This is a genomic window from Pseudomonas sp. 37 R 15 (assembly GCF_900004865.1).
GTDB lineage: Bacteria > Pseudomonadota > Gammaproteobacteria > Pseudomonadales > Pseudomonadaceae > Aquipseudomonas > Aquipseudomonas fluorescens_AM.
On record NZ_CVTV01000049.1, the window covers coordinates 56,859 to 110,394 of the forward strand.

The window sequence follows — 53,536 nt, forward strand, 5'->3', positions numbered from 1 at the left end:
TGAGCGCGGTCAGGGCGGCGAGGGTAATCAGACTGCGCGTCTTGAGCGGCAAGCCCTCGCGATTCCACACACTGCCCCAGGCGTGTTCATTGACGTAGTCCTGCAGCGGCTGGCTGAACTCGGTGGCATTACCCAGGGCGCGGTCGACGAATACATCGCCCATGACCTGGCGACGCACTTCAACCCCTGGCTTTTTCTGAGCGCTCATTGCGATTCCCTCTTGTGTTGACGGTGCCAGGCGCGCAGCGACGTGAACAACAGCACCACCACTAACGCCGGCAGGACGTAAAACAGCATCAATTGTTCAAGCTTGGTCGCCAGGGGCATGCCGGTAGTAAATGCCATTACATGCAGGCCATACGCGAGGTACAGCCCCAGCAACACCAGCCCTTCGGCGCGGGTGACGCGGTAGCCGGTATAGAACACCGGCAGGCACAGGGTGATGGCGCCGAGCATGACCGGCAGGTCGAAGTCCAGGGCGTTGGGCGACACCGACAGCGGCGACGGCGCCACCAGGGCGGTAAAACCCAGCACGCCCAGCAGGTTGAACAGGTTGCTGCCGATCACATTGCCCACGGCAATCTCCCGCTCGCCACGCAAGGCGGCGATCAGCGACGTGGCCAGGCCGGGCAGCGAGGTGCCGACGCCGATCAATGTCAGGCCGATAATGCGCTCCGACAAGCCCAGGTCGCTCGCCACCTCCACGGCCGCCCCCAGCAGCAAGTGCCCGGCCAGCACCAGCACGAGCAACCCGCCAAGCATCAACAGCACGCTGCTCAGCCAGGGCGCCCTGGTCACGGTGGCCAGCGATCGCGGACGCCGTGAGTGGCGCGTCTGGTAGTGCAGTACGCCGAGGTAGGCCACCAGCGCAACCAGCAGCACCAGGCCGTCAAGCGGCGTCAGTGCCTCATTGGCGGCGAGGATGAGCACCAGCAGGCCGGCGACGATCATCACCGGGATATCCAGGCGCACCAGTTGTCGCGACACCCGTAACGGAATGATCAACGCCGACAAGCCCAGGGTGACGAGGATATTGAAGATGCTGCTGCCGATCACGCTGCCTACGGCGATATCGGTGTTGCCGGCCAGGGTGGCTTGCAGGCTGACGGCCATCTGTGGCGCGCTGCTGCCGAAGGCGACGATGCTCAGGCCGATGATCAAGGGGCGCACCTTGAGGCTGGCAGCCAGGCGCACCGCAGCCCGCACCAGGATTTCAGCGCCGACGATCAGCAGCAGCAAGCCGCTGACCAGTTCGAGCAGGCTCCAGGGCGAGAGGGCGTTCAATCCGAAAATACTCAAGGCGGCCTCGATCAGTTGTTCAGGGCTTGCACGCGCACCCGTGCGGTGCCGCTGCCCAGCATACGCAGTTGCTCGGCGGCCTTGCGTGAAAGGTCGATCAGGCGGCCGCGGCTATGCGGGCCGCGATCATTGATACGTACCACCACAGAGCGGTTGTTGGCGAGATTGGTCACCTTGACCTGGGTGCCGAAGGGCAGGCGCCGATGGGCGGCGGTCATGGCGTTCTGGTTGAAGGCTTCGCCGCTGGCAGTTCGTTGGCCATGGTGCTTGGCGCCGTAGTAGGAGGCGGTGCCGGTTTCGTCATAGCCTTTGGGGTCGATGAGGCCGCTGGCGCAACCGCTCAGCAGGGAAGACAGGGCCAGCAGGCCGAGTAGACGCTTCATTTCAAATGTCCCCAATCACAAATGTGGGAGGGGGCTTGCCCCCGATAGCGGTGCAGCAGTCAATGCATGTGCCGACTGACACACCCTCATCGGGGGTAAGCCCCCTCCCACATTGGTCCGAGCCGAGCATCAAAGCCTACTCGGACCGTTTTCTACCATCAGCCTTCGAGCTTGCTTTTGAGCAGTTCGTTGACTTGTTGCGGGTTGGCCTTGCCTTTGGATGCTTTCATCGCCTGGCCGACGAAGAAGCCGAACATCTTGCCGCGCTTGGCGTCGTCCGCCGCACGATATTGTTCGACCTGTTCGGCATTCGCCGCGAGCATTTCATCGAGCACGGCCGAAATTGCGCCGCTGTCGGTCACTTGCTTGAGGCCACGCTTGTCGATGATTTCATCGGCGCTGCCTTCACCGGCGGCCATCGCTTCGAACACGGTCTTGGCGATCTTGCCGGAGATGGTGTTGTCCTTGATGCGCAGCAGCATGCCGCCCAGTTGCTCGGCGCTGACCGGAGCTTCGTCGATTTCCAGGCCTTGCTTGTTCAACAGGCTGCCCAGTTCGACCATGACCCAGTTGGCCGCCAGCTTGGCGTCGCCGGCAATGCCCACGACTTTCTCGAAGTAGTTGGCTTGCTCGCGGCTGGAGGCCAGCACGCTGGCGTCGTAGACCGACAGGCCGAACTGCGCCTGGAAGCGCTCGCGTTTTTGCTGCGGCAGCTCCGGCAGGGTGGCGCGGATATCGTTGAGGAACGAATCTTCCAGCACCACCGGCAACAGGTCCGGGTCGGGGAAGTAACGGTAGTCGTTGGCTTCCTCTTTGCTGCGCATGGCGCGGGTTTCGTCTTTGTTCGGATCGTACAGGCGCGTTTGCTGGATGACCTTGCCGCCGTCCTCGATCAGCTCGATCTGGCGACGCACTTCGCTGTTGATCGCCTTCTCGATGAAGCGGAACGAGTTGACGTTCTTGATCTCGCAACGGGTGCCGTATTCGGTCTGGCCCTTGGGACGGATCGACACGTTGCAGTCGCAGCGCAGCGAGCCTTCGGCCATGTTGCCGTCGCAGATGCCCAGGTAGCGCACCAGCGCGTGGATCGTCTTGACGTAGGCCACGGCTTCCTTGGCGCTGCGCATGTCCGGTTCGGAGACGATTTCCAGCAACGGCGTGCCGGCACGGTTCAGGTCGATACCGGTGGCGCCGGGAAATTCTTCATGCAGACTCTTGCCGGCGTCTTCTTCAAGGTGCGCACGGGTGACGCCGACACGCTTGATGGTGCCGTCTTCCAGGGGAATGTCCAGGTGGCCCTTGCCGACGATCGGCAGCTCCATCTGGCTGATCTGGTAGCCCTTGGGCAGGTCCGGGTAAAAGTAGTTCTTGCGCGCGAACACGTTGTGCTGGCCGATCTCGGCGTCAATCGCCAGGCCGAACATCACCGCCATGCGCACCGCTTCCTGGTTCAGCACCGGCAGCACGCCGGGCATGCCCAGGTCTACGAGGCTGGCCTGGGTGTTGGGCCCTGCGCCGAACGTGGTGGCGCTGCCGGAGAAAATCTTCGATTGGGTGGCGAGCTGGGTATGAATCTCCAGCCCGATCACAACTTCCCATTGCATAGTGTTCTCCTCAGAAGCCGGTAGGGGTGCGAGTGTGCCAGTCGGTGTGCAACTGGTACTGGTGCGCCACATTGAGCAGGCGGCCTTCCTGGAAATACGGGGCGAGCAATTGCACGCCGACCGGCAGGCCATCGACGAAACCGGCGGGCATGGACAAGCCCGGCAAGCCCGCGAGGTTGGCGGTGATGGTGTAGAGGTCTTCCAGGTACTCGGCGATCGGGTCGCCGGTCTTGGCGCCGATCTTCCACGCCGGGTTCGGCGTGGTCGGGCCGAGGATCACGTCGACTTCTTCAAAGGCAGCCATGAAGTCGTTCTTGATCAGGCGACGGATCTTCTGCGCCTTGAGGTAGTACGCGTCGTAGTAGCCGGCGGACAGCGCATAGGCACCGACCATGATCCGGCGTTGCACTTCGGCGCCGAAGCCTTCGCCACGGGAGCGTTTGTACAGATCGGTGAGGTCTTTCGGGTTTTCGCAGCGATAGCCAAAGCGCACACCGTCGAAACGCGACAGGTTCGAAGACGCCTCTGCCGGCGCGATCACGTAGTAGGCGGGAATCGCGTGCTGGTTGTTCGGCAGGCTGATTTCCTTGATCACCGCGCCAAGCTTCTCCAGCTCTTTGATGCTGTTGTGCACCAGATCGGCGATTCGCGGGTCGAGGCCGGCGCTGAAATACTCTTTTGGCACGCCGATGCGCAGACCCTTGATCGAGTCATTCAGGCTGGCGCTGTAGTCCGGCACCGGCTCATCGATGCTGGTGGAGTCCTGTTTATCGAAGCCTGCCATGCCTTGTAACAAAATTGCGCAGTCTTCAGCGGTACGTGCCAGAGGGCCACCCTGATCGAGACTCGAAGCGTAGGCGATCATGCCCCAGCGGGAAACGCGACCGTAGGTCGGCTTCAGGCCGGTGAGGTTGGTGAAGGCTGCCGGCTGGCGGATCGAACCACCGGTGTCGGTTGCCGTCGCGGCGGGCAGGAAGCGTGCGGCCACGGCCGCAGCCGAACCACCGGAGGAACCGCCGGGTACGTGAGCCAGGTTCCACGGGTTTTTCACTGCGCCGTAGTAGCTCGACTCGTTGGCCGAACCCATGGCGAACTCGTCCATGTTGGTCTTGCCCAGGGTCACGGCCCCGGCGGCGGCCAGCTTGGCGACCACGGTAGCGTCGTAGGGCGCCTTGAAGTTGTCGAGCATCTTCGAGCCGCAACTGGTGCGAATGCCCTGGGTGCAGAACAGGTCCTTGTGGGCGATCGGGGCGCCCAGCAGTGCGCCGTCTTCACCGTTGGCGCGCCGCTCGTCGGCGGCCCTGGCCTGGCTCAGGGCCAGCTCCTGGGTGAGGCTGATGAAGCTGTTGACCTTGGGGTCCAGCTCGGCAATGCGCGCCAGCAGGGTCTTGGTCAGCTCTTCGGAAGAAAACGTTTTGTCGGCGAGACCGCGGGCGATCTCGGCCAGAGTCATGTGATGCATGAAAGGCTCTTTCCCTTTAGTCGATGACTTTCGGAACCAGGTACAGGCCGTTTTCGACCGCTGGCGCGATGGACTGGTAGGCCTCGCGGTTATTGCGCTCGGTCACGACGTCTGCGCGCAGGCGCTGACTGGCTTCCAGCGGGTGAGCCAGGGGCTCGATGCCGTCGGTATTGACGGCCTGCATTTGGTCAACCAGCCCGAGAATGCTGTTCAGGGCTGCGGTGGTCTGTGGAAGATCGGCGTCATTGAGGCCAAGCGAGGCCAGATGCGCGATTTTTTCCACGTCGGAGCGTTCAAGCGCCATGGGATTCTCCAGTGGAAAACAGAACGGAGGGCGTCCGTGTGTTAGATTGTCGGAACACTACCGCATTTCTACGGTCATAAGGCCGCGATTGTGGGGGTTGGTGCACAGAAAGTCGGCCAATTTAGCACATTGGCGCCTTGCCCAAAATCCCTGTCGTTGTTAGAGTTTGCCGCACTTTTTTACCCACGCGTTGCCTAGGGTCCCTTTCCCATGTTCAAGAAACTGCGTGGCATGTTTTCCAGCGATCTTTCCATTGACCTGGGCACTGCCAACACCCTTATTTACGTGCGCGAGCGCGGTATCGTTCTGAATGAGCCATCGGTTGTGGCCATTCGGACCCATGGTAATCAGAAAAGTGTCGTTGCCGTTGGCACCGAGGCCAAGCGCATGCTCGGCCGTACACCCGGCAATATTGCTGCCATTCGTCCGATGAAAGACGGCGTGATCGCCGACTTCAGTGTCTGCGAGAAGATGCTGCAGTACTTCATCAACAAGGTTCACGAAAACAGTTTTCTGCAGCCCAGCCCTCGTGTGCTGATCTGCGTCCCGTGCAAGTCCACCCAGGTGGAGCGTCGTGCCATCCGTGAATCGGCCCTTGGTGCCGGTGCCCGCGAAGTGTTCCTGATCGAAGAACCGATGGCCGCCGCAATCGGCGCCGGCCTGCCGGTTGAAGAGGCCCGTGGTTCGATGGTGGTGGATATCGGTGGCGGTACCACCGAGATCGCCCTGATTTCCCTGAACGGTGTGGTGTATGCCGAATCCGTACGCGTTGGCGGCGATCGCTTCGACGAAGCGATCATCACGTATGTGCGTCGTAACTACGGCAGCCTGATCGGCGAATCCACCGCCGAGCGCATCAAGCAGGAAATCGGTACCGCCTACCCGGGCGGCGAAGTTCGCGAAGTCGATGTTCGCGGTCGCAACCTGGCCGAAGGTGTGCCACGTGCCTTCACGCTGAACTCCAATGAAGTGCTGGAAGCGCTGCAAGAGTCCCTGGCCACCATCGTCCAGGCGGTGAAGAGCGCCCTGGAGCAGTCGCCACCGGAACTGGCTTCCGATATTGCCGAGCGTGGCCTGGTATTGACCGGCGGTGGCGCCTTGCTGCGCGACCTCGACAAGTTGCTGGCCCAGGAAACCGGCCTGCCGGTGATCGTCGCCGAAGACCCGCTGACCTGCGTTGCCCGTGGCGGCGGTCGTGCACTGGAAATGATGGATAAACACACCATGGACCTGCTCTCCAGCGAATAAGATCGCCTGGACGGTTCATGCTGGGTCGGCAGGCAGCACTTTGCAGTGCTGCCTGTTGGCGTTTATCTTCTTCAATCTGCATCCAGGCCGGTTTGATGCCGTATGAATAAAGAGAACATTTGCCTGGGAGGAGCGGCCTATTAAACCGCTCTTTGCCAAAGGCCCCTCATTGGGCGTGCGCTTGTTGGTGCTGACCGTGCTTTCGGTCGCGCTGATGGTGGTCGATGCGCGCTTTTCGTTGCTCAAGCCTGTGCGTAGCCAGATGTCGCTGGTGTTGATGCAGACTTACTGGATCACCGACCTGCCGCAACGTCTCTACCAGGGCGTGGCCAGCCAATTCGGCAGCCGCACCGAGCTGGTCGCCGAGAACGAAAAACTCAAGACCGAAAACCTGCTGTTGCAGGGCCGCATGCAAAAGCTGGCAGCCCTCACCGAGCAGAACGTTCGGCTGCGCGAGTTGCTCAATTCTTCTGCGCTGGTCAACGAAAAGGTCGAAGTGGCCGAGTTGATCGGCATGGACCCCAATCCCTTTACCCATCGCATCATCATCAACAAGGGCGAGCGCGACGGCGTGGTGCTCGGCCAGCCGGTGCTCGATGCCCGTGGCCTGATGGGCCAGGTGGTCGAGCTGATGCCCTACACTTCGCGGGTCCTGCTGTTGACGGACACCACCCACAGCATCCCCGTGCAGGTCAATCGCAACGGCTTGCGCGCGATTGCCAGCGGCACCGGTAATCCGGAACGCCTGGAGTTGCGGCACGTGGCCGATACCGCTGACATCAAGGAGGGCGACCTGCTGGTCAGCTCCGGCCTGGGTCAGCGCTTCCCGGCCGGCTACCCGGTGGCGACGGTCAAGGAGGTCATCCATGACTCCGGCCAGCCGTTTGCCATTGTGCGTGCCGTCCCGACTGCCGCGTTGAACCGCAGCCGCTACCTGCTATTGGTGTTCAGCGACAACCGCACGCCGGAAGAGCGCGCCAATGACGCGGCGCAGGCTCAGGAGGCGGAAGACAAGCAGAACGGCACCGCCCCCGTGATTCCCGCCACCGTGCCGAAACCGGCGTTCGTGGGGCCACCCGCGCCTGCGGCCGTACCCGCAACCGCAGCGCCTGTCGCCACACCGGCCAAGCCCGCAGCACACAGCGCCCGCCCGGCGAAACCGTCGGCGACCACCGCGCCTGCCGCGAGGCCCGCGACAACCGCCCCGGCCACGACGCGGCAGAGGGAGGAGTAATGGCCAGCACTCATTCGCGCAATGGCTGGATTGTCTGGCTGACCTTTGCCATCGGCTTGCTGCTCAGCGTTTCACCGCTGCCGCAATTCATGGAAATCCTGCGCCCGCTGTGGCTGGCGCTGCTGTTGGCGTTCTGGTCGTTGAACCTGCCGCACAAAGTAGGCATGGTCACGGCGATGTGCCTGGGTTTGGCAGAGGACGTGCTCTATGGCACCTTGCTGGGCCAGAATGCACTGATCCTGACCCTGATTACCTTCCTGGTGCTGTCGTTGCAGCAGCGCTTGCGCATGTTCCCGATGTGGCAGCAGTGCCTGGTGATCCTGGTGATCTTCGGCCTGGCGCAGCTTGTTCAACTCTGGCTCAGTGCCTTGACCGGCAATCGCCAGCCCACCCTGGCACTGGTGTTGCCGGCTCTGGTCAGCGCATTGCTGTGGCCCTGGATCAGTTTCGGCCTGCGTGGGTTACGTCGTCGCTATAAAATCAATTGATGGATTGCGAGGCTCTGCCTGGTTATCGAACCCTACAGGGAGAGTCTGCAATGAATGTGCTTTATCTGGCCTCGGGCTCCCCGCGGCGACGTGAATTGTTGACCCAGATCGGTGTGCCTTTCACCGTGGTCAGCGCCGCCATCGATGAAACGCCTCTCACACACGAAACCCCTGTGGCTTATGTCGAGCGCCTGGCGCGAAGCAAGGCCGCGGCGGGTTTGGCTGCGCTCGAGCAAACCCCAGGCATCTGCGTATTGGGTGCCGATACGGCGGTTATCGTCGATGGCAAGATTCTTGGCAAACCGGTGGACCAGGCCGATGCGCTGGCGATGTTGATGGCCCTGGCAGGGCGTGAGCATGAAGTCCTCACGGCCATTGCCCTGACCGACGGCCAACGCTGTGAAACCCGGTGTGTCAGCAGCCGTGTAATTTTTCGCGACATTTGTGCCCAAGAGGCGACGGCCTACTGGCACAGCGGCGAACCCCAGGACAAGGCCGGCGGCTATGCTATCCAGGGGCTTGGCTCGGTGTTCGTCACCGGACTCAATGGCAGCTATTCCGCCGTGGTCGGCCTGCCGGTGTGCGAAACCGCGCAACTGCTGGGCCAATTCGGCATACCCTGTTGGCAAAACCTTACCGCGCGCTGAGCGCCTTTACTTTCGCGCCAAGCCATAAGCGATCGGTCACTATTGTGAAAACGCCTGAACGAGACCCAGCCATGAGTGAAGAGATTCTGATCAATATCACGCCGATGGAATCGCGCGTGGCGGTGGTAGAGAACGGTGTTCTGCAAGAAGTGCATGTGGAGCGTACCCAGAAGCGCGGGATCGTCGGCAATATCTATAAAGGCAAGGTGGTGCGCGTATTGCCAGGCATGCAGGCGGCCTTCGTCGACATCGGCCTGGACCGCGCCGCGTTTATCCATGCTTCGGAAATCTCCCTGCGCGAAGGCCCGGCGGTGGAAAGCATCAGCGCCCTGGTGCACGAAGGGCAGAGCCTGGTGGTGCAGGTCACCAAGGACCCCATCGGGTCCAAGGGCGCCCGGCTGACCACCCAATTGTCGATTCCTTCGCGGTACCTGGTGTATATGCCGCGTACCGCCCACGTCGGTATTTCCCTCAAGATCGAAGATGAAGCCGAGCGCGAGCGCCTGAAGAAGGTGGTCAGCGACTGCGTGGCCGCCGAAGGCATCAAGGAAGCCGGTGGTTTTATCCTGCGTACCGCCGCCGAGGGGGCGGGCGCCGATGAAATCCTGATGGATATCCGCTACCTGCGGCGCCTGTGGGACCAGATCGCGGCGCAGATCCAGACCATTGGCGCGCCAAGCGTCATCTATGAAGACCTCGGCCTGGCGTTGCGTACCTTGCGCGATCTGGTCAGCCCGAAGATCGAGAAAATTCGCATCGACTCGCGGGAAACCTTCCAGCGCACCACGCAATTTGTCGCCGAGCTGATGCCGGAAATTGCCGACCGCCTCGAGCACTACCCGGGCGAGCGGCCGATCTTTGACCTGTATGGCGTCGAAGATGAAATCCAGAAAGCCCTGGAGCGCAAGGTCCCGCTCAAATCCGGCGGCTATCTGGTGGTGGACCCGGCGGAAGCCATGACCACCATCGACGTCAACACCGGCGCGTTCGTGGGTCACCGCAACCTCGAAGAAACCATCTTCAAGACCAACCTCGAAGCGGCCACCGCGATTGCGCGCCAACTGCGCCTGCGCAACCTGGGCGGCATCATCATCATCGACTTCATCGACATGGAAGATGGCGAGCACCAGCGCCAGGTCCTGCGCACGCTCGAAAAGCAGCTGGAGCGCGACCACGCCAAGACCAACATCATTGGCATCACCGAGCTGGGGCTGGTGCAGATGACCCGCAAGCGCACCCGCGAAAGCCTTGAGCAAGTGCTGTGCGAACCCTGCAGCAGTTGCCAGGGCCGCGGTAAATTGAAGACCCCGGAAACGGTTTGCTACGAGATTTTCCGCGAAATCCTGCGCGAGGCGCGCGCCTACCAGGCCGAAGGTTATAGAGTGCTCGCCAACCAGAAAGTGGTGGATCGCCTGCTGGATGAAGAGTCGGGTAACGTCGCTGAACTGGAGGGCTTTATCGGGCGCACCATTCGTTTTCAGGTTGAAACCATGTACTCCCAGGAACAATACGACGTGGTGCTGCTCTGATCCCCTTTCGTTTTCTCTTTTCGAGACCGACAGGCGCTGATCTGTGGTCCGACTACTGCTTTGAGGGTCGCCTGACATGGAGCGTCTGATACGCTTTTTTGCCGCTTTGACCCGTTGGGGACTGGGCCTGTGTGCGTTGCTGCTGGTCGTGGCGGCGGTATACGTGAGCCTGGGGCGTGAATTGACCCCGCTGGTGGCCGAATACCGCGCTGAAGTCGAAGCCAAGGCCCAGGTGGCGGTACAGATGCCTGTTCATATTGGCAGCCTCGAAGGCCGCTGGAGCGGTTTTGCGCCAATATTGCTGGCCCATGACGTGATGGTCGGCGAGGGCAGCAGTGCGTTGCGCCTGGACCAGGTCGAGGTGGTGCCCGATCTTTGGGCCAGCCTGATGGCCCGCGAAGTGCGCATCGCCCATCTGCAAGTCAGCGGCTTGCAGTTGAGCGTCAAGGAAGACAAGGACGGTCGCTGGGCGCTGCAAGGCTTGCCGATACAGGACGACCAGCCACTGGACCCGGAGCAACTGCTCACCCGCATGCAAATGGTCAAGCGCGTATCGGTGCTGGACAGCCAGGTGACGCTGCAACCGTTCGACCGGGCGCCGGTGACCGTGACTTATGTCGGCCTGAACCTGCACACCGGTACGACCCGGCAACGTGTGGACGCACGCCTGACATTACCCGACGGCCAACCGCTCGCCTTTACCCTGCGCAGCCGTATGCGCGCCAGCCAATGGAAAGACGCCCAGGTCGAGGCCTACCTGAGCCTGCCTCAAAGCGACTGGGCCAAGTGGATTCCGTCCCGGCTGACCCAACAATGGAAGCTCACCCAGTTCAAGGCTGGCGGTGAGTTCTGGCTCAACTGGGCCAACGGCACCGTACAAAGCGCCGTGGTGCGCCTCGATTCACCGCAAGTCAAGGGCAGCTACGCCGAGCGTAAGCCGGTACACATCGAGAACCTGGCCCTGACCGCTTATGTGCAACGCAGCGACGGCGGCCTCAAGGTGCTGTTTGATTCGCTGGCGATGAATATCGGCGAAACCCGCTGGGAATCACGCCTGCAACTGCAGCAGAGCCTGGCGACCGAGAAAGATCAGGAAGTATGGAAACTTCAAGCCGACCGGCTCGACCTGACCCCCATCACGCCATTGCTCAATGCCCTGGCACCGCTGCCGGAAGGTTTCGCCCAGGCCGTCGAGCACCTCAAAGCCACCGGCCTGTTGCGCAATGTGCTCGTGGACTTCCGCCCACAGGACAGCACCGATCAGAAAGTCAGTTTTGCCGCCAACCTTGAGCGGGTCGGTTTTGACGCTTACTTTGGCGCGCCAGCCGCGCGCAATGTGTCCGGCAGCATCAGCGGCGACCTGGGCCATGGCGAGTTGCGCATGGACAGCAAGGACTTTTCCCTGCATCTGTCGCCGATCTTCGCCAAGCCATGGCAGTACATCCAGGCCAATGCGCGCCTGACCTGGACGCTGGACAAACAGGGCTTCACCCTCATCGCACCGTATATCAAGGTGCTGGGGGAGGAAGGCAAGGTCGCTGCGGACTTCCTGATTCGCCTGCATTTCGACCATAGCCAGGAGGACTACATGGACCTGCGGGTCGGCATGGTCGATGGCGATGGTCGTTTCACCCCCAAGTATCTGCCCGCGGTGTTGAGCCCGGCGCTGGATGAGTGGTTGCGCACGGCGATTCTCAAAGGCGCGGTAGACGAAGGTTTCTTCCAGTACCAGGGCTCGCTGAGCCACAACGCGCTGCCGGCTTCACGCAATATCAGCCTGTTCTTCAAGGTGCACGATGCCGAGCTGGCGTTCCAGCCGGGCTGGCCCCATGTGAGCAAGGTCAAGGGTGAGGTGTTTGTCGAGGAGAGCGGCGTGCGCATCCTGGCCAGCAAGGGGCAGTTGCTCGATACCCAGGTCAAGGACGTCTACGTCAATATCCCACACGCGCCGGCCGGCCAGGACAGCCACCTGCTGCTCACCGGCGGATTCTCCGGTGGTTTGGGCGATGGTCTGAAAATCCTTCAGGAAGCCCCTATCGGCACCGCCACCACCTTCGCGGGCTGGAAGGGCGAGGGCAACCTGCAAGGCAGCCTGGACCTGGATGTGCCCCTGGCCAAGGGCACCGAACCCAAAATCGTGGTCGACTTCAAGACCGACAAGGCGCGCCTGCAACTGGCGGAGCCCACCCTGGACCTGACCCAGCTCAAGGGCGACTTCCGTTTCGACAGCGCCAAAGGCTTGAGTGGCCAGAATATTTCGGCGCAGGCGTTTGACCGTCCGATCACCGCGCAGATTTTTGCCGAAGGCAAGCCCGGCGCTGTCAGCACCCGCGTCACCGCCAAGGGGCAGGTCACGGTCAAACGGCTCACGGACTGGTTGAACATCAGCCAGCCGCTGCCTGTGACCGGCGATATCCCGTACCAGTTGCAAGTCATCCTGGACGGCGCGGACAGTCAGTTGATGGTCGACTCCAATCTCAAGGGCGTTGCGGTGGATTTGCCGGCGCCGTTCGGCATGCCGGCGAGCCAGGGCCGTGACAGTACGTTCCGCATGACCTTGCAGGGTGCTGAGCGGCGGTACTGGTTTGATTACGCAGAGCTGGCGAATTTCACCTTCGCGGCGCCGCCGGATAACTTCAATGATGGCCGCGGCGAATTGTTTCTCGGCAATGGCGATGCGGTATTGCCCGGCGCCAAGGGGCTGCGTGTTCGCGGGGTGCTCTCCGAGCTGGATATCGACCCGTGGAAAAAACTCGCGAACCGTTACGCGGGTAACGATCCGGGCGGCAGTGCCAAGCAACTGCTCAGTGGCGCCGACTTCAAGGTGGGCAAGCTGACCGGTTTCGGTACCCGGTTCGACCAGGTCAAACTGCAGCTGGATCGCAAGCCCGTGGCCTGGGGCCTGCAGTTCGACAGCCAGCAAGCCAAGGGCACGGTGAATCTGCCGGATGCCAAGGGCGCGCCCATTGCCGTCAACCTGCAGTACGTGAAGCTGCCTGCCGTGGACCCTACTGTGCAGGCTGACGAGAACGCGCCGGACCCGTTGGCCGATGTCGACCCCAAGGATATTCCCGCGCTGGATATCGCCATCGACCAACTGTTCCAGGGCCCGGACCTGGTGGGCGCGTGGTCGCTGAAAATCCGGCCGACCGCCAAGGGCCTGGCCTTCAACAACCTGAACCTGGGCCTCAAAGGCATGCAACTCAACGGGGCCGGTGGGTGGGAAGGCGCGCCGGGGGCCAGCAGCAGTTGGTACAAAGGGCGACTGGACGGCAAGAACATTGCCGACGTGCTCAAAGGTTGGGGGTTTGCGCCCACGGTGACCAGCGAGGACTTTCATCTGGACGTGGATGGTCGCTGGCCGGGTTCGCCGGCCTGGGTCGGGCCCAAGCGGTTCTCCGGTAGCCTGGACGCGGCGTTCCGCAAAGGCCAGTTCGTGGAAGTGGAGGGTGGCGCCCAGGCGCTGCGGGTGTTCGGCCTGCTTAACTTCAATTCCATTGGCCGCCGTTTGCGCCTGGACTTCTCCGACTTGCTCGGCAAGGGCTTGAGCTATGACCGGGTCAAGGGCTTGCTGGCGGCCAGTGATGGTGTGTTCGTGACCCGTGAGCCCATCACCATGACCGGGCCGTCTACCAACCTGGAGCTCAATGGCACCCTGGACCTGGTGGCGGATCGCGTCGATGCCAAGTTGCTGGTGACCCTGCCGGTCACCAACAACCTGCCCATCGCCGCATTGATCGTCGGCGCGCCGGCCATTGGCGGTGCGTTGTTCCTGATCGACAAGTTGATCGGCGACCGGGTATCGCGCTTCGCCAGCGTGCAGTACACCGTGCAAGGCCCATGGAAAGACCCGAAAATCACCTTCGACAAGCCATTTGAAAAGCCAAACTGAGAGGCTGTGGAGTAGCATGGCCGCATGCCCTTTACGGAGTGTCGGCCCATGTCCTTTGCGGTAACTCAAATGGTCAGCCAGAGTGACGTGCTGGCCAACCTAGCCCAGGCACGCCGCCTGCTGGAACGCGCGGCGGCGGATGGCGCCAGGCTTGCGGTGCTGCCGGAGAACTTCGCCGCCATGGGCCGCCGTGACATGGCCGATATCGGTCGCGCCGAGGCACTGGGTGAAGGCCCGATCCTGCCCTGGTTGAAACAGACCGCTCGCGACCTCACCTTATGGATAGTGGCGGGCACAATACCGTTGCCACCCAGGGATCAACCGGACGCCAAGCCCAACGCCTGCTCGCTGCTGATCGACGACCGAGGTGAAATCGTCGCTCGTTACGACAAGCTGCACTTGTTCGATGTGGATGTAGCGGACGCCCGAGGTCGCTATCGCGAATCCGACGACTATGCTTTCGGAAGCAATGTGGTCGTGGCAGATACGCCCGTGGGGCGCTTGGGGCTGACGGTGTGTTACGACCTGCGCTTCCCCGAGTTGTACAGCGAGCTGCGTGCGGCGGGGGCTGAGTTGATCAGTGCGCCCTCGGCGTTTACAGCGGTGACCGGGGCTGCGCATTGGGATGTGCTGATTCGCGCTCGGGCCATCGAAACCCAGTGTTACCTGCTGGCGGCCGCCCAGGGCGGTGTGCACCCGGGGCCACGGGAAACCCATGGGCACGCGGCGATTATCGACCCCTGGGGGCGCGTGCTGGCCCGGCAGGATCAAGGCGAAGCGGTGCTGGTGGCCGAACGCGACAGCAGTGAACAGGCGTCGATACGGGCGCGCATGCCGGTGGTCAACCATCGGCGCTTTTTCTCGCAGGGCGCGCAGCGACCTGCTTCAGAACGATGAATTTAAGGCCAAACCTATGAGCGAGTTGTTGTCCTCAGTCAGTGAACATCTCCTGGCACCCGGTGGCGTGACCATCGAAAATCTGCAAACCGTGCTGGGCGATCTGGCCGGGCCCGGGATCGACGCGGCCGACCTGTATTTCCAGGGGCAGATTTCCGAGTCCTGGGCGCTGGAAGACGGCATCGTCAAGGAAGGCAGTTTCAACCTTGACCAAGGCGTAGGCGTGCGCGCGCAATCGGGCGAGAAAACCGGTTTTGCCTACAGCAACGCCATTACCCTGGAGGCCCTGGGCCTGGCGGCGCGTGCGGCGCGCTCGATTTCCCGCGCGGGCCAGAACGGCACGGTGCAGGCGTTCAGTACCCAGGACGTGGCTCAGCTGTACGCGCCGGATAATCCGTTGGAAGTGATCAGCCGCGCGGAGAAGGTCGAGCTGCTCAAGCGTGTTGACGCGGCTACTCGTGCCCTGGACCCGCGTATCCAGCAGGTCACCGTGAGCATGGCCGGTGTGTGGGAACGCATCCTTGTCGCCTCCACCGACGGCGGGCTGGCGGCCGATGTGCGGCCACTGGTGCGTTTCAACGTGAGTGTGATCGTCGAGCAGAACGGTCGCCGCGAACGCGGTGGCCATGGCGGCGGCGGGCGTACCGACTACCGTTATTTCCTCGCCGAAGACCGCGCCATGGGCTATGCCCGTGAAGCGTTGCGCCAGGCACTGGTCAACCTGGAAGCGATTCCGGCGCCGGCCGGTACCTTGCCGGTGGTGCTGGGCTCGGGTTGGTCCGGTGTGTTGTTGCATGAAGCGGTGGGCCATGGGCTGGAAGGCGACTTCAACCGCAAGGGCAGTTCCGCCTACAGCGGGCGCATGGGCGAGATGGTCGCATCCAAGCTGTGCACCATTGTCGATGACGGCACCTTGGCCGGTCGGCGTGGTTCGTTGAGTGTGGATGACGAAGGGACGCCAACGGAGTGCACCACCCTGATCGAAAACGGCGTGCTCAAGGGCTATATGCAGGACAAGCTCAACGCCCGCCTGATGGGTGTGGCGCGCACCGGCAACGGTCGCCGCGAATCCTATGCGCACCTGCCGATGCCACGCATGACCAACACCTACATGCTCGGTGGTGAAAGCGATCCGGCGGAAATCATTGCTTCGGTCAAGCGCGGCATCTACTGCGCCAACCTCGGTGGCGGGCAAGTGGATATCACCAGCGGCAAGTTCGTGTTCTCTACCAGCGAGGCGTACTTGATCGAAGACGGCAAGATTACCGCTCCGGTCAAGGGCGCGACATTGATCGGTAATGGGCCGGAGGCCATGAGCAAGGTGTCGATGGTCGGTAACGACCTGTCGCTGGACAGCGGCGTGGGCACGTGCGGGAAGGATGGGCAGTCGGTGCCGGTGGGCGTAGGCCAGCCAACCTTGAAAATCGATGCGATCACCGTGGGTGGCACGGGGTCGTAAACGCGAGAGCTTCGGGTGGCGAAGGTCGCCACCCGGGGAAGAGGATCAGCGCAGACCGCGTTGAGTCTCGTCCAGCTCACGGATGTATTTGAAGATTTTACGGCTGGTGGCCGGCGCCTTGTTATGCGCCTGTTCGTGTTGGGCCTGACGGATCAGGGAGCGCAATTGCTGGCGGTCCGCTTCCGGATAGTCCAATACGAATTTTTCCAGCACGGCGTCATCGCCCGAGATCAGGCGATCACGCCAGCGCTCCAGGTTATGGAAGCGTTCGTTGTACTGGCGAGTGGAGGCATCGGTTTGATCGAGCAAGGCCAGAATGGCGTCAGTGTCCTGATCGCGCATCAGCTTGCCGATGAACATGATGTGCCGTTTGCGCGCGATATTCGCGGTGTGCTTAGGCGCATCGGCCAAGGCCCGGCGCATTTCGTCGGTCAGTGGCAGTTTGGCAATCAAGTCTTTTTTGAGCGTTGTAAGGCGCTCGCCAAGGTCAACCAGAGCATGCAGCTCGCGTTTGACCTGGGTTTTGCTTTTCTCCCCATCGAGGGAGTCGTCGTAAGAATCAACCATGGTGGCAGTCCGCAAAGAAACGCCGCCATGATAACCAGTCGGGGGCCGCTTGTCCGGCCCGGTCGCTCGATGGCCTTAACCGAGAGCAGAATTTGAGTGGAGAAAACCATGAGTGCAGCCCAAAGCGTCGGTCCGCAAGCGTTACCGGCACTGCAGGAACAAGTCGAGCAGATCCTTGCCGAGGCCAAGCGCCAGGGGGCCAGCGCCTGTGAAGTAGCGGTGTCGCTGGAACAGGGGCTGTCGACGTCGGTGCGTCAGCGGGAAGTGGAGACCGTCGAATTCAACCGCGACCAGGGGTTCGGCATTACCTTGTACGTGGGCCAGCGCAAAGGTTCGGCCAGTACGTCGGCCAGTGGCCCGGAGGCGATTCGCGAGACCGTCGCCGCTGCTTTGGCCATCGCCAAACACACTTCTGAGGATGAAAGCTCAGGCTTGGCCGATAAGGCGCTGATGGCCAAGGATCTGCAGGATTTCGATCTGTTTCACGCCTGGGACATCACGCCTGAGCAAGCCATCGAACAGGCGCTGACCTGCGAAGCGGCAGCGTTCGACGCCGACGCTCGCATCAAGAACGCCGATGGCACTACGCTGAGTACCCATCAGGGTTGCCGTGTCTACGGCAACAGCCATGGTTTTATCGGGGGCTATGCGTCCACCCGTCACAGCCTGAGCTGCGTGATGATCGCTGAAGCCAACGGCCAGATGCAGCGTGATTACTGGTACGACGTGAATCGTCAGGGTGAGTTGCTGGCAGACCCGGTAAGCATCGGCCAGCGCGCCGCGCAGCGTGCAGCCAGTCGTCTGGGCGCGCGCCCGGTACCTACTTGCGAAGTGCCGGTGCTGTTTTCCGCCGAACTGGCCGGTGGTTTGTTCAGCAGTTTCCTCGGGGCGATTTCCGGTGGCAACCTCTATCGCAAATCGTCCTTCCTGGAAGGCGCGATCGGTCAGCAGCTGTTCCCTGAATGGCTGACCATCGATGAGCGTCCGCACCTCATGCGCGCCATGGGCAGCGCCTCGTTCGACGGCGATGGCCTGGCCACTTACGCCAAGCCGTTCGTCGAGAAAGGCGAGTTGGTGTCTTATGTATTGGGCACCTACGCGGGGCGCAAGCTTGGCCTGCCCAGCACCGCCAACTCCGGCGGCGTTCATAACCTGTTCGTGACCCACGGCGATGAAGACCAGGCGGCGCTGTTGCGACGCATGGGGCGCGGCCTGCTGGTCACCGAATTGATGGGCCACGGCCTGAACATGGTGACGGGGGACTATTCCCGCGGCGCGGCGGGATTCTGGGTGGAAAACGGCGAGATTCAGTTCGCCGTCCAGGAAGTGACCATCGCCGGCAACATGCGCGATATGTTCAAGCAGATCGTTGCCGTGGGTAACGATCTTGAACTGCGCAGTAATATCCGCACCGGCTCCGTGTTGATTGAACGGATGACTGTCGCCGGCAGCTGACCTGCGACGTTCCACCAAAAGGCGCGCCATAGTGATGATGGCGCGCCTTTTTTTGTGGCGGTGTGAGACAGGATCGATCTGCTGTTCTTGTTTTGATTCTCAATATCATTTAATAATGAATATCATTACTGGATGAGTGTGGATCATGAGTTCTGTCTTGCATGAGGACCCGTACCTGGAAAGTTGGCGGTGGATGAGTCGTCAGATCCGCTGCGGGCTCGACCCCAATGAACCTCGCCTGATCGAACATTACCTCAATGAGGGGCGTTACCTGGCGTGTTGCACCGCGACTCACCCGTGGACAATCGCCGAAACCTCATTTCGCCTGCTCATCGACACCGCCAACGATATCGCGCTGCCGTGGCATTGGCGTGCCCTGTGTCTGGACCAGGCCTGGCGCCCGCTGCGCGATCTGGAAAAACTCTCCCACTGCGCCTGCCGGCTCAAACGCTGGCAGGCCTTTGCCTGGCAATTGGCGACCTGCCAATTGCTGCCATCCCTCTCTTTCTCCGACCTGGTGCAAGGATCAAATGATGAGTAACACCCGTATCGAACGCGACAGCATGGGCGAACTGCAAGTCCCCGCCGAGGCCTTGTACGGTGCACAAACCCAGCGCGCGGTGAACAACTTTCCGATCAGCCATCAGCGCATGCCGGCGCCATTCGTTCGCGCGCTGATTCTGGCCAAAGCCGCCGCAGCCAGGGCCAACGTCGACCTCAAGCAAATCAGTGAAGGGCAGGGCAAGGCCATTGTCGATGCCGCCCAGGGCTTGTTGGAAGGCGACTACATGCAGCACTTCCCGGTGGATATTTTCCAGACCGGCTCCGGTACCAGTTCCAACATGAACGCCAACGAGGTGATTGCAACCCTGGCCAGTCGGTTGCTGGGCGAGGTGGTAAACCCCAACGACCACGTCAACTGCGGGCAAAGCAGCAACGACATCATTCCTACCACTATTCATGTCAGCGCCGCGCTGGTGCTGCACGAGCAGACACTGCCAGCCTTGTTGCACCTGGTGCAGGTGATCGAGCAAAAAGCCGAAGCGGTCCACCCGTTCATCAAGACCGGGCGTACCCACTTGATGGATGCCATGCCGGTGCGCATGAGCCAGGTGCTCAATGGCTGGGCGCAGCAACTCAAGGCCAATATCGGCCACTTGCAGGATCTGTTGCCGGCACTGCAGGCGTTGGCCCAGGGTGGCACGGCGGTGGGCACCGGCATCAACGCCCATCCTGAGTTTGCCGCACGCTTCAGCGGGCACCTGAGCCACCTGACCAAGGTGAAGTTCACGCCGGGCAAGAACCTGTTTGCGTTGATTGGCTCCCAGGATACCGCCGTCGCCGTCTCCGGCCAGCTGAAAGCCACTGCGGTGTCGCTGATGAAAATCGCCAATGACCTGCGCTGGATGAACTCCGGTCCGTTGGCCGGCCTGGGTGAAATCGAGCTGGAAGGGCTGCAACCGGGTTCTTCGATCATGCCGGGCAAGGTCAACCCGGTAATTCCCGAGGCCACGGCCATGGTGGCCGCGCAAGTCATCGGCAACGATACGGTGATTACCGTGGCCGGCCAATCGGGCAACTTCGAACTGAACGTCATGCTGCCGATCATCGCCCAGAATCTGCTCAGCAGCCTGGAGCTGCTGGCCAACGCCAGCCGTTTGCTGGCGGACAAGGCCATCGCCAGCTTCAAGGTCAACGAAGCGAAGCTCAAGCAGGCGTTGTCGCGCAACCCGATTCTGGTCACCGCCCTCAATCCGATCATTGGTTACCAAAAGGCCGCCGAAATCGCCAAACAGGCTTATCAGCAGGGCCGTCCGGTCATCGATGTCGCCCTCGAACACACCGACTTGCCTCGCAGCCAACTGGAAGTCCTGCTGGACCCGGAAAAGCTCACGGCTGGCGGCGTGTGATCATCGACCCCGCTTTGGAGGTTCACCATGGAGCACTGGAAACGCACGATCGAACGGGCCAATCGCTGCTTTATGGCAGGCGAGCTGGTTGACGCCCGCGAGGCCTACCTGCAAGCCCTGGCCCTGGCCCAAGTGTTGTTTGAGCGCTGGGCGGATGCCGACGAAGCCGTGGCGGCTTGCGTCATCTCCCATCACAACCTGGCCGACCTGCACCTGCGTCTCAACCAGCCTGAGGAAAGCGCGGAATACCTCTGCGCCATTCACCAGCGGCTGCTGCAGACCATGCAGGACCCACGGCTCAGTCCGCCGTTGCGTGAGGCAGCGTTGCGCCAGAGCAGCAAAACCTATGTCGAACTGTTGAATTTCATCAGCGATCACGGCGAATACCCGCGCACCCATCGCTTGCTGGGCAGTGCTGCGACGCAACCGACCCCTTCTCAATATGGAGCACATTGATATGACCTACACCCTGCCGCCGTTGCCTTACGCCTTTGACGCGCTCGAGCCCCATATCGATGCGCAAACCATGGAGATTCACTACACCAAGCACCACCAGACTTATATCAATAATCTCAATGCTGCGGTCGAGGGCACTGAGTTCGCGGGCTGGCCGGTGGAGAAGCTGGTTTCCAGCGTTGAAAACTTGCCGGAGAAATTACGCGCTGCCGTGGTCAACCAAGGAGGCGGCCATGCCAACCACTCGCTGTTCTGGGCGGTCATGTCGCCTACAGGTGGTGGAAAACCCGAAGGTGTTCTGGGCCGGGCCATCGACGAGCAGTTGGGGGGCTTCGACAGCTTCAAGCAAGCGTTTACCAAGGCGGCGTTGACCCGCTTCGGCAGCGGCTGGGCCTGGTTGAGTGTGACCCCGCAAAAGACCTTGGTGGTGGAAAGCAGCGGTAACCAGGACAGCCCGTTGATGAGCGGCAATACGCCGATTCTCGGCCTGGACGTCTGGGAGCATGCCTACTACCTGCTGTATCAAAACCGACGACCGGAGTACATCAATGCATTCTATAGCGTCATCAACTGGCCCGAGGTTGCCATACGCTACCAGGCTGCATTGGCCTGACACTCACTCCAACACACGACCTAAGGCCGACCATGGGCACTGAAACACTGGCGATTAGCAGCGTGCGATTATTTCGCTATGCGCTTGGCTCCCTGCTTCTGTTAGCCGGTACGGCATTACTGGTGGCTCATGGCCTGGCCTGGCTCGACCTGGAACCGCGCATCTTGCGAGCGCTGCAGGGCGGGGCGATCTGTGCCCTCGGTACTGCGCTGGGCGCGGTGCCCGTGCTGGTGATTCGCCGTATGCCGGCGGCGTTGAGCGATACCCTGCTGGGTTTTGGCGCGGGGGTCATGTTGGCGGCGACCGCCTTTTCGCTGGTGGTGCCGGGTATCGCTGCCGCAGAAAAGCTGGGGCTCACACCCTGGGGCGCGGGTGGTTTGATCAGCTTCGGCATCATGCTCGGTGCATTCGGGTTGTATCTCGTGGACCGCCAGGTTTCAGGCGCCAGCCCGGAAGTGCTGGTGGGCACGCCGGATAAGCCGGTTATCCCGCCGCGTATCTGGCTTTTTGTGTTCGCGATCATTGCCCACAACATCCCGGAAGGCATGGCCGTGGGTGTTTCTGCCGGCGGCGGCATGGCGGATGCCGACAGTCTCGCCATGGGCATTGCCCTGCAGGACGTACCGGAAGGCCTGGTGATTGCGCTGGTATTGGCTGGGGCGGGGATGTCGAGGATCAAGGCGTTTCTGATTGGCGCTGCCTCGGGTTTGGTCGAGCCGGTCTTTGCAGTGTTATGCGCGTGGTTGGTGAGCCTTGCCGAAGTGCTGTTGCCCTTGGGGTTGGCACTGGCTGCGGGTGCGATGCTGCTGGTGGTGACCCATGAGGTGATCCCTGAGTCGCGCCGCAACGGTCACGACAAACTCGCCAGCCTGGGATTGTGCATCGGGTTTTGCTTGATGATGGTGATGGATACGGCACTGGGATAGCAGGAGCGAGCCCGTTCGCTCCTGCAAGAGGAAGGCGTTATTCACCCTCGTCGAAGTAGTTGTTGATCAACGCGACTAACGCGTCCATCGCTTCCTGCTCTTGTTCACCCTCGGTTTTCAGATGGATTTTAGTGCCCTTGCCTGCGGCGAGCATCATCATCGCCATGATGCTCTTGCCGTCGACCATCGAGTCAGGGGTACGCCCGGCGCGGATCTGGCAGGGGAACTGCCCGGCGACACCGACAAACTTGGCTGATGCGCGGGCATGCAAGCCCAGCTTGTTGATGATTTCAATTTCCCGAGCCGGCATCGCTATGGTGTTCCTTTCAGCTAAGGTCGCGGTGGCGAACCTGGACGTTCTTGAGGGTTTGTTGCAGCACCTGGCCCAGTCGCTCCGTCAGGTAGACAGAGCGGTGGTGGCCGCCGGTGCAGCCGATGGCAATGGTGACATAGGCGCGGTTGCTTGCAGCAAAGCGCGGCAGCCATTTGAGCAGGTAGGTGGAGATATCCTGGAACATCTCTTCCACATCCGGTTGTGCCGCCAGGTAGTCGATCACGGGCTGGTCAAGCCCGGACTGATCGCGCAACTCCGGTTTCCAATACGGGTTGGGCAGGCAGCGCACGTCGAACACCAGGTCGGCATCCACCGGCATGCCGCGCTTGAAGCCAAACGACTCGACCAGAAACGCCGTGCCAGGCTCCGGCTGGTTCAGCAATCGCAGCTTGATCGCATCGCGCAGTTGGTACAGGTTCAGGTTGGTGGTGTTGATCTTGAGGTCGGCCAGATCGATGATCGGCCCCAGCAGTTTGGTCTCGTCCTCGATGGCTTCGGCCAGGGAACGGTTGGCGCTGCTGAGCGGGTGGCGGCGACGGGTTTCGGAGAACCGCTTGAGCAGGGTTTCTTCGTCGGCGTCCAGGTACAGCACGTCGCAATGAATATGTTTGGCGCGCACCTCCTCGAGCAGTTCGGGAAACCGTGAGAGGTGGCTGGGTAGATTGCGGGCGTCGATCGACACGGCGACCAACGGTTGCGCCAGTTCGGTGTGGATCAGGGCGCGTTCCGCCAATTCCGGCAGCAAGCCGGCGGGCAGGTTGTCGATGCAATAGAAGCCGCTGTCTTCAAGAACGTTAAGAGCAGTGCTCTTACCCGAGCCGGAACGGCCGCTGACGATGATCAAACGCATGATTACTGCCCGTTTTGCTCATCCAGAACGACCTGATACAGCGCTTCGTTACTGCTGGCGCTGCGCAATTTATCGCGCACTTCCTTGCGGTCGAGCATGCTAGCAATCTGCCGGAGCAGTTCCAGGTGTGCATCGGTGGCTGCTTGTGGGACCAGCAGAACGAACAGCAGGTCGACCGGGGCGCCGTCGATGGCATCGAAATCGATAGGGTGATCCAGGTGCAGCAAAGCACTGACCGGTGTTTCGCAGCCTTTGAGGCGGCAGTGGGGGATGGCGATGCCGTTGCCAAAACCGGTCGAGCCGAGTTTTTCACGGGCGATCAACGCCTCGAAGACATCTTGCATTTCCAGTTCAGGCACTTGGCTGCTGATCAGGTTGGCAATTTGTTCGAGGGCTTTCTTCTTGCTGCCGCCCGGCACGTTCACGAGGGAACGGCCGGGGGTCAGGATAGTTTGAAGTTGGATCATGGGGGAGGGTTAACGACCTGTACCTTGCATCAGGTGCAGATTCTTTTCCTTATGCTTTTTGAGTTGGCGGTCAAGCTTGTCGGTGAGCAAGTCGATCGATGCATACATGTCTTCATGCTCGGCATTAGCAACCACTTCGCCACCGGGTATCTGCAGGGTCGCTTCGATTTTCTGCTGAAGCTTATCGACCTTCATGATGACCTGCACGTTGGTGATCTTGTCGAAATGTCCTTCAAGCTTCTTCAGCTTCTGTTCGACGTATTCGCGCATTGGAGGGGTGACTTCTACATGGTGTCCACTGATGTTGACTTGCATACAGCTTCTCCTTCGTTGCCAGTGCATAAAGCGGCGGGTAGGAATACCCGCCACTGGAACGCTGTGCCCCGCCCGTCACATCAAACGCTTACGCTCGCTGGAAGGCGCGATCCCAAGGGACTCGCGATACTTGGCGACGGTTCGACGGGCGACCTGAATGCCTTGTGCCTCCAGTAAACCAGCGATCTTGCTGTCACTCAACGGCTTTTTCTGATTTTCCGCGGCAACCAGTTTTTTGATGATCGCGCGGATCGCCGTGGACGAGCATTCGCCGCCTTCGGAGGTGCTTACGTGGCTGGAGAAAAAGTATTTCAGCTCATAAATACCCCGTGGGGTATGCATGAATTTTTGCGTGGTCACCCGCGAAATCGTCGATTCGTGCATGCCGACCGCCTCGGCGATGTCATGCAGTACCAGCGGTTTCATGGCTTCGTCACCATATTCCAGAAAGCCGCGCTGGTGCTCGACGATCTGGGTGGCGACTTTCATCAGGGTTTCGTTGCGGCTTTGCAGGCTCTTGATGAACCAGCGCGCTTCCTGCAACTGGTTGCGCATGAAGGTGTTGTCGGCGCTGGTATCGGCGCGGCGCACGAAACCGGCGTATTGCGGGTTTACCCGCAGGCGTGGCACCGACTCCTGGTTCAATTCCACCAGCCAGCGCTCGTTGTCCTTGCGCACGATCACATCAGGCACGACATACTCGGCTTCGCTGGACTCGATCTGCGAGCCCGGGCGAGGGTTGAGGCTCTGGACCAGTTCGATGACCTGGCGCAGTTCGTCTTCCTTGAGCTTCATGCGACGCATCAGCTGGCTGTAATCGCGGCTGCCCAGCAGGTCGATGTAATCGCTGACCAGGCGCTTGGCTTCAGCGAGCCAGGGTGTCTTGGCCGGCAGTTGGCGCAGTTGCAGCAACAGGCACTCGCTGAGCGTACGGGCGCCAATCCCGGCGGGCTCGAATTGCTGGATGCGGTGCAGGACGGCTTCGATCTCGTCCAGCTCGATATCCAGCTCCGGGTCGAACGCCTCAAGAATTTCTTCCAGCGTCTCGTCCAGGTAACCCTGGTTATTGATGCAATCGATCAGGGTGACGGCGATCAGTCGATCGGTGTCGGACATCGGCGCCAGGTTCAGTTGCCACAGCAGGTGACTCTGCAGGCTCTCGCCGACGGACGTACGGGTGGTGAAGTCCCATTCGTCATCATCATTGCTGGGCAGGCTGCTGGCGCTGGTCTGGTAGACGTCTTCCCAGGCGGTATCCACGGGAAGCTCGTTGGGAATGCGTTCGTTCCATTCGCCGTCCTCGAGGTTGTCCACCGTCGGGGCGGTTTCCTGATAGGACGGTTCCTGTACGTCGGGATTGGGCTTTTGCTCGATGTTGTCGGCCAAAGGGTCTGTGTTGTCGAAGTCGTCGCCTTCTTCCTGGCGTTCGAGCATCGGATTGGACTCCAGGGCCTCCTGGATTTCCTGTTGCAGGTCCAGGGTCGACAATTGGAGCAGGCGGATGGCCTGTTGCAGCTGCGGTGTCATCGTCAGCTGCTGGCCCATTCTCAGGACTAGCGATGGTTTCATGGCAGGGGCTTAACACCTTATTCGCCGGCGCAATGCGCCATCCACGACAGGGCGCGCGAGCGCCAAACATAAGCAAATTATATGCCTGAAATCAGGGCCTTTGCCTAGAGCGCGGTAACAATAAAAAAACCGAGGTTTTCATTGACTCGCTCGCACTCTCACCAATGGCCCGATATCACCGTGTCTACAGGCGGAACTCGTGACCCAGATAAACTTCTTTCACCAGTTCGTTGGCCAGGATCGTCGCGGAATCACCTTCGGCGATCAGTTGCCCATCGTTGACGATGTAAGCGGTTTCGCAGATATCCAGGGTTTCACGCACGTTGTGGTCGGTGATCAACACACCAATGCCCTTGGCCTTCAGGTGATGGATGATCTGCTTGATATCGCCCACCGAGATCGGATCGACACCGGCAAACGGTTCGTCCAACAGGATGAATTTCGGCGCGGTGGCCAGGGCGCGGGCGATCTCCACACGACGACGCTCACCACCGGACAGGCTCATGCCGAGGTTGTCGCGAATGTGGTTGATGTGGAATTCCTGCAGCAGGCTTTCCAGCTCCTTGCGGCGGCCGTCGCGGTCGAGTTCCTTGCGGGTCTCGAGGATCGCCATGATGTTGTCGGCTACCGACAGTTTGCGGAAGATCGACGCCTCCTGCGGAAGATAGCCGATACCTGCGCGCGCACGGCCGTGCATGGGCTGGTGGCTGACGTCCAGGTCGTCGATCAATACGCGTCCCTGGTCCGCCTGGACCAGCCCGACGATCATATAGAAGCAGGTGGTCTTGCCGGCGCCGTTGGGGCCGAGCAAGCCGACGATCTGGCCGCTGTCGATAGACAGGCTCACATCGCGTACCACCTGGCGGCTTTTATAGGCCTTGGCCAGATGCTGGGCTTTCAGGGTTGCCATTACTCGGCCTTCTTCTTCGGCTGGATGACCATGTCGATACGTGGGCGCGGCGCGGTGACCTTGTTGCCGTTGGCGCGACCGGCCTGGGCGACCTGGGTCTTGGTGTTGTAGACGATTTTCTCGCCTTCGGTAGAGTTACCGTCGGCGCTGAGTACCTTGGCCTGGTCAATCAATACGATGCGATTTTGCTGGGCATGGTATTGAATGGTCTTGCCATAGCCTTTCATCGGGCCTGGGTCTTCTGCCTTTTGCTTCTGTTCGAAGTAAGCCAGGTTGCCCACCGAGGTCACGACATCGATATCGCCGGCCTGGGTGCGGGTCAGGGTCACCGTGTTGCCGGTGATCTTCATCGAGCCCTGGGTGATGATGACGCCACCGGTGTAGGTCGCGACGCCTTGTTTGTCATCCAGCTGCGCATCGTCAGCCGAGATGTGGATCGGTTGCTGGCTATCGTTCGGCAGAGCCCAGGCGCTCACGCTTCCCAGTGCTGCGCCCAGACCGAGCAAAATAGGGAGGGTTTTAACGAGCCTCATACTGTCCTCTTACGTTCGATAGCAGGTGTATCCTGCTTTCTTTCAAATACGCTTTCATTCCCTTGCCAGTCGATACACCGCCAGCGCCGTCGATTCTAACGTCTTGCTCGGTCTGCGCATATTGCTGTTGTGGGAATACCGTCATGCGACTGCTGGTAATGATGGTGTCACGCTTCTGCGCGTCTGTACGTGCGACGCGCACCGAGTCGATCAGTTCGATCTGGGTGCCGTCCGGATTGACCTCGCCACGCAGGCTGGTGACATGCCACGGCAGTTCGGTGCCACGGTAGAGGTTCAGGTCCGGATTGGTCAGCAGGCTGACTTCCGAGGCCTTCAAGCGCTCGACCTTGTCGGAGGCCAGCACGTACTGCACCTTGCCATCGGGCAGGAACTGCACGGTGTGGGTGTTGGTGGCGAAGTTATCGATGATGCTTTCATCAACCTGCACGACAGGTTTGTCGAGAAAGCGCTCCGGGCTGATATTCCAGTAGCCCACCGCGAGGAACAGCGCGGCGATGACCCCGAATAACAGGAAGTTGCGAATCTTTTTGCTCAGCATATAAGGCTCTATAGGTAGGCGGCGTGGGCCGCTTCAAGACTGCCCTGGGCACGCAGGATCAATTCGCAGAACTCGCGGGCGGCACCCTCGCCGCCACGGGCCGTGGTAATGCCATGGGCATGTTCACGCACAAACGCTGCGGCATTGGCGACGGCCATGCCCAGGCCTACACGGCGGATCACCGGCAGGTCGGGCAGGTCGTCACCCAGATAGGCGACCTGTTCATAGCTTAGGTTGAGTTGGCCAAGAAGCTCGTCCAGCACCACCAGTTTATCCTCGCGGCCCTGATACAGGTGAGCAATCCCCAGGTTTTGTGCGCGGCGTTCCACAACGGGTGTCTTTCGACCACTGATAATCGCGGTCTGCACGCCTGCGGCCATCAACATCTTGATGCCCTGGCCGTCGAGCGTATTGAATGTCTTGAATTCGCTGCCGTCTTCGAGGAAATACAGGCGGCCGTCGGTCAGCACGCCGTCAACGTCGAAAATCGCCAGCTTGATGTTTTTACCGCGTTGCAACAGATCGCTGGTCATTTACATCACTCCTGCGCGCAGCAAGTCGCCAAGGTTAAGGGCTCCGATCGGACGATCATCGTTATCGACGACGATCAACGCACCGATCCGATGGTCTTCCATGATTTTCAGCGCTTCAGCCGCGAGCATTTCAGCGCGGGCGGTCTTGCCGTGAGGTGTCATCACCGCGTCGATGGTCGCGGTGTGAATATCAATGGTGCGGTCCAGGGTGCGGCGCAGATCACCGTCGGTGAATATCCCGGCCAGGCGTCCGTCGATCTCCAGGATTGCCGTCATGCCCAGGCCCTTGCGGGTCATTTCCATCAGCGCGTCCCTGAGCAGGGTACCGCGTGGAACGCTTGGAAGTTCTGCGCCCGAATGCATGACATTTTCAACTTTCAGCAGCAAGCGACGGCCGAGGGCACCGCCTGGATGGGAAAATGCGAAGTCTTCTGCGGTAAACCCACGGGCCTCCAGCAGCGCCACCGCCAGGGCATCGCCCATGACCAGTGCGGCGGTGGTGGAGGAAGTCGGTGCCAGGTTCAAGGGGCAGGCCTCGTGGGCCACGTGCACGTTGAGGTTGACGTCGGCGGCCTTGGCCAGGGTCGATTCCGGGTTGCCGGTGAGGCTGATCATCTGGATGCCCAGGCGCTTGATCAACGGCAACAGGGTCACGATTTCGTTGGTGGTGCCGGAATTGGACAGCGCCAGAATCACATCATCCTTGGTGATCATGCCCATGTCGCCGTGGCTGGCTTCGGCCGGATGCACGAAAAAAGCGGTGGTCCCGGTGCTTGCCAGGGTGGCGGCGATCTTGTTGCCGATGTGGCCGGATTTGCCCATGCCAACCACGACAACGCGGCCCTTGCTGGCCAGAATCATCTCGCAGGCGCGTACGAAATCTGCGTCGATATGGGCCAGCAAACCTTCTACGGCTTCCAGCTCGAGGCGGATGGTGCGTTGTGCGGACTGAATAAGGTCGCTGGATTGGCTCATGTCTGAAATCGTATAGCCTGACGAAAAGTCGGCGATTATAGCGGTAATGATCAATTCCCTCACGCAAGTTCGTCAGGCTTTATTCCGAAGGTCTTGCGGATTCGTCGCAATATCACAACCCGCTGCGTTTTTTTCGCTGTCCTGAATCTGAACAAGCACTGTTCCGGCCTTGGGGGCGCTGTACCAGCAGTGATATAGTTCGCGGCCAGTTCGGTCCGCCCAACCCATGGCGCAAACATTTGCGCATCCGCGGTAAACGAAAGTCGCATACATGGTGTCTGAGTGAAAGGCTGCATCCCAAGGAGATTAGATGAGTGCCGATAACGCCTACGCGGTCGAGCTGAAGGGCCTTTCCTTCAAGCGCGGTACGCGCAGCATCTTCAATAACGTCGATATTCGCATTCCTCGCGGAAAAGTCACGGGCATCATGGGGCCTTCCGGTTGCGGCAAGACCACCTTGCTGCGCCTGATGGGCATGCAATTGCGCCCCAGTGCCGGCGAAGTATGGGTCAACGGCCAGAACCTGCCGACATTGTCGCGCAGCGATCTGTTCGATGCGCGCAAGCACATGGGGGTTCTGTTCCAGAGCGGCGCGCTGTTCACCGACCTCGATGTGTTCGAAAACGTGGCGTTCCCGCTGCGGGTGCATACCCAGCTGTCCGATGAGATGATTCGTGACATTGTGCTGCTCAAACTGCAGGCCGTAGGGCTTCGCGGGGCTATCGACCTGATGCCTGACGAATTGTCCGGCGGCATGAAGCGCCGCGTCGCCCTGGCGCGCGCCATCGCACTGGACCCGCAGATCCTCATGTATGACGAGCCTTTCGTGGGCCAGGACCCGATCGCCATGGGCGTGCTGGTGCGCCTGATCCGCCTGCTCAACGACGCACTGGGCATCACCAGCATCGTGGTGTCCCACGACCTGGCCGAAACCGCGAGCATCGCCGACTACCTCTATGTCGTGGGGGATGGCCAGGTGCTGGGGCAGGGCACGCCGGAAGAACTGATGAACGCCGATAACCCGCGCATTCGCCAATTCATGACCGGCGATCCCGATGGCCCGGTGCCTTTTCACTTTCCGGCAGCGGACTACCGCGCAGATCTTCTGGGGAAGCGCTGATGCGCAAAACATCTATTATCGAGAAGGTCCGCCTTTTCGGTCGCTCGGGCATCGACATCGTCGAAGTCCTCGGGCGTTCGACTATTTTCCTGTTCCACGCCTTGCTCGGCCGCGGCGGCATCGGTGGCGGCTTCGGCTTGCTGCTCAAGCAACTGCATGCGGTTGGTGTGATGTCCCTGGTGATCATCGTGGTCTCCGGGGTGTTCATCGGCATGGTGCTGGCGCTGCAAGGCTTCAACATTCTGTCCAGCTACGGTTCCGAGCAGGCGGTAGGGCAGATGGTCGCCCTGACCCTGTTGCGTGAACTGGGGCCGGTGGTCACCGCGTTGTTGTTCGCCGGGCGTGCCGGTTCGGCGCTGACCGCCGAAATCGGCAACATGAAGTCCACCGAGCAGCTGTCCAGCCTGGAAATGATCGGCGTGGACCCGCTCAAGTACATTGTTGCCCCGCGCCTGTGGGCCGGCTTCATTTCCCTGCCGCTGCTGGCGATGATCTTCAGCGTGGTCGGGATCTGGGGCGGTTCGTGGGTGGCGGTGGACTGGTTGGGCGTCTATGACGGTTCCTACTGGGCCAACATGCAAAACAGTGTGACCTTCACGGGCGACGTGCTCAACGGCATCATAAAGAGCATCGTCTTCGCCTTTGTAGTGACCTGGATCGCCGTATTCCAAGGCTATGACTGTGAACCCACTTCAGAAGGGATCAGTCGCGCCACCACCAAGACCGTTGTGTACGCCTCGCTGGCGGTACTGGGCCTTGACTTCATTTTGACTGCCTTGATGTTTGGAGATTTCTGATGCAAAACCGCACTGTGGAAATCGGTGTCGGCCTTTTCTTGCTGGCTGGCATCCTGGCTTTACTGTTGCTGGCCCTGCGGGTCAGTGGCCTGTCGGCCAGCCCCACCGCCGACACTTATAAACTTTATGCGTACTTCGATAATATCGCCGGTTTGACGGTCAGAGCTAAAGTGACCATGGCTGGCGTAACCGTCGGCAAGGTCACGGCAATCGATCTGGATCGCGACAGCTTCACCGGGCGAGTGACGATGCAAGTGGACAAGAAGGTCGATAATCTGCCGACGGACTCCACCGCATCCATCCTCACTGCAGGTCTGCTGGGCGAGAAGTACATCGGTCTCAGCGTTGGCGGGGAAACAGCCCTGCTCAAGGATGGTTCGACAATCCACGACACACAGTCGTCGTTGGTACTTGAAGACTTGATCGGTAAATTCCTGCTCAACACCGTCAATAAAGACGCCAAATGAGGAATCTGTTCATGATCTCTACCTTGCGACGCGGCCTTCTGGTGCTGCTTGCAGCGCTGCCGTTGATGGCCAACGCAGCCGGTTCTGCCCACGAACTGGTGCAGGACACCACCAACAAAATGCTGGCTGACCTGTCGGCCAACAAGGAAAAGTACAAGCAGGACCCGAGCCTGTTCTACAACGCGCTCAACAGCATTGTCGGTCCGGTGGTGGATGCCGAAGGCATCTCTCGCAGCATCATGACCGTCAAGTATTCGCGCAAGGCCACGCCTGCGCAGATGCAGCGTTTCCAGGAAAACTTCAAGCGCGGGCTGTTCCAGTTCTATGGCAATGCCTTGCTTGAATACAACAACCAGGGCATTACCGTGGCTCCGGCCGGTGATGAGTCGGGTGACCGCACCAGCGTCAACATGAGCGTCAAGGGCAACAATGGCGCCGTGTACCCTGTGCAGTACACGCTGGAGAAGGTCAACGGCGAGTGGAAACTGCGCAACGTGATCATCAACGGCATCAATATCGGCAAACTGTTCCGTGATCAGTTCGCCGACGCGATGCAGCGCAACGGCAACAACCTGGACAAGACCATCGATGGTTGGGCCGGTGAAGTCGCCAAGGCCAAGGAAACTTCCGATAAGGAAGCCGGGAAGCCAGCGCAATGACCGAGTCGGCTGTTCGTATCGGCAACGCCGGCGAGCTGTTGCTCAGCGGCGTGCTCGATTACCGCACCGGGCCTGACCTGCGCAAGCAGGGCCAGGCTCTGATCAACGCCAGCAGCGCGCCCGCGCTGGTGGTCGATTGCTCGGCGGTGACCAAGTCCAGCAGCGTCGGTCTGTCGTTGCTGCTGTGCTTTATGCGTGATGCCGAAGCGGCAAAAAAGCCACTCAGTATCCGTGCGTTGCCTGAAGACATGCGCGAGATTGCCGAGGTTTCCGGTCTGACCGAACTGCTGGCACACCCTTAATACACATTTATCGCAAAGCCCCCCGTCAGAGTCCTGCTATGCGGGGTTCGCAGGCGCGGGGCTTTTTTGTATGATGTGCGACCCGTGCGCACTGGGCGCCGATAGAGGTTGAGCATGCAGGCCCTAGAAGTTAAGAGCTTCCTTGAAGGAAAGCTGCCGGAAACGACTGTTGAAGTTGAAGGCGAAGGCTGCAATTTCCAGCTGAACGTGATTAGCGATGAACTGGCGGCATTGAGCCCGGTCAAGCGTCAGCAGCAGATCTATGCCCATTTGAACCCATGGATCACCGATGGCAGCATCCATGCGGTCACTATGAAATTTTTCAGCCGCGCGGCCTGGGCCGAGCGCACCTGAGCCCCCAAGGCGTCGAGATTCTTATGGATAAATTGATTATTACCGGCGGTGCCCGCCTCGATGGCGAGATCCGCATTTCCGGGGCAAAAAACTCCGCCTTGCCGATCCTGGCGGCGACCCTGCTGTGCGACGGCCCTGTGACTGTGGCCAACCTGCCGCACCTGCACGACATCACCACCATGATCGAGCTGTTCGGCCGCATGGGCATCGAGCCTGTGATCGACGAGAAATTGTCCGTCGAAATCGACCCTCGCACCATCAAGACCCTGATCGCCCCGTACGAGCTGGTGAAAACCATGCGTGCGTCGATTCTGGTACTCGGCCCGATGGTCGCTCGTTTCGGTGAAGCCGAAGTGGCCCTGCCTGGCGGTTGCGCCATTGGCTCGCGTCCGGTTGACCTGCACATCCGTGGCCTGGAAGCCATGGGCGCGATCATCGACGTCGAAGGCGGCTACATCAAGGCCAAGGCGCCGGAAGGCGGCCTGCGTGGCGCGAACTTCTTCTTTGATACCGTCAGCGTGACCGGTACCGAGAACATCATGATGGCCGCTGCCCTGGCCAATGGCCGCAGCGTCCTGCAAAACGCCGCGCGCGAGCCGGAAGTGGTCGACCTGGCCAACTTCCTCAACGCCATGGGCGCGAAGGTTTCCGGCGCTGGCACCGACACCATCACTATTGACGGTGTAGAGCGTCTGCACACCGCCACCTACAAAGTCATGCCCGACCGCATCGAGACCGGCACGTACCTGGTTGCCGCTGCCGTCACCGGTGGCCGCGTGAAGGTCAAGGACACCGATCCGACCATCCTTGAAGCCGTCCTGGAAAAACTCAAGGAAGCCGGCGCTGAAATCACCACCGGTGAAGACTGGATCGAGCTGAACATGCACGGCAAGCGGCCAAAAGCCGTCAATGTGCGTACAGCCCCTTACCCGGCATTCCCGACCGACATGCAGGCGCAGTTCATTTCCTTGAACGCGATCGCTGAAGGCACCGGTGCCGTGATCGAGACCATCTTCGAAAACCGCTTCATGCATGTGTACGAACTGCACCGCATGGGCGCCAAGATCCAGGTCGAGGGCAACACCGCCATCGTCACCGGCATCGACAAGCTCAAGGGCGCGCCAGTGATGGCCACCGACCTGCGTGCCTCGGCCAGCCTGGTGATTTCGGCACTGTGCGCTGACGGCGACACCCTGATCGATCGCATCTACCACATAGACCGCGGCTACGAGTGCATCGAAGAAAAACTGCAGATGCTCGGCGCTAAAATCCGCCGCGTACCGGGCTAGTCCCCGCTGCATTGTAGGAGCGAGCTTGCTCGCGAAAAACTCATGTACACCGCGTTGACTCTGAGTGAACGCGTTATCGTTGACGTTCTTCGCGAGCAAGCTCGCTCCTACACACACTGGTTTGTTTCAAATCGAGGCTGTAACGGCCTCGATCTGTGTCTGGCGCCGTTTGCGACCGGACAGCAATAGCCTGATGAAGGACTGACATTTCCCATGTTGACCATCGCACTGTCCAAGGGCCGCATCCTTGACGACACGTTGCCGCTGCTGGCTGAAGCGGGCATCGTGCCGACCGAGAATCCGGACAAGAGCCGCAAGCTGATCATCCCCACGACCCAGGACGATGTGCGCCTGCTGATCGTGCGGGCTACCGACGTGCCGACCTATGTTGAACATGGCGCCGCCGACCTGGGTGTCGCCGGCAAGGACGTGCTGATGGAATACGGTGGCCAGGGCCTCTACGAGCCATTGGACCTGCGTATCGCGCTGTGCAAGCTGATGACCGCCGGCCGTGTCGGCGATGTCGAACCCAAGGGCCGCTTGCGAGTGGCGACCAAGTTCGTCAATGTCGCCAAACGCTACTACGCCGAACAAGGTCGTCAAGTCGATATCATCAAGCTCTACGGCTCGATGGAGCTGGCGCCGCTGATCGGCCTGGCCGACAAGATCATCGACGTGGTCGACACCGGCAACACCCTGCGTGCCAACGGTCTCGAACCCCAGGATTTCATTGCCGACATCAGTTCGCGCCTGATCGTCAACAAAGCATCGATGAAGATGCAGCACGCCCGTATCCAGGCGTTGATCGACACCCTGCGCAAGGCAGTGGAGTCTCGACACCGCGGTTGACCCACCTGCGTAGCTGAAAAGCTGCGCCCGTCTATCCGCCTCATAGCCAGAATTCTCAGGTGCCCAAGCGGAGCGAACGGTAGTTTAGGGCGCCTGAGTTTTTTGCCAATCCATTGAGGCCCTCGCTATGACCACGTCCACTGCAATTGCCCGACTCAACGCTGCCGACCCGGATTTCGCCCATCATCTGGATCATCTGCTGAGCTGGGAAAGCGTGTCCGACGACTCGGTCAACCAGCGGGTGCTCGACATCATCAAAGCCGTGCGCGAGCGCGGCGATGCGGCACTGGTGGATTTCACCCGTCAGTTTGACGGCCTGGACGTCAAGTCCATGGCTGACTTGATCCTGCCCCGTGAACGCCTGGAACTGGCGCTGACGCGTATCACCGCGCCCCAGCGTGAAGCGCTGGAAGTGGCGGCGGCGCGGGTGCGCAGCTATCACGAAAAACAGAAGCAGGATTCCTGGAGCTACACCGAGGCCGACGGCACCGTGCTGGGTCAGAAGGTCACGCCGCTGGACCGCGCCGGCCTGTATGTGCCGGGCGGCAAAGCCTCGTACCCGTCGTCGGTGTTGATGAACGCGATCCCGGCCAAAGTGGCGGGCGTGACCGAAGTGGTCATGGTGGTGCCGACCCCGCGTGGCGAACTCAACGAACTGGTATTGGCCGCCGCCTGCATCGCCGGTGTCGACCGGGTGTTCACCATCGGCGGCGCCCAGGCAGTGGCTGCCCTGGCCTATGGCACTGAAAGCGTGCCAAAGGTCGACAAGGTGGTGGGGCCGGGCAATATCTACGTCGCCACCGCCAAGCGCCATGTGTTCGGCCAGGTCGGTATCGACATGATCGCCGGGCCTTCGGAAATCCTCGTGGTGTGTGACGGCCAGACCGACCCGGACTGGATCGCCATGGACCTGTTCTCCCAGGCCGAGCACGACGAAGACGCCCAGGCGATCCTGGTCAGCCCGGACGCCGACTTCCTCGACCAGGTTGCCGCCAGCATCGACAAGCTGTTACCGACCATGGAGCGCGCCGAGATCATCGAAAAATCGATCAACGGGCGTGGCGCACTGATTCTGGTGAGCGACATGGAGCAAGCCATCGACGTGGCCAACCGTATCGCGCCGGAACACCTTGAGCTGTCCGTCGCAGACCCACAAGCCTGGCTGCCGTTGATTCGTCACGCCGGGGCGATCTTCATGGGGCGCCACACCAGTGAAGCCCTGGGCGACTACTGCGCAGGCCCGAACCACGTATTGCCGACCTCCGGCACCGCGCGCTTTTCGTCGCCGCTGGGGGTGTATGACTTCCAGAAGCGGTCGTCGATCATCTTCTGTTCGCCCCAGGGCGCGTCCGAATTGGGCAAGACCGCGTCGGTGCTGGCCCGTGGCGAGTCACTGAGCGCCCACGCGCGCAGCGCTGAATACCGCATTCTTGAAGAGGGGAAATGAGGCATGAGTAAATTCTGGAGCCCTTTCGTCAAGGATCTCGTGCCTTACGTGCCCGGCGAACAGCCGAAGCTGACCAAGCTGGTCAAGCTCAACACCAACGAAAACCCCTACGGCCCATCGCCCAAGGCACTGGCGGCGATGCAGGCCGAGTTGAACGACAACTTGCGTCTGTACCCGGACCCTAACAGCGACCTGCTCAAGCAGGCCGTAGCCAGCCATTACGGGATCGATGCGGGCAAGGTGTTCCTCGGCAACGGTTCCGACGAAGTCCTGGCGCACATCTTTCATGGCTTGTTCCAGCACGAGCTGCCGCTGCTGTTCCCGGATATCAGCTACAGCTTCTATCCGGTGTATTGCGGCCTGTATGGCATCACGTTCGACGCGGTGCCATTGGATGAGCAGTTCCAGATTCGCGCGGCCGACTATGCGCGGCCCAACGGCGGGATCATTTTCCCCAACCCGAACGCGCCGACCGGCTGCGTGCTGGCGCTGGACGCCGTGGAGCAGATCCTCAAGGCCAGCCCGGACTCGGTGGTGGTGGTCGATGAAGCCTATATCGACTTCGGCGGCGAGACGGCTATCAGCCTGGTGGACCGTTACCCCAACCTGCTGGTAACACAGACCCTGTCCAAATCGCGCTCACTGGCCGGTTTGCGGGTGGGCCTGGCCGTGGGTCACCCGGACCTCATCGAGGCGCTTGAGCGGGTCAAGAACAGCTTCAACTCTTATCCGCTGGATCGGTTGGCGATTGTAGGCGCGGCGGCGGCGTTCGAGGACCGTGAGTACTTCGAGAAGACATGCCAATGGGTGATCGACAGCCGCAACAAAGTGGTGGCACAACTGGAAGATAAAGGCTTCGAAGTGCTGCCGTCCGCCGCTAACTTTATCTTCGCTCGTCACCCACGACATGACGCTGCTGGCCTGGCGGCCAAGTTGCGTGAACAAGGCGTGATCGTGCGGCACTTCAAGCAGGAGCGGATTGCCCAGTTCCTGCGGATCAGCATCGGCACGCCGGAGCAGAACCAGGCGCTGGTTGATGGCCTGGGCGAGCTCTGACAGACGCCGCAATACAATGTGGGAGGGGGCTTGCCCCCGATGGCGGAGTGTCAGTCAACAGATGTATTGACTGCCACACTGCCATCGGGGGCAAGCCCCCTCCCACATTGGGTTCCAGGGTGTTAGTTAGAGCAGCGGCTCGTCAGGCTTCTTGTTCTTCCAGCCGTCGTTGCCCGGCAGCAGCAGGTTCAAACCAATCGCCACCACCGCACACAGGGCGATGCCCTTGAGGCCGAAATCGTCCGGGCCGGTGCCGGTGCCTACCAGTACACCGCCAATCCCGAACACCAGGGTCACCGACACAATCACCAGATTGCGCGCCTCACCCAGGTCGATCCTGTGGCGGATCAGCGTATTCATCCCCACCGCCGCAATCGAGCCGAACAGCAGGCACAGAATCCCGCCCATCACCGGCACCGGGATGCTTTGCAGCAGCGCGCCGAACTTGCCGATGAACGCCAGGCTGATTGCGAACACCGCAGCCCAGGTCATGATTTTCGGGTTGTAGTTCTTGGTCAGCATCACCGCGCCCGTCACTTCGGCGTAGGTGGTATTGGGCGGGCCGCCAAACAGGCCGGCGGCTGTCGTGGCAATCCCGTCACCCAGCAAGGTGCGGTGCAGGCCGGGCTTCTTCAGGTAGTCGCGACCGGTCACGCTGCCTACCGCAATCACGCCACCGATATGTTCGATCGCAGGGGCCAGGGCCACCGGGACGATAAACAGGATCGCCTGCCAGTTGAACTCCGGCGCGGTGAAGTGGGGCAGGGCGAACCACGGTGCGGCGGCGATCTTCGCCGTGTCGACCACGCCGAAGTAGAACGACATGGCAAAACCCACCAGCACGCCGGAGATGATCGGCACCAGGCGGAAAATGCCCTTGCCGAACACCGCCACGATCAAGGTGGTCAGCAGTGCGGGCATCGAGATCAGCATGGCCGTCTGGTAGTGGATCAACTCGGCGCCGTCGCCGGACTTGCCCATGGCCATATTGGCGGCAATCGGCGCCATGGCCAGGCCGATGGAAATGATCACCGGGCCGATCACTACCGGCGGCAGCAGTCGGTCGATGAAACCGGTGCCTTTGACCTTCACGGCAAGGCCCAGGAAGGTATAGACGAAACCCGCCGCCATCACCCCGCCCATGGTCGCCGCGAGGCCGAACTGGCCCTTGGCGAGAATGATCGGGGTGATGAACGCAAAGCTCGATGCCAGGAACACCGGCACCTGCCGTCCTGTCACCACCTGGAACAACAACGTGCCCAGGCCTGCGGTGAACAGTGCGACGTTTGGATCAAGACCTGTGATCAGCGGCATCAACACCAGCGCGCCAAATGCTACGAAGAGCATCTGTGCGCCAGACAGGATCTGGCGCCAAAGCGGGTCGTTGAATTCATCCTGCATGCTCACGCGTCCTTCTGCTTGGTGCCGAATATCTTGTCACCGGCATCGCCCAGGCCTGGGATGATGTAGCCGTGTTCATTCAGGCGTTCGTCGATGGAGGCGGTGTAGATCTGCACGTCAGGGTGCGCTTTCTCGACGGCGGCGATACCTTCGGGGGCGGCAACCAGCACCATGGCGCGGATGTCGCGGCAGCCGGCTTTTTTCAGCAGGTCGATGGTGGCGACCATGGAGCTGCCGGTGGCAAGCATCGGGTCGATGATCATGGCCAGGCGCTCGTTGATTTCCGGGACGAGTTTTTCCAGGTAGGTGTGGGCCTGCAGGGTTTCTTCATTGCGGGCCACGCCCACGGCGCTGACCTTGGCGCCCGGGATCAGGCTGAGCACGCCTTCGAGCATGCCGATACCGGCGCGCAGGATCGGCACCACGGTAATTTTCTTACCGGCGATTTTCTCCACTTGTACGGGACCGGCCCAACCGGGGATCTCGTAGGTTTCCAGGGGCAAATCCTTGGTGGCTTCGTAAGTGAGCAGCGCTCCGACTTCCTGAGCAAGCTCACGGAAATTCTTCGTGCTGATGTCGGCACGGCGCATAAGGCCGAGTTTGTGTCGGATCAGCGGGTGGCGGATCTCGCGAGTGGGCATGGGAAAGGCTCCGGCGGCGGGCAAAAAAACCGGCCTAGATTAATCTATCCGAGGGTGTTGTCCTATAGACATCAAGTACGTTAGTCCATAAAGGCTTGATTGGAGCGCACGAGAAGCGTACCTTCGCCCGCTTTTCTTGCCACAGCACCCCTTGGAGAGCGCCATGTCCGCTGATCTCGAGCATATCCGTCAAATCATGCACGAGGCTGACTGCCTGTACACCGAAGCGCAAGTCGAAGCAGCGATCGCCAAGGTTGGCGCGCACATCACCCGCGAAATGGCCGACACCAACCCAGTAGTTTTCTGCGTGATGAACGGTGGCCTGATCTTCGCCGGCAAATTGCTCACCCATCTGCAATTCCCGTTGGAAGCGTCTTACCTGCATGCCACCCGCTATCGCAACGAAACCAGTGGCGGCGATCTGTTCTGGAAGGCCAAGCCGGAAGTTTCGTTTATCGACCGTGACGTGCTGATCATTGATGACATTCTCGACGAAGGGCATACCCTGGGCGCGATCATCGACTTCTGCAAACATGCCGGCGCGCGTAAAGTGCACACCGCCGTGCTGATCGACAAAGACCACGATCGCAAGGCGCGCCCCGAGCTGAAAGCCGATTTCGTCGGGTTGCCGTGCATCGACCGCTATATCTTCGGTTATGGCATGGACTACAAGGGCTACTGGCGTAACGCCAATGGCATCTACGCCGTTAAAGGAATGTAATCGATGGCCCGTTTTCTTGATCAGACCTTATTTGCAGAGTTGGCCGAGAAAGCGGGCGACAGCCCCCGTGGCCGGCACCATCATAACTTCCACCAGATGGAAGAACCGTGTCATCGTCTCGCCGTGGCCCTGCAACCGAGTACCTACGTGCCGCCTCATCGGCACCTGAGCGCGGACAAGGCGGAAACCTTGCTGGTGCTCAAGGGCCGGCTGGGTTTGCTGATATTCAGCGAAACCGGCGAAGTCATCGCCAAGCGCGTCATGCAGGCGGGTGGTGAGTGCGCCGGCGTCGACCTGCCGCCGGGTGTATTCCATGGCCTGGCAGTGCTGGAGCCCGATACGGTGATGTTCGAATGCAAGGCCGGGCCTTATCGGCCGGTGGGTGAGGGTGAGCAGGCCGCCTGGGCGCCGCGCGAAGGCGATGCCGGCGTGGCCGACTACCAACGCTGGATGCTCGCCCAGTTCGATTGAGTCGGCTGAAATCCAAATGTGGGAGGGGGCTCTTCAACGCTTTCGAAGCCCGTGCACCACAGGTAGACTTCAAGCCCCGTGTCAATGTCTGCAGGCTGGAGTCGGTAATGCGTAAAGATAAAAAACAGGTGATCGGTGACGAGATCGGCGACGACCAGATCAAGTTGTTCCTGAACTTCGAACCGGTCGATGCGACTTCTCCGTCCCTGCATAAACTGATCAAGGCCTATCGCGGCCTGCGCATCGATGACTTCGAGCGCTTCCTGGGGTTCTTCAAGGAAGCTGGCCTGGACCTTGATGGCCAGGACGAGCATGGCCAGACCTTTGTCGACCTGATCAAGGACCAGCGCAACGCCGCCGAGTACATCGCGCTGATCGACAACGCGCGCGGCTGATTATTCCAGCCATAAAAAAACGCCCCGGCCTCATTGAGTCCGGGGCGTTTCGCTTTTAACGGTAGGAGCGAGCTTGCTCGCGAAGAACCTGAGAGCGCCGCGTTAATCCACTTGCGCTGCGTTATCGTTGACGTTTTTCGCGAGCGAGCTCGCTCCTACAGGTTCCACCAGCTCCAGGCTGATGTTGTTCTGCGTGTTGATCCTGCGATACAACTCGGCATCCGTCTCCAGCACTTTTTCGCGCGCCGGGAAGATCTCGTGCAGCTTGGTCGTCCATTCACCGGCAGCCTTCTGCGGGAAGCAGCGCTCGATCAACTCCAGCATGATCGACACCGTCACCGAAGCGCCCGGCGAAGCGCCCAGCAGCGCCGCCAGCGAACCATCTGCGGCGGCAACCAGCTCGGTGCCGAATTGCAGCACGCCGCCTTTCTTCGGGTCCTTCTTGATGATCTGCACGCGTTGGCCGGCCACTTCCAGGCGCCAGTCTTCGGCTTTCGCTTCAGGGTAGAAGCGGCGCAGGGATTCCAGGCGCTGCTCCATGGACTGGCGCACTTCGCTGACCAGGTACTTGGTCAGGTCCATGTTGTCGCGAGCCACTGCCAGCATCGGGCCGATGTTGCCGGCACGAATCGACATCGGCAGGTCCAGGAACGAGCCGTGCTTGAGGAACTTGGTGGTGAATCCGGCGTACGGTCCGAACAACAGCGACTTCTTGCCATCCACCACGCGGGTGTCCAGGTGCGGCACGGACATCGGTGGCGAACCCACGGCCGCCTGGCTATAGACCTTGGCCTGGTGCTGCTTGACCACTTCCGGGTTGTCGCAACGCAGCCACTGGCCGCTGACCGGAAAACCGCCGAAGCCTTTGCTCTCTTCGATGCCCGACGCCTGCAGCAGCGGGAGGGCCGCACCGCCGGCGCCGAGGAATACGAACTTGGCATCCACTTCGCGGCTGTTGCCGCTGTTGACGTCCTTGATACTGACGGTCCAGCCGGCGCCATTGCGCTTGAGGCCGGTGACGCGCTTGCAGTACTTGACCTGGGCATCGGGCGAACTGGTCAGGTGATTGAGCAGCTGGTTGGTCAGGGCGCCAAAGTTGACGTCAGTGCCATTCATCACGCGGGTTGCGGCGATTTTTTCATCGAGCGGGCGACCCGGCATCATCAGCGGCATCCACTCGGCCATCTCGCTGCGGTCTTCGGTGTAATGCATGTCCGAAAACGCATGGTGCTGGCTGAGGGTTTCAAAACGCTTCTTGAGGAAGGCAACGCCGTTGTCGCCCTGCACGAAACTCAAGTGCGGGACCGGGCTGATAAAGGACTTGCACGAGCCAAAGGTGCCTTTTTTGGCCAGGTACGCCCAGAACTGCTTCGACACCTCGAACTGGGTGTTGATGTGCACGGCTTTCTTGATGTCGATGGAACCATCGGCGGCCTGCGGCGTGTAGTTCAGCTCACAGAGCCCGGCGTGGCCGGTACCGGCGTTGTTCCACGGGTTGGAACTCTCCGCGGCACCCGAGTCCATCAGCTCAACGACTTCCAGCTTGAGGCCGGGGTCGAGCTCTTTGAGCAGAACGGCCAGGGTGGCACTCATGATGCCGGCCCCTACCAGAACTACGTCGACTGCTTCGTTATGCGCCATTTAACGCGTCTCCAAAATCTGCAGCACCAAATTGACGGCATGGCTGCCAGGAGTGACAGGGCGGTTCACGTGTGCCCCAGATTACCCATGGCCAGGATCGCCATGTCCGTTTCGCAATTCTTTGCAACTTCAGCGCACGCTTCCTGCCCGGCTAATGCGCCTATGAACGCATTCATGGGCGCCTGTGGCAATTCGACTTATGGTCAAAGCGTGCGATTCGTGCAACCAATCCGTAGCGGACAGGCTCAAGCTCCGGTTATTGAGGAACGCTCGGTCCTGTGTTGGGCTGTTTCAGACGCTGATGGTGCTTGTACAAACGCCAAACTATTCATTTGCTCGCCACACTCTTGTGAAGTTGTGAAAACCCGTTTTTTTCACGCTCTTTTGAAGACGTGAACCTCAAAAAAGGGCTGCCCCAGCCTGGCACCTGGCCCGCGAAACGGGCAAACAACTCAAGTGGCCGAGCGCAATGGCAGCTCTGGCAGATTCGGTAAAAGACGGGTGGTTTGCACAGGAAACAGCAAGCACGCCAGCTTCACTCGATCTGTGTGGGCGGCTCTCTGTGGGCGATTTGGAGGTTAATGCCAAGGCAATAACGATGCTGCGGGGCCCGATCAGGAGACGTCCTTATAATCGGGGGGAGATTGTAGCGAAGAACGCCAGGGAAATGGGCGTGTTTTATGACTTTTATTAGTGCGCCGGTCAGGAGGCCAACGCTTGCCGCGATTGTGCGCGTACAAATTGAGGGCTGACCCTGGCGCTGGCCGGCAGCGGACGGTGCATCCAGCCCAGATGGGTCTCCGCGACTTCGACCCAGCCTTCGCCGACGGGCGGCAAGCTGCATTGCTTGAACGCCAGGCAATGACCGTGGGCATCGAGCAGGGCAAAGTGGCGGTGGCGGCTGTGTGACAGGAACAGTGACTTGAGAAGGCGCATGGCGGTGTACCGGTTGCGTTACATGCTTGAAGGTTGTCAGTCTGGCATGACATTGGAATGACGCTTTTATGGGAAATTGTAATTTGCCGATGCCTTCAGCTGCGGTTCAGGATCGCTGGTGAGTGATGCGCGTGCACCGTTATACTGGCGACCTGTCTGCGCCCAGTCCTGGAGAAATGAGTATGTTGCAACGCCTGTTGTTCGGTTTGATCACTGTGACCAGTTTGGCTTTGGTTGGCTGCGCCAACAGCCCGCAACAACTCAGCCCGCAACCCAAAGTCACGGCGCAGCTGGCGCCGGTCGGGCATGGCCAGCCCGTGTCGGTACGTGTGGTGGATGGTCGCCCGTCACCGACCCTTGGTTCGCGTGGCGGCCTGTACCCGGAGACCGCACTGATTTCGGTGACTGGCCAGGACGTGCTGCCCAAGCTGCAGGCCCAGGCTGAAGCCGCTGTGCGCCTGCTGGGCTTCACCCCGACCAATTCGCCAGGCGCGCCGCAACTGACCGTTACCCTGGCCGAACTGAAATACCAGTCGCCCAAGGAAGGCCTGTATGTGACCGAAGCGTCCATCGGCGCAACCTTCAAGTCCGACGTCAGCGCCGGTACCCGTCGTTACAGTGGCCGCTACGCGGCGTCCCTCAACCAGCGCTTTGGCATGTCGCCGAATCAGGAAACCAACACCAAGCTGGTCAGCGACGTGCTCAGCGATGCCTTGACCCGGCTGTTCAAAGACCCAAGCATCGGCCAGTTGCTCAGTTCGCAATAAGCTGTCCAAGGAAAACCGGGCTCATCGCAGAGCCCGGTTTTTTTTTGCCTGTCGCTTTCAGGCGGCGGTATCGACGTAAAAATCCAGCATGCTCACGCCGGTGAGTAAGTCCAGCTCCGGCAAGTCGGCATGCGGGTGCCCGGCGAGGGCGCAATACACCAGCCAATGGCGGTCCTGAACATTGAACGCGAGGCCGCCGATCAGTGCTTCCTGTTCATCGCTCTGGGCGATCAGATACAGCCGGTCCTGGTTTTGTGCATGCAGCATGACGAGCTCCTCAAGCGTCGAAGGGCAACAGAGTGGCCTGTTAAGGTGACGTTCAGGTGACGCTGTAAATTACTGGATACATTAGCCGTCAACGGGGAGGGAACATTTAAGGCGCAGGGAGCCACTATCGTTCAGGTTCGTACCTGGACCGATACCCGAATACTGTCTCGCCGAGGTTTTGCGATGGCGCTGCTGATTAATGCTATTGCCCTGATGGTTGCCTGCTGCGGCGCCATACTGTTGTTTATCACTCGCCTGCTGGCGCAACGGGCGATGGCCGAACTCACCGCGCAAAGTGAGGAACGCGCGATTGACCAGCCGATGCTGTTTCTGGACACGCGCACCGAACGGGCGCATCGCCAGGCTTACCGTGTCGGGTTCGCCTGCCTGGGAGTGGCGCTGGCCATGTCCTGGCTCAGCACTCACGTCTAAGAACACTTGGGATTCAAATGTGGGAGGGGGCTTGCCCCCGATAGCGGTGGGTCAGCCGATAAATACTGAGCTGAAACACCGCAATCGGGGGCAAGCCCCCTCCCACATTTTGTTCGATGTTTACAGAGGGATCCCGGCCTTGACCCGGTATTGATTGCGCACCGGCGTCGCATACTGCACCACCAGGTATGGGCGGTGTTCGGACGGGCATTCGTTCAAGCGCCGCTGCCACTCGGCCTTCGCCTTGGCCAGCTCATCGGCCGGGAATACGTCTTGGGCCTTGGGTACATCCAGTTGCGGGTCGGCATCGTTCCATTGGGCATACGCCAGGTAGTGCACCGGGAACAGCCGATAACCGCCCAGAATCTGCCGGTCCATTTCGGCCGCCAGCAACTTGGTGTCTTCGAAGCGCTCGGTAATCGGTGGCGCGAAATTCACGTGCACCCGGCCTTTGTAGCCGGTGATGCCCAGCGCAATGCTCACGTCATCCTCGCCCGGCGCTTTGCTGTAGGTGCCGGTGGTGGCGCGGATATACAGCTCGCGGGCCTTGGCGGCGTCGCACGGATCATACTCATAGCTGATCGACACCGGCGTCAGGTTCAACGACTGGATGACTTCGGCGAACGGCTCGTCCTTACGGCTGACGTGGAACATCTTGAGGATTGCCGATTCGGTGCGATCATCCCCATCCTTGGCCCGGCCTTCGGCCTGGGCGATCCAGATCGACTGGCAGTCGTTGCGGATCGAATGGTTGATGTAGGCCGACAGCAACTGGTAGGCCGCCATCTTTTCCTTTCGCCCGGTGATCGAGCGGTGCACGATGAAGCTCTTGTTCAAGCGCATCAGGTCGCTGACAAACGGTTTTTGCAGCAGGTTGTCGCCGATGGCGATACGCGGCGTCGGCAGGCCGGCGTGGTACACGGCGTAGTTGACGAAGGCCGGGTCCATCACGATGTCGCGGTGGTTGGCCAGAAACAGGTAGGCGGTGCCGGATTTCAGTTGCTCGACGCCGGTGTAGGTCACGCCGTCAGTCGCGCGGTCGATGGTATGGTCGACGTAATACTCGACTTTATCCTGCAGCGTCGCCACGGTGGTGACGCCGGCGAACTCACGGCGCAGTTTGCGCGCGATCATCGGCTTGAGCAGCCAGCCCAGCGCGCCGGCAAAGCGCGGGAAGCGGAAGTGGGTCAGGATGTCCAGAAAGGCCTTGTCACTGAACAGCCGATCCAGCACTGCCGGGACTTCGCTGTCGTTGTAAGGTCGGATGGTATCGAATTCGCCCATCATGCTCTCTTGTTAGAAACGGCTAGGGTAAGTAAAGGAAATACCAGGGGCGGCGTGAGTAAACGGGCTCAGCCGGAAATAGCCCTGTGAATAGACCGGCGATTATACGCACAAGTCACCTAGGAGACCGCGATGCTGGAAACTGCGCTGTACGATTGTCCTTATTGTGGGGAAACGGTCGAAACGACGGTGGATTTGTCCGGCGGTGATCAGACTTATATCGAGGACTGCCAGGTGTGTTGCCGACCGATCATTTTCAACCTGCAGGTCCATGGTGAAGAGTGGATGCTCGAAACCCGCAGCGAGAATGACTGACAGGAATATCCATGCAGCGAATCTACGAACCGGAAAACCTCATGGAAGGCGAGCTGCTGCAACAGATGCTCGCCAGCGAAGGTATCAAGGCGCACCTGGTGGGCCGCCATTTGCTTGGTGGCACGGGTGAGCTGCCGATCTTCGGCTTGCTGGGACTGGAAGTCGACAATGATCAAGCCGCCTGCGCCCGCGAGCTCATCACCGCCTATAACGACGCGCAGCCCTTGCCCTTTGATGACGCCGACAGCTTGCCCGACGTATTGGTCTGTTAGGCTGTCGGTCGGTTTACCCCAAGAGTCGTGTTGCCCCATGTGTGGACGTTATGCCCTGTTTCGCTGGAATCCCGCCTTTGCTGCCTTGCCGGGTTTCCCGGCCGACCAGCAGGCCCAGTGGAATATTTCCCCCAATGATTCGGTGCTGATCCAGCGCGCCATCGACGGCCAGCTCACCCTGGCGCGCGCGCGTTGGGGCCTTACGCCACCTTGGCTCACCGACCTGTCCCGCACGCCGGCCCATGCCCGTGCCGAAACCGTGGCCGAGCAGCCGATGTTTCGCGAAGCGTTCCGCCAGCGCCGCTGCCTGCTGCCGGCCAACGGGTTTTACGAATGGCGCGGCACCCAGCGCAAACGCCCGTACTGGCTGACGCCGGGGGAAGGCTCCACGCTGTTTTTCGCGGCGATCTGGGAAGCGTATCCGGTGCAGGAGCAGGTGTGGTTGAGCACGGCGGTCATCACTCAAGCTGCGCAGGCCCAGCGCCGACCGTTGATTCTGGACGAGGCGGGGCAGGCCGCCTGGCTGGATCCCGAAACGCCGCTGCATGTGCTGCAAAGTCTGCTGGCCGCCGAACCCGCTGCTTTGCGCGAGCGGGTACTGGCCAATATGGTCAACGATCCCAAGCTCAATGGGCCGGAGTGCCTGACCCCGGCTTGAGCCTGAGCGTATCGGCCGGAACGTGAGAGGGATCCGAAATACACCCGTTAAACGTCTGATGTATCTGGCGCCGATACAAATGTGCGCCTACGATACGCGCCATGTTTCCAGGGAGTGTGTTCATGAAGAAGTCATTGGCGGTAAGCGGGTTGGTTGCAGCGATGTTGCTGGCCGGGTGTCAGTCGGTCAACACCACCAGCGGCGGTGCGGTTGGGGTTGAGCGCAAGCAGTACATGTTCAGCATGCTGTCGAGCCAGGAAGTCGACCAGATGTACGCCCAGTCTTACCAGCAGACCCTGGGCGAGGCCAGTGGCAAAGGGGTTCTGGACAAGACCAGCGCCAACGCCAAGCGCGTGCAGGCCATCGCCAATCGCCTGATCGCCCAGGCACCGACCTTCCGCCCGGATGCGGCGCAATGGAAGTGGGAAGTGAACCTGATCAAGAGCGATGAGATGAACGCCAACTGCGGGCCGGGTGGCAAGATCCTGGTGTACAGCGCATTGATCGATAACCTCAAGCTCACCGATGATGAACTCGCCGCCGTGATGGGCCATGAAATCGCCCACGCCTTGCGTGAGCACGGCCGCGAAGCCATGTCCAAGGCCTACGGTATCGAGATGGCGAAGCAGGGCGCCGGGGCAATATTCGGACTCGGCCAGGACAGCCTGGCGCTGGCCGATACCGTGGCCAACTATGGCATGACCTTGCCCAATAGCCGCAGCAATGAGAACGAAGCCGACCTGATCGGCCTTGAGCTGGCCGCCCGCGCCGGTTACAACCCGAACGCGGCCATCACGCTGTGGAACAAGATGGCCAAGGCTTCCGAAGGCGCACCGCCGGAGTTCATGAGTACTCACCCGGCTTCGGACAGCCGTATCGCCTCGTTGCAGGCGGCGATTCCGAAGGTCATGCCGCTGTACCAACAGGCCAAGAAGTCCTAGGGCTTGAGCTGCAAGTGGCAAGCTTCAAGCTGTAAGAAAAAGCAATGCTTCTTCTTGCAGCTTTTAACTTGCAGCTTGCAGCTTTTAGCTAAATCCAGCCGCTGCTCTGCATGGCCTTGTACACCGCCACCACCGCCAGTACAAAAAACGCCGTAGCCGCCAGTCGCCGAATCAGGGTCAGCGGCAGCTTCTCTGCCGCGAAATTCCCCGCCAGCACCACCGGCACGTTGGCAATCAACATGCCTAAGGTGGTACCGATAATCACCAGCCACAACTCCGGATACTGGGCCGCCAGCATCACTGTGGCGATCTGGGTCTTGTCACCGATTTCCGCGAGGAAGAACGCAATCAGCGTGGTCAGGAACGGCCCGAACTTGCGCGTGGTGCTGGCTTCGTCATCGTCGAGTTTGTCCGGCACCAGTGTCCACAGCGCCGTGGCGCAGAAGCTCGCCGCGAGAATCCAGTGCAGCACCGCGTCGGAGAAGAAACTCCCGAACCAGGCCCCCACCGCACCGGCAGCCGCGTGGTTGGCCAGGGTCGCGGCGACGATGCCGGCGATGATGGGCCAGGGCTTGCGAAAACGAGCAGCGAGAATAAGCGCGAGCAGTTGCGTCTTGTCGCCGATTTCGGCCAAGGCAACGATTGCGGTAGGTACGAGCAGTGAATCCAGCATCAGGTAGGTTTCCAGGGGCGGGTCGACACGGCTATGACACGTACAGCCTTCCCGCCCCGGGTAAGGTGTGCGTGTCATAGGTCTTGTCAAACCCCGGTCCGTCTGTGCGGACTCCTGGGTCGCATACGCCATGGTCTGCTGACCAAGTATGTTGACGTATGCCGGATGAGCGTGGCGCTCATGGGAGACTACTCCCCTAGGACGGAGCGGATTTTGCCTAGGCAAAATCCATTCGGCAAGCCTTCTTTTTCAAAAGCCCGTCAGGGACGCTTGGCCCGGTAGATGCGAAAACCATTGCCCTCGGCCTTGATCGCGCAGATGCCCAGGTGCTCTTCGATCAGCGGCTGGTATTTCAGGAAGCTATTGGCAACCAGACGCAGTTCGCCGCCTTTTGCCAGATGTTTGCCTGCTTTTCGCAGCAGATTTTCCGTAGCGAAGTAATCCGTGTGCACCCCGACATGGAACGGCGGGTTGCTTAAAATCGCGTTCAAGCCCATCGGCGCGGCGTCGATGCCGTCACCGGTCAACACGTCCGCTTGCAGGCCATTGGCTGCCAGGGTCAGGCGACTGCTGGCGGCGGCGAAGGCGTCCACATCAAGCAGGGTCACGCTGTTGTGCGGGTAGCGACGTTTTACCGCAGCTCCCAATACGCCGGCGCCGCAACCAAAGTCGAGCAAATGCCCGCTGGGCAGCTTGTCCAGGTGTTCCAGCAACAGTTCGGTGCCACGGTCCAGGCGACCATGGCTGAACACGCCCGGCAGGCTCACCACCTTGAGCGGCCCGTCGACCAGCGGTACCTCGAAGGTCTGCGCCAGGCTATCCAGGTCGGGCGCCTGCGGCGCGTTGCCCACGGTGACCTGCCAGAGCTGGCAGTGCCGCGCGTTATCCAGCTTGCGCGGTTTGCCGAAGGGGATCATCTGCTTGGCGGCGCTTTCGATGCCGGCCTTTTTCTCGCCCACCAGGAACAGCTCGGCGCCGGGCAGGCGCGCGGCCACGGCGTTGAGCAGGTAGTCAGTGAGGTCTTTGGACTTGGGCAGGAAAATCACCGCTGCATCGAATGCGCGCTCGGGCACAGTCACGCCGAACTGGCTGCGCTCGGGAAAACGCGCCTCCAGCGCCGCCTGATCGCCGGCATGCCAGCTCCAGCCGTGGGCATTGGGCAGGCGGCCGAGCAAATCGTCGGCAGGCAAACCAACCAGCAGCAGGTTGCCTTGAAAAAGTTCGGCCTGGCGAAGCAGTACTTCACTGCGCGGATCCATGGTCTGCTCCTTGAAAAGGGGCGCAGTTTAACAACTCACGACGCGCAGCGGGGCGCCGCTGAAAAAGCCTCGGGCGTTTTCCGTCAACTGGCCGACGATGCGCTGGCGCGCTTCGCGACTGCCCCAGGCGTTGTGTGGAGTGACGATCAGCCGAGGAATATCACCGGCCAGCAGTGGGTTGCCATCGACCGGTGGCTCCACGCTCAATACATCGGTGGCCGCGCCGCCCAGGTGGCCGTTGCGCAATGCATCCGCCAGGGCCTGTTCGTTGATCAAGCCGCCGCGTGCGGTGTTGACCACGAAAGCGCCGGGCTTGAGCAGAGCCAGTTCGCGTGCGCCAATAAAGTCACGGGTGTGCTCGTTGAGCGGGCAGTGCAAGGTCAGCGCATCGACCTGCCCGAGCAGTTCATCCAACGGCACGCGGTCGGCGCGGGCAGGGCGCCCGGGAATCGCGCCCAGCACCACGCGCATGCCGAAGGCTTCAGCCAGACGTGCCACGGCGCTGCCCAGTTCGCCATGGCCGAGCAGGCCTAAAGTCTTACCCTCAAGCTCGACAATCGGATAGTCCAGCAGGCAGAACTGCCGGGCTTGCTGCCACTTGCCCGCGGCCACATCGCGCTGATAGTCCTTCAAGCGCGTGGCCAGATTCAGCAGCAGCATGATCGTGTGCTGCGCCACCGAGGGTGTGCCGTAGCCCTGGCAGTTGCTCACGGTGATGCCCCGGGCGCGGGCGGCCTGCAGATCAATGTTGTTGGTGCCGGTGGCCGACACCAGGATCAGCTTGAGCTCGGGGCAGGCCGCCAGGATCTCGGCGCTGAGCGGGACTTTGTTACTGATGGCGACTTGGGCACCCTGCAAGCGTTCGAGCAGATTCTGCGGCGTGGTCTGCTCGAACAGCTGCAGCTCGCTGAAGCAGTCACGCAACCCGCTGAGGTCGAGGTCGCCGAGGTCCAGGGAGGGGTGATCGAGGAAGACGGCGCGGCGCTTGTTCATCATCAACTGTACCTTTTGCGGCGGGGTTCGAAGGCGTAATCTGTTGAGCCTATCAGATGAAATAATCCGTTACTTAATGGAGTGAGCATGTACGTCGCCGAGTTTTTGACCGTGGCCTTGATTCACTTGTTGGCGGTGGCCAGCCCAGGGCCGGACTTCGCCGTAGTGGTGCGTGAAAGCGTGACCCATGGCCGTCGCGCCGGCACGTGGACTGCGCTGGGCGTTGGTTCGGCGATTTTCCTCCACGTCGGTTACTCGTTACTGGGCATTGGTTTGATCGTGTCCCAATCCATCGTGCTGTTCAATGCACTGAAATGGGCGGCAGCGGCGTACCTGCTGTATATCGGCTTCAAGGCGCTGCGCGCGCAGCCGGCCAAGCCGCCAGTGGAAGGCGAGCTGCAGCGCGAGGCGGGCGAGCGCACCCCACGTGGCGCGTTTACCGCAGGTTTCGTAACCAACGGCTTGAATCCCAAGGCCACGCTGTTTTTCCTGTCGTTGTTCACGGTGGTGATCAACCCGCACACACCGCTGGCGGTGCAGGCCGGTTACGGTGTTTACCTCGCGGTAGCGACGGCGCTGTGGTTTTGCCTGGTGGCCATGCTGTTCAGCCAGCAGCGCGTGCGCGCCGGGTTTGCGAAGATGGGGCATTGGTTTGATCGCACCATGGGGGCGGTGCTGATTGCGATTGGCGTGAAGTTGGCGTTCACGAGCATGAAGTGAGTCGAGCTCTTTTTCGATAGGTTCATGGTGGAATAGGGTGTTGTTCTTGGCGGAATCAACGGCCTCGCCAACCGAACTCGGCAGGGCGGACATCCTCACTTCCATACCGGGAACTCAACTTCGCGTAAGGGGTGAAAACTGCTCGGCAAGGGTTTCGTGAGCCCCTCACTTGTTGTTCTCTCCCGGTACATTCGCCCGTTAGCCCCCACCACTTGATAGTCATACACTGGCAGTGCATTACCCCATTCGTCCACAATGAGGCACTGACCGAATCCAGGTTTATCAGGGGAGGGAATCCACTCAGGTAATAGTCGTGGGCGACGGTCCGGACATTTGTAGTAATGCCAAACCGATAAACATTCGCGGGCGCGTCCTGTGCGCAGACTTTGTAGTTTCCAGAAGTCTGGTTGCGACTGACGTTCCTCTACGACACTCCCGTCGGGATACGTGAATTTGGTGTGGCTACCCTCTTTTTTCTCTTTTGGTTGAGTGGAGTAAATCGCGAAGTCCGAATGCAGAATGGGTTCGAAAAAGACCCGGCGAGCTTTTAGCGCTTGATACTTGAGATATATATGACCCTCGCCGGCCAAGCTGATGTATTTCTTATAGCCACCAAGAAAAGATTCACTTATCCACGGGTAATAATCCTTCTTGATCGTCAGATCACCATCAACCTTGAAATCAGCTCCTCCCCGTGGTGAGTTGTTGTAGTCAAATATCACGACCACTCCGCCGCCGCCGCCAGCGGTCACGTTCTCGCCAAACCGCGTCGGATCTGCATAAACCACACCAAAGGTCACATTCGCCAGATGCCAGCGACACGCGCCACCGCCATCTTTCGGGAGTTCCACTTGGTAGAGGTCGCTCTCACCTTGACGCTCCAGTTCCTTGTAAACCGAATGGTGCCCATCCCGTTCGATGCGTTGGCCGCTGGCTCCAAGGCTGACGCTCTTACAGATGGCCGAGCGATACATCACCCACATGGTTTCGG

At 60.7% G+C, this 53,536-nt stretch carries 61 protein-coding genes and 1 riboswitch (2 of these 62 only partly in view); of the genes, 34 read left to right on the forward strand and 27 right to left on the reverse strand.

Translation table 11 applies throughout. The features are described from left to right. From BFQ04_RS15655 to gatC, 6 genes are all read right to left on the reverse strand, one after another. Positions 1-208, reverse strand: the 5' portion of a protein-coding gene (locus BFQ04_RS15655; RefSeq protein ID WP_065951602.1) for a carboxymuconolactone decarboxylase family protein. It extends 176 nt beyond the left edge of the window; only the first 208 of its 384 coding nucleotides appear in the window; its start codon is at positions 206-208; the stop codon falls past the left edge of the window. Next, positions 205-1,284, reverse strand: a complete 1,080-nt coding sequence (locus BFQ04_RS15660; protein WP_065951603.1) for a calcium/sodium antiporter — start codon at positions 1,282-1,284, stop codon at positions 205-207. Before BFQ04_RS15660 ends, BFQ04_RS15655 begins: the two co-directional genes overlap by 4 nt. A 26-nt stretch (positions 1,285-1,310) precedes the next feature. Then, positions 1,311-1,682 carry a septal ring lytic transglycosylase RlpA family protein gene (locus BFQ04_RS15665; RefSeq protein ID WP_065951604.1) on the reverse strand — a complete coding sequence of 124 codons (372 nt, stop codon included), beginning with the start codon at positions 1,680-1,682 and terminating at the stop codon, positions 1,311-1,313. Positions 1,683-1,840: 158 nt separating this feature from the next. Beyond that, on the reverse strand, positions 1,841-3,286 hold the full coding sequence (gatB, locus tag BFQ04_RS15670; protein ID WP_065951605.1) for an Asp-tRNA(Asn)/Glu-tRNA(Gln) amidotransferase subunit GatB: 1,446 nt from the start codon (positions 3,284-3,286) through the stop codon (positions 1,841-1,843). A 10-nt stretch (positions 3,287-3,296) separates the two neighbouring features. Then, positions 3,297-4,748, reverse strand: coding sequence for an Asp-tRNA(Asn)/Glu-tRNA(Gln) amidotransferase subunit GatA (gene gatA / locus BFQ04_RS15675; RefSeq protein WP_065951606.1), 1,452 nt, complete (start codon positions 4,746-4,748; stop codon positions 3,297-3,299). Between the two features lie 16 nt (positions 4,749-4,764). Beyond that, positions 4,765-5,052, reverse strand: a complete 288-nt coding sequence (gene gatC, locus BFQ04_RS15680) for an Asp-tRNA(Asn)/Glu-tRNA(Gln) amidotransferase subunit GatC (RefSeq protein WP_003188556.1) — start codon at positions 5,050-5,052, stop codon at positions 4,765-4,767. A 210-nt stretch (positions 5,053-5,262) separates the two neighbouring features. On the opposite strand from gatC, the gene mreB reads away from it, so the two are divergent. The 8 genes from mreB (at position 5,263) to tldD (ending at position 16,446) form a co-directional block, all read left to right on the forward strand. Continuing rightward, complete coding sequence (gene mreB, locus BFQ04_RS15685; protein ID WP_002555108.1) at positions 5,263-6,300, forward strand: rod shape-determining protein MreB; 1,038 nt, start codon at positions 5,263-5,265, stop codon at positions 6,298-6,300. Between the two features lie 139 nt (positions 6,301-6,439). Beyond that, positions 6,440-7,534 carry a rod shape-determining protein MreC gene (gene mreC / locus BFQ04_RS15690; RefSeq protein WP_083217996.1) on the forward strand — a complete coding sequence of 365 codons (1,095 nt, stop codon included), beginning with the start codon at positions 6,440-6,442 and terminating at the stop codon, positions 7,532-7,534. Then, the gene (gene mreD, locus BFQ04_RS15695) at positions 7,534-8,022 is read left to right on the forward strand and encodes a rod shape-determining protein MreD (protein ID WP_043048570.1); all 489 of its coding nucleotides are present in this window, start codon (positions 7,534-7,536) and stop codon (positions 8,020-8,022) included. The genes mreC and mreD overlap by 1 nt, the downstream gene beginning before the upstream one ends. Before the next feature lie 50 nt (positions 8,023-8,072). Continuing rightward, positions 8,073-8,669, forward strand: coding sequence for a Maf family protein (locus BFQ04_RS15700; RefSeq protein ID WP_065951608.1), 597 nt, complete (start codon positions 8,073-8,075; stop codon positions 8,667-8,669). Between the two features lie 71 nt (positions 8,670-8,740). Further along, a complete protein-coding gene (gene rng, locus BFQ04_RS15705) occupies positions 8,741-10,198 on the forward strand; it encodes a ribonuclease G (RefSeq protein WP_065885774.1) in 1,458 nt (485 codons plus the stop codon). Positions 10,199-10,274: 76 nt separating this feature from the next. Beyond that, on the forward strand, positions 10,275-14,090 hold the full coding sequence (locus BFQ04_RS15710; protein ID WP_065951609.1) for a YhdP family protein: 3,816 nt from the start codon (positions 10,275-10,277) through the stop codon (positions 14,088-14,090). 48 nt (positions 14,091-14,138) lie between these two features. After that, positions 14,139-14,987, forward strand: coding sequence for a carbon-nitrogen hydrolase family protein (locus BFQ04_RS15715; RefSeq protein WP_065951610.1), 849 nt, complete (start codon positions 14,139-14,141; stop codon positions 14,985-14,987). A 16-nt stretch (positions 14,988-15,003) separates the two neighbouring features. Further along, a complete protein-coding gene (gene tldD / locus BFQ04_RS15720) occupies positions 15,004-16,446 on the forward strand; it encodes a metalloprotease TldD (RefSeq protein WP_065892647.1) in 1,443 nt (480 codons plus the stop codon). A 45-nt stretch (positions 16,447-16,491) separates the two neighbouring features. On the opposite strand, the gene yjgA is transcribed toward tldD, so the two are convergent. Further along, a complete protein-coding gene (yjgA, locus tag BFQ04_RS15725) occupies positions 16,492-17,013 on the reverse strand; it encodes a ribosome biogenesis factor YjgA (protein WP_065885777.1) in 522 nt (173 codons plus the stop codon). Between the two features lie 108 nt (positions 17,014-17,121). Here yjgA and pmbA point away from each other — a divergent pair, with 108 nt between their 5' ends. The 6 genes from pmbA (at position 17,122) to BFQ04_RS15755 (ending at position 22,373) form a co-directional block, all read left to right on the forward strand. Continuing rightward, positions 17,122-18,468: a metalloprotease PmbA gene (gene pmbA / locus BFQ04_RS15730; RefSeq protein WP_065951611.1), complete on the forward strand. Its 1,347-nt coding sequence runs from the start codon at positions 17,122-17,124 to the stop codon at positions 18,466-18,468. 145 nt (positions 18,469-18,613) lie between these two features. Then, positions 18,614-19,009, forward strand: a complete 396-nt coding sequence (locus tag BFQ04_RS15735) for a FagA protein (RefSeq protein ID WP_065951612.1) — start codon at positions 18,614-18,616, stop codon at positions 19,007-19,009. Further along, positions 19,002-20,378 carry a class II fumarate hydratase gene (locus tag BFQ04_RS15740; protein ID WP_065951613.1) on the forward strand — a complete coding sequence of 459 codons (1,377 nt, stop codon included), beginning with the start codon at positions 19,002-19,004 and terminating at the stop codon, positions 20,376-20,378. The genes BFQ04_RS15735 and BFQ04_RS15740 overlap by 8 nt, the downstream gene beginning before the upstream one ends. Positions 20,379-20,405: 27 nt before the next feature. Beyond that, a complete protein-coding gene (locus BFQ04_RS15745) occupies positions 20,406-20,834 on the forward strand; it encodes a hypothetical protein (protein ID WP_065951614.1) in 429 nt (142 codons plus the stop codon). A gap of 1 nt (position 20,835) precedes the next feature. Next, a complete protein-coding gene (locus BFQ04_RS15750) occupies positions 20,836-21,447 on the forward strand; it encodes a superoxide dismutase (RefSeq protein WP_065951615.1) in 612 nt (203 codons plus the stop codon). A 32-nt stretch (positions 21,448-21,479) separates the two neighbouring features. Continuing rightward, positions 21,480-22,373: a ZIP family metal transporter gene (locus BFQ04_RS15755; protein ID WP_065951616.1), complete on the forward strand. Its 894-nt coding sequence runs from the start codon at positions 21,480-21,482 to the stop codon at positions 22,371-22,373. A gap of 37 nt (positions 22,374-22,410) precedes the next feature. Here BFQ04_RS15755 and BFQ04_RS15760 read toward each other — a convergent pair whose 3' ends face one another. The 10 genes from BFQ04_RS15760 to BFQ04_RS15805 form a co-directional block, all read right to left on the reverse strand. Next, positions 22,411-22,683 carry an HPr family phosphocarrier protein gene (locus tag BFQ04_RS15760; RefSeq protein ID WP_065951617.1) on the reverse strand — a complete coding sequence of 91 codons (273 nt, stop codon included), beginning with the start codon at positions 22,681-22,683 and terminating at the stop codon, positions 22,411-22,413. 16 nt (positions 22,684-22,699) lie between these two features. Then, positions 22,700-23,557, reverse strand: coding sequence for an RNase adapter RapZ (gene rapZ, locus BFQ04_RS15765; RefSeq protein ID WP_065951618.1), 858 nt, complete (start codon positions 23,555-23,557; stop codon positions 22,700-22,702). A 2-nt stretch (positions 23,558-23,559) separates the two neighbouring features. Further along, on the reverse strand, positions 23,560-24,024 hold the full coding sequence (gene ptsN / locus BFQ04_RS15770) for a PTS IIA-like nitrogen regulatory protein PtsN (RefSeq protein ID WP_057724571.1): 465 nt from the start codon (positions 24,022-24,024) through the stop codon (positions 23,560-23,562). Positions 24,025-24,033: 9 nt separating this feature from the next. Beyond that, positions 24,034-24,339, reverse strand: a complete 306-nt coding sequence (gene hpf / locus BFQ04_RS15775; RefSeq protein WP_057724572.1) for a ribosome hibernation-promoting factor, HPF/YfiA family — start codon at positions 24,337-24,339, stop codon at positions 24,034-24,036. Positions 24,340-24,414: 75 nt separating this feature from the next. Then, a complete protein-coding gene (locus tag BFQ04_RS15780) occupies positions 24,415-25,908 on the reverse strand; it encodes an RNA polymerase factor sigma-54 (protein ID WP_057724573.1) in 1,494 nt (497 codons plus the stop codon). Between the two features lie 184 nt (positions 25,909-26,092). Next, a complete protein-coding gene (lptB, locus tag BFQ04_RS15785; protein WP_003171806.1) occupies positions 26,093-26,818 on the reverse strand; it encodes an LPS export ABC transporter ATP-binding protein in 726 nt (241 codons plus the stop codon). After that, positions 26,818-27,351, reverse strand: a complete 534-nt coding sequence (lptA, locus tag BFQ04_RS15790) for a lipopolysaccharide transport periplasmic protein LptA (protein WP_057701587.1) — start codon at positions 27,349-27,351, stop codon at positions 26,818-26,820. Before lptA ends, lptB begins: the two co-directional genes overlap by 1 nt. Beyond that, complete coding sequence (gene lptC, locus BFQ04_RS15795; RefSeq protein ID WP_065885790.1) at positions 27,338-27,910, reverse strand: LPS export ABC transporter periplasmic protein LptC; 573 nt, start codon at positions 27,908-27,910, stop codon at positions 27,338-27,340. Before lptC ends, lptA begins: the two co-directional genes overlap by 14 nt. Before the next feature lie 8 nt (positions 27,911-27,918). Beyond that, positions 27,919-28,443: a KdsC family phosphatase gene (locus tag BFQ04_RS15800; RefSeq protein WP_005784847.1), complete on the reverse strand. Its 525-nt coding sequence runs from the start codon at positions 28,441-28,443 to the stop codon at positions 27,919-27,921. Then, entirely contained in the window at positions 28,444-29,418 is a 975-nt protein-coding gene (locus tag BFQ04_RS15805) for a KpsF/GutQ family sugar-phosphate isomerase (RefSeq protein ID WP_065951619.1), read from the reverse strand. A 310-nt stretch (positions 29,419-29,728) separates the two neighbouring features. Between BFQ04_RS15805 and BFQ04_RS15810 the strand changes: the two genes are divergently transcribed. The 10 genes from BFQ04_RS15810 to hisC all read left to right on the forward strand — a co-directional run bounded on the left by BFQ04_RS15810 (position 29,729) and on the right by hisC (position 37,758). Continuing rightward, positions 29,729-30,538, forward strand: a complete 810-nt coding sequence (locus BFQ04_RS15810; protein WP_057724577.1) for an ATP-binding cassette domain-containing protein — start codon at positions 29,729-29,731, stop codon at positions 30,536-30,538. Beyond that, the gene (mlaE, locus tag BFQ04_RS15815; RefSeq protein ID WP_057724578.1) at positions 30,538-31,335 is read left to right on the forward strand and encodes a lipid asymmetry maintenance ABC transporter permease subunit MlaE; all 798 of its coding nucleotides are present in this window, start codon (positions 30,538-30,540) and stop codon (positions 31,333-31,335) included. The genes BFQ04_RS15810 and mlaE overlap by 1 nt, the downstream gene beginning before the upstream one ends. After that, positions 31,335-31,802: an outer membrane lipid asymmetry maintenance protein MlaD gene (mlaD, locus tag BFQ04_RS15820; protein ID WP_065885792.1), complete on the forward strand. Its 468-nt coding sequence runs from the start codon at positions 31,335-31,337 to the stop codon at positions 31,800-31,802. Before mlaE ends, mlaD begins: the two co-directional genes overlap by 1 nt. A gap of 11 nt (positions 31,803-31,813) precedes the next feature. Then, positions 31,814-32,461 (forward strand): MlaC/ttg2D family ABC transporter substrate-binding protein, encoded by a 648-nt coding sequence (locus tag BFQ04_RS15825; protein ID WP_065885793.1) that lies wholly within the window; start codon positions 31,814-31,816, stop codon positions 32,459-32,461. Next, positions 32,458-32,763 carry an STAS domain-containing protein gene (locus BFQ04_RS15830; protein WP_065951620.1) on the forward strand — a complete coding sequence of 102 codons (306 nt, stop codon included), beginning with the start codon at positions 32,458-32,460 and terminating at the stop codon, positions 32,761-32,763. The genes BFQ04_RS15825 and BFQ04_RS15830 overlap by 4 nt, the downstream gene beginning before the upstream one ends. Positions 32,764-32,877: 114 nt before the next feature. Continuing rightward, positions 32,878-33,117, forward strand: coding sequence for a BolA family protein (locus tag BFQ04_RS15835; RefSeq protein ID WP_003188597.1), 240 nt, complete (start codon positions 32,878-32,880; stop codon positions 33,115-33,117). 23 nt (positions 33,118-33,140) lie between these two features. Continuing rightward, positions 33,141-34,406 carry a UDP-N-acetylglucosamine 1-carboxyvinyltransferase gene (murA, locus tag BFQ04_RS15840; protein WP_065951621.1) on the forward strand — a complete coding sequence of 422 codons (1,266 nt, stop codon included), beginning with the start codon at positions 33,141-33,143 and terminating at the stop codon, positions 34,404-34,406. Between the two features lie 213 nt (positions 34,407-34,619). Continuing rightward, a complete protein-coding gene (gene hisG, locus BFQ04_RS15845; protein ID WP_003188599.1) occupies positions 34,620-35,255 on the forward strand; it encodes an ATP phosphoribosyltransferase in 636 nt (211 codons plus the stop codon). 127 nt (positions 35,256-35,382) lie between these two features. Then, positions 35,383-36,702: a histidinol dehydrogenase gene (gene hisD, locus BFQ04_RS15850; RefSeq protein WP_065951622.1), complete on the forward strand. Its 1,320-nt coding sequence runs from the start codon at positions 35,383-35,385 to the stop codon at positions 36,700-36,702. Positions 36,703-36,705: 3 nt separating this feature from the next. Then, the gene (gene hisC / locus BFQ04_RS15855; RefSeq protein WP_065951623.1) at positions 36,706-37,758 is read left to right on the forward strand and encodes a histidinol-phosphate transaminase; all 1,053 of its coding nucleotides are present in this window, start codon (positions 36,706-36,708) and stop codon (positions 37,756-37,758) included. A 126-nt stretch (positions 37,759-37,884) separates the two neighbouring features. Here the strand turns inward: hisC and BFQ04_RS15860 are convergent, their stop codons facing one another. Beyond that, positions 37,885-39,159, reverse strand: coding sequence for a uracil-xanthine permease family protein (locus BFQ04_RS15860; protein WP_065885798.1), 1,275 nt, complete (start codon positions 39,157-39,159; stop codon positions 37,885-37,887). 2 nt (positions 39,160-39,161) lie between these two features. Then, positions 39,162-39,800, reverse strand: a complete 639-nt coding sequence (gene upp, locus BFQ04_RS15865) for a uracil phosphoribosyltransferase (protein WP_003188608.1) — start codon at positions 39,798-39,800, stop codon at positions 39,162-39,164. Positions 39,801-39,963: 163 nt separating this feature from the next. Here upp and BFQ04_RS15870 point away from each other — a divergent pair, with 163 nt between their 5' ends. The 3 genes from BFQ04_RS15870 (at position 39,964) to BFQ04_RS15880 (ending at position 41,387) form a co-directional block, all read left to right on the forward strand. Continuing rightward, positions 39,964-40,521, forward strand: a complete 558-nt coding sequence (locus tag BFQ04_RS15870) for a hypoxanthine-guanine phosphoribosyltransferase (protein ID WP_065885799.1) — start codon at positions 39,964-39,966, stop codon at positions 40,519-40,521. Positions 40,522-40,524: 3 nt separating this feature from the next. Next, a complete protein-coding gene (locus tag BFQ04_RS15875; RefSeq protein ID WP_065951624.1) occupies positions 40,525-40,992 on the forward strand; it encodes a WbuC family cupin fold metalloprotein in 468 nt (155 codons plus the stop codon). A 107-nt stretch (positions 40,993-41,099) separates the two neighbouring features. Further along, the gene (locus BFQ04_RS15880; protein ID WP_065951625.1) at positions 41,100-41,387 is read left to right on the forward strand and encodes a PA4642 family protein; all 288 of its coding nucleotides are present in this window, start codon (positions 41,100-41,102) and stop codon (positions 41,385-41,387) included. A gap of 102 nt (positions 41,388-41,489) precedes the next feature. Here BFQ04_RS15880 and mqo read toward each other — a convergent pair whose 3' ends face one another. After that, on the reverse strand, positions 41,490-43,028 hold the full coding sequence (mqo, locus tag BFQ04_RS15885) for a malate dehydrogenase (quinone) (protein WP_065951626.1): 1,539 nt from the start codon (positions 43,026-43,028) through the stop codon (positions 41,490-41,492). 702 nt (positions 43,029-43,730) lie between these two features. Then, a complete protein-coding gene (locus BFQ04_RS15890) occupies positions 43,731-43,964 on the reverse strand; it encodes a hypothetical protein (RefSeq protein ID WP_065951627.1) in 234 nt (77 codons plus the stop codon). Positions 43,965-44,146: 182 nt separating this feature from the next. Between BFQ04_RS15890 and BFQ04_RS15895 the strand changes: the two genes are divergently transcribed. After that, on the forward strand, positions 44,147-44,731 hold the full coding sequence (locus tag BFQ04_RS15895; protein WP_057724591.1) for a YajG family lipoprotein: 585 nt from the start codon (positions 44,147-44,149) through the stop codon (positions 44,729-44,731). 57 nt (positions 44,732-44,788) lie between these two features. Here BFQ04_RS15895 and BFQ04_RS15900 read toward each other — a convergent pair whose 3' ends face one another. Further along, entirely contained in the window at positions 44,789-44,998 is a 210-nt protein-coding gene (locus tag BFQ04_RS15900; protein ID WP_065951628.1) for a hypothetical protein, read from the reverse strand. A 183-nt stretch (positions 44,999-45,181) separates the two neighbouring features. On the opposite strand from BFQ04_RS15900, the gene BFQ04_RS15905 reads away from it, so the two are divergent. After that, complete coding sequence (locus tag BFQ04_RS15905; protein ID WP_065951629.1) at positions 45,182-45,430, forward strand: hypothetical protein; 249 nt, start codon at positions 45,182-45,184, stop codon at positions 45,428-45,430. 120 nt (positions 45,431-45,550) lie between these two features. Here the strand turns inward: BFQ04_RS15905 and BFQ04_RS15910 are convergent, their stop codons facing one another. Then, complete coding sequence (locus tag BFQ04_RS15910; protein WP_175413287.1) at positions 45,551-46,714, reverse strand: 1-acyl-sn-glycerol-3-phosphate acyltransferase; 1,164 nt, start codon at positions 46,712-46,714, stop codon at positions 45,551-45,553. A gap of 132 nt (positions 46,715-46,846) precedes the next feature. Between BFQ04_RS15910 and BFQ04_RS15915 the strand changes: the two genes are divergently transcribed. The 4 genes from BFQ04_RS15915 to BFQ04_RS15930 all read left to right on the forward strand — a co-directional run bounded on the left by BFQ04_RS15915 (position 46,847) and on the right by BFQ04_RS15930 (position 48,900). Beyond that, positions 46,847-47,029, forward strand: a complete 183-nt coding sequence (locus tag BFQ04_RS15915; RefSeq protein ID WP_065951631.1) for a CPXCG motif-containing cysteine-rich protein — start codon at positions 46,847-46,849, stop codon at positions 47,027-47,029. A gap of 11 nt (positions 47,030-47,040) precedes the next feature. Then, positions 47,041-47,301, forward strand: a complete 261-nt coding sequence (locus BFQ04_RS15920) for a putative signal transducing protein (protein WP_065951632.1) — start codon at positions 47,041-47,043, stop codon at positions 47,299-47,301. A 37-nt stretch (positions 47,302-47,338) separates the two neighbouring features. Then, complete coding sequence (locus BFQ04_RS15925) at positions 47,339-47,959, forward strand: SOS response-associated peptidase (protein ID WP_065951633.1); 621 nt, start codon at positions 47,339-47,341, stop codon at positions 47,957-47,959. 122 nt (positions 47,960-48,081) lie between these two features. Further along, on the forward strand, positions 48,082-48,900 hold the full coding sequence (locus BFQ04_RS15930) for a M48 family metallopeptidase (RefSeq protein ID WP_057724598.1): 819 nt from the start codon (positions 48,082-48,084) through the stop codon (positions 48,898-48,900). A gap of 88 nt (positions 48,901-48,988) precedes the next feature. Here BFQ04_RS15930 and BFQ04_RS15935 read toward each other — a convergent pair whose 3' ends face one another. From BFQ04_RS15935 to BFQ04_RS15945, 3 genes are all read right to left on the reverse strand, one after another. Next, positions 48,989-49,573 (reverse strand): TMEM165/GDT1 family protein, encoded by a 585-nt coding sequence (locus BFQ04_RS15935; protein ID WP_016974259.1) that lies wholly within the window; start codon positions 49,571-49,573, stop codon positions 48,989-48,991. An 89-nt stretch (positions 49,574-49,662) separates the two neighbouring features. Then, a riboswitch (yybP-ykoY riboswitch) is annotated at positions 49,663-49,782 on the reverse strand. A 51-nt stretch (positions 49,783-49,833) separates the two neighbouring features. Next, a complete protein-coding gene (locus BFQ04_RS15940; RefSeq protein ID WP_065951634.1) occupies positions 49,834-50,832 on the reverse strand; it encodes a class I SAM-dependent methyltransferase in 999 nt (332 codons plus the stop codon). 27 nt (positions 50,833-50,859) lie between these two features. Continuing rightward, on the reverse strand, positions 50,860-51,828 hold the full coding sequence (locus tag BFQ04_RS15945) for a 2-hydroxyacid dehydrogenase (RefSeq protein WP_065951635.1): 969 nt from the start codon (positions 51,826-51,828) through the stop codon (positions 50,860-50,862). A gap of 84 nt (positions 51,829-51,912) precedes the next feature. On the opposite strand from BFQ04_RS15945, the gene BFQ04_RS15950 reads away from it, so the two are divergent. Continuing rightward, a complete protein-coding gene (locus BFQ04_RS15950) occupies positions 51,913-52,545 on the forward strand; it encodes a LysE family translocator (RefSeq protein ID WP_065951636.1) in 633 nt (210 codons plus the stop codon). A 95-nt stretch (positions 52,546-52,640) separates the two neighbouring features. Here the strand turns inward: BFQ04_RS15950 and BFQ04_RS15955 are convergent, their stop codons facing one another. Continuing rightward, a protein-coding gene (locus tag BFQ04_RS15955; RefSeq protein ID WP_065951637.1) for a hypothetical protein crosses the window boundary here: on the reverse strand, positions 52,641-53,536 show its 3' portion. It continues 172 nt past the right edge of the window; 896 of the gene's 1,068 nt are visible here — the last part of the coding sequence; its start codon lies off the right edge, out of view — the gene reads right to left on this strand; the stop codon is at positions 52,641-52,643.

Bases quoted from the DNA above. Each gene is read 5' to 3' on its own strand.
- BFQ04_RS15665 (WP_065951604.1), bottom strand. From the start codon at position 1,682: ATGAAGCGTCTACTCGGCCTGCTGGCCCTGTCTTCCCTGCTGAGCGGT.
- gatB (WP_065951605.1), bottom strand. From the start codon at position 3,286: ATGCAATGGGAAGTTGTGATCGGGCTGGAGATTCATACCCAGCTCGCC.
- gatA (WP_065951606.1), bottom strand. From the start codon at position 4,748: ATGCATCACATGACTCTGGCCGAGATCGCCCGCGGTCTCGCCGACAAA.
- gatC (WP_003188556.1), bottom strand. From the start codon at position 5,052: ATGGCGCTTGAACGCTCCGACGTGGAAAAAATCGCGCATCTGGCCTCG.
- mreB (WP_002555108.1), top strand. From the start codon at position 5,263: ATGTTCAAGAAACTGCGTGGCATGTTTTCCAGCGATCTTTCCATTGAC.
- mreD (WP_043048570.1), top strand. From the start codon at position 7,534: ATGGCCAGCACTCATTCGCGCAATGGCTGGATTGTCTGGCTGACCTTT.
- BFQ04_RS15700 (WP_065951608.1), top strand. From the start codon at position 8,073: ATGAATGTGCTTTATCTGGCCTCGGGCTCCCCGCGGCGACGTGAATTG.
- rng (WP_065885774.1), top strand. From the start codon at position 8,741: ATGAGTGAAGAGATTCTGATCAATATCACGCCGATGGAATCGCGCGTG.
- BFQ04_RS15710 (WP_065951609.1), top strand. From the start codon at position 10,275: ATGGAGCGTCTGATACGCTTTTTTGCCGCTTTGACCCGTTGGGGACTG.
- BFQ04_RS15715 (WP_065951610.1), top strand. From the start codon at position 14,139: ATGTCCTTTGCGGTAACTCAAATGGTCAGCCAGAGTGACGTGCTGGCC.
- tldD (WP_065892647.1), top strand. From the start codon at position 15,004: ATGAGCGAGTTGTTGTCCTCAGTCAGTGAACATCTCCTGGCACCCGGT.
- yjgA (WP_065885777.1), bottom strand. From the start codon at position 17,013: ATGGTTGATTCTTACGACGACTCCCTCGATGGGGAGAAAAGCAAAACC.
- pmbA (WP_065951611.1), top strand. From the start codon at position 17,122: ATGAGTGCAGCCCAAAGCGTCGGTCCGCAAGCGTTACCGGCACTGCAG.
- BFQ04_RS15735 (WP_065951612.1), top strand. From the start codon at position 18,614: ATGAGTTCTGTCTTGCATGAGGACCCGTACCTGGAAAGTTGGCGGTGG.
- BFQ04_RS15740 (WP_065951613.1), top strand. From the start codon at position 19,002: ATGAGTAACACCCGTATCGAACGCGACAGCATGGGCGAACTGCAAGTC.
- BFQ04_RS15745 (WP_065951614.1), top strand. From the start codon at position 20,406: ATGGAGCACTGGAAACGCACGATCGAACGGGCCAATCGCTGCTTTATG.
- BFQ04_RS15750 (WP_065951615.1), top strand. From the start codon at position 20,836: ATGACCTACACCCTGCCGCCGTTGCCTTACGCCTTTGACGCGCTCGAG.
- BFQ04_RS15755 (WP_065951616.1), top strand. From the start codon at position 21,480: ATGGGCACTGAAACACTGGCGATTAGCAGCGTGCGATTATTTCGCTAT.
- BFQ04_RS15760 (WP_065951617.1), bottom strand. From the start codon at position 22,683: ATGCCGGCTCGGGAAATTGAAATCATCAACAAGCTGGGCTTGCATGCC.
- rapZ (WP_065951618.1), bottom strand. From the start codon at position 23,557: ATGCGTTTGATCATCGTCAGCGGCCGTTCCGGCTCGGGTAAGAGCACT.
- ptsN (WP_057724571.1), bottom strand. From the start codon at position 24,024: ATGATCCAACTTCAAACTATCCTGACCCCCGGCCGTTCCCTCGTGAAC.
- hpf (WP_057724572.1), bottom strand. From the start codon at position 24,339: ATGCAAGTCAACATCAGTGGACACCATGTAGAAGTCACCCCTCCAATG.
- BFQ04_RS15780 (WP_057724573.1), bottom strand. From the start codon at position 25,908: ATGAAACCATCGCTAGTCCTGAGAATGGGCCAGCAGCTGACGATGACA.
- lptB (WP_003171806.1), bottom strand. From the start codon at position 26,818: ATGGCAACCCTGAAAGCCCAGCATCTGGCCAAGGCCTATAAAAGCCGC.
- lptA (WP_057701587.1), bottom strand. From the start codon at position 27,351: ATGAGGCTCGTTAAAACCCTCCCTATTTTGCTCGGTCTGGGCGCAGCA.
- lptC (WP_065885790.1), bottom strand. From the start codon at position 27,910: ATGCTGAGCAAAAAGATTCGCAACTTCCTGTTATTCGGGGTCATCGCC.
- BFQ04_RS15800 (WP_005784847.1), bottom strand. From the start codon at position 28,443: ATGACCAGCGATCTGTTGCAACGCGGTAAAAACATCAAGCTGGCGATT.
- BFQ04_RS15805 (WP_065951619.1), bottom strand. From the start codon at position 29,418: ATGAGCCAATCCAGCGACCTTATTCAGTCCGCACAACGCACCATCCGC.
- BFQ04_RS15810 (WP_057724577.1), top strand. From the start codon at position 29,729: ATGAGTGCCGATAACGCCTACGCGGTCGAGCTGAAGGGCCTTTCCTTC.
- mlaE (WP_057724578.1), top strand. From the start codon at position 30,538: ATGCGCAAAACATCTATTATCGAGAAGGTCCGCCTTTTCGGTCGCTCG.
- mlaD (WP_065885792.1), top strand. From the start codon at position 31,335: ATGCAAAACCGCACTGTGGAAATCGGTGTCGGCCTTTTCTTGCTGGCT.
- BFQ04_RS15825 (WP_065885793.1), top strand. From the start codon at position 31,814: ATGATCTCTACCTTGCGACGCGGCCTTCTGGTGCTGCTTGCAGCGCTG.
- BFQ04_RS15830 (WP_065951620.1), top strand. From the start codon at position 32,458: ATGACCGAGTCGGCTGTTCGTATCGGCAACGCCGGCGAGCTGTTGCTC.
- BFQ04_RS15835 (WP_003188597.1), top strand. From the start codon at position 32,878: ATGCAGGCCCTAGAAGTTAAGAGCTTCCTTGAAGGAAAGCTGCCGGAA.
- murA (WP_065951621.1), top strand. From the start codon at position 33,141: ATGGATAAATTGATTATTACCGGCGGTGCCCGCCTCGATGGCGAGATC.
- hisG (WP_003188599.1), top strand. From the start codon at position 34,620: ATGTTGACCATCGCACTGTCCAAGGGCCGCATCCTTGACGACACGTTG.
- hisD (WP_065951622.1), top strand. From the start codon at position 35,383: ATGACCACGTCCACTGCAATTGCCCGACTCAACGCTGCCGACCCGGAT.
- hisC (WP_065951623.1), top strand. From the start codon at position 36,706: ATGAGTAAATTCTGGAGCCCTTTCGTCAAGGATCTCGTGCCTTACGTG.
- BFQ04_RS15860 (WP_065885798.1), bottom strand. From the start codon at position 39,159: ATGCAGGATGAATTCAACGACCCGCTTTGGCGCCAGATCCTGTCTGGC.
- upp (WP_003188608.1), bottom strand. From the start codon at position 39,800: ATGCCCACTCGCGAGATCCGCCACCCGCTGATCCGACACAAACTCGGC.
- BFQ04_RS15870 (WP_065885799.1), top strand. From the start codon at position 39,964: ATGTCCGCTGATCTCGAGCATATCCGTCAAATCATGCACGAGGCTGAC.
- BFQ04_RS15875 (WP_065951624.1), top strand. From the start codon at position 40,525: ATGGCCCGTTTTCTTGATCAGACCTTATTTGCAGAGTTGGCCGAGAAA.
- BFQ04_RS15880 (WP_065951625.1), top strand. From the start codon at position 41,100: ATGCGTAAAGATAAAAAACAGGTGATCGGTGACGAGATCGGCGACGAC.
- mqo (WP_065951626.1), bottom strand. From the start codon at position 43,028: ATGGCGCATAACGAAGCAGTCGACGTAGTTCTGGTAGGGGCCGGCATC.
- BFQ04_RS15890 (WP_065951627.1), bottom strand. From the start codon at position 43,964: ATGCGCCTTCTCAAGTCACTGTTCCTGTCACACAGCCGCCACCGCCAC.
- BFQ04_RS15895 (WP_057724591.1), top strand. From the start codon at position 44,147: ATGTTGCAACGCCTGTTGTTCGGTTTGATCACTGTGACCAGTTTGGCT.
- BFQ04_RS15900 (WP_065951628.1), bottom strand. From the start codon at position 44,998: ATGCTGCATGCACAAAACCAGGACCGGCTGTATCTGATCGCCCAGAGC.
- BFQ04_RS15905 (WP_065951629.1), top strand. From the start codon at position 45,182: ATGGCGCTGCTGATTAATGCTATTGCCCTGATGGTTGCCTGCTGCGGC.
- BFQ04_RS15910 (WP_175413287.1), bottom strand. From the start codon at position 46,714: ATGGGCGAATTCGATACCATCCGACCTTACAACGACAGCGAAGTCCCG.
- BFQ04_RS15915 (WP_065951631.1), top strand. From the start codon at position 46,847: ATGCTGGAAACTGCGCTGTACGATTGTCCTTATTGTGGGGAAACGGTC.
- BFQ04_RS15920 (WP_065951632.1), top strand. From the start codon at position 47,041: ATGCAGCGAATCTACGAACCGGAAAACCTCATGGAAGGCGAGCTGCTG.
- BFQ04_RS15925 (WP_065951633.1), top strand. From the start codon at position 47,339: ATGTGTGGACGTTATGCCCTGTTTCGCTGGAATCCCGCCTTTGCTGCC.
- BFQ04_RS15930 (WP_057724598.1), top strand. From the start codon at position 48,082: ATGAAGAAGTCATTGGCGGTAAGCGGGTTGGTTGCAGCGATGTTGCTG.
- BFQ04_RS15935 (WP_016974259.1), bottom strand. From the start codon at position 49,573: ATGCTGGATTCACTGCTCGTACCTACCGCAATCGTTGCCTTGGCCGAA.
- BFQ04_RS15940 (WP_065951634.1), bottom strand. From the start codon at position 50,832: ATGGATCCGCGCAGTGAAGTACTGCTTCGCCAGGCCGAACTTTTTCAA.
- BFQ04_RS15945 (WP_065951635.1), bottom strand. From the start codon at position 51,828: ATGATGAACAAGCGCCGCGCCGTCTTCCTCGATCACCCCTCCCTGGAC.
- BFQ04_RS15950 (WP_065951636.1), top strand. From the start codon at position 51,913: ATGTACGTCGCCGAGTTTTTGACCGTGGCCTTGATTCACTTGTTGGCG.